We start from the raw sequence: 54,237 nt of genomic DNA, 5'->3' as shown, positions 1-54,237 counted from the left end.
GCGTTCGACCTGTATACCGCCGCGAATCATCAATTCGCCATGTATTGGAGGTTTTCCACAAATTAAAGCCCATGGGAATCCCTTCCTGTCCATATGGATAATGTTGCATCTTTCCTCATATAGAGCGGATGCTTGGGAGATCGATCCCGGTTCATCCCAAGCGCAAAAAGTTTAACGCCGTTGCGCTCGACCAGATCGAGGACTGCGGCAATTCTGGCAGAGGCGGCGGCGCGCTTTGCGGCAGGCGGATCGACGCGTCCCCAAGCTGCAATGATCTTGCCCCCTTCGTTTGACACTTCAACGACAGCATCTCGAATATAACTGTCATTTAGTGGGCCTACAGGGTCTTCCGCCAACCAAAGGTCACGCGGCCTCGTGGCAACCATTGCCCAAGGATTTATGAATATGAGCCGCCCAAAGCCAAAGGCCTTGGCATAACCAATCCCACGCCGCGAGGTTGGGTCCTCATTTTCCGTCCCAGCCGTGCTAGGGTTGTGCAATAGGAATGCGATGGGGGGGCCATCACCAATCATCCGGTCCAACCGATAGCGGTATTTGCCACATTCAGAAAAAGTTGCGTTCATGCGGGCATCCCATTGCTGCCTTTCAGGCTTTGAGATTGACTTGCCGGACTCCGATCACGGCCATGCACATCATGAAGAAGGCGCGGTGAAGCGAATGAGCTGCGAGAAGAACCAACCGTTTCGCACAGGCATTCCGGGTCCTCACCGCGGCGCCGGCTTGCCGAAAATCATCGGCAGGAACTCGCTGAGCCAGCGCTTGAGGTGCATGTCCCAGATCAGCCGGCCGCCGAGATGGTCGCGGCCGGGCTGCGCGCCGGGCAGTTCGAAGCGGTGCGCGCCGCGCACCACCCAGCGCTGCATCATTGCCCGGGTCAATTCGCCATGGAACTGGATGCCCCAGGCATTGTCGCCATAGCGGAAGGCCTGGTTGGGATAGGTTTCGGCCGTCGCCAAAAGCGTCGCGTCCTTCGGCAGCGAAAAGCCTTCGCGATGGAATTGATAGACCATCTCCGGCCAATGCATCAGCCTGCTGCCCGCTTCGGTCGCCTTAAGCGGATACCAGCCGATTTCGACGAGGCCCTCGCCGTGGCCCTCAACCCTGCCGCCAAGATGCTTGACCAGCATTTGCGCGCCGAGGCAGATGCCAAGCAGCGGCCGGTTCTCGTCGAGCGGAATTTTAAGCCAGTCGGTCTCGCGGCGGACGAACTCGTCGCCGTCATTGGCGCTCATCGGGCCGCCGAACACCACTGCGCCGGCATGTCCATCCAGCGTCTGCGGCAAGGCCTCGCCGAGCGGCGGACGGCGGATGTCGAGGTCGAAGCCTTCCTCGATAAGCATATGGCCGACCCGTCCGGGGCTCGAATGCTCCTGATGCAGCACAATCAGGATCTTTGGTCTCGGGCTTGGCTTGGGCGGCATTGGAAGGCTGGACCCTGTCTATTCGTCGCTTGACGTTCCGGCAGCACCAGGAGCCGCGGCGGCCGCCTTGAGGCGCGCCTCGACACGGTCGCGACGTTCGACGCCGATCAGCTCGGCGACCCGCCAGACGGTATTGTCCTCGAGTTCGTGCAACTCGCCATCGGCATAGACTATCTCCCACATCAGGCCGATGAAGGCTTTTCGCGCGTCGGCGTCGAGATGGCGCTTGAGCACGCTGGTGAAGGCGTAGAGGTCGATCGCCTCATTGTCGGCCCGCTCGCCGGCAGCCGCCAACGCGTCGAGTTCGTCGCCGCTGATCGAGTAGCTTTCCGCCAGCACCTTCTTGAACCGTTCCCATTCGGTATCCTGGCGCACCCCGTCGGCGTTCATCACGTGGAAAAGCAGGGCGGACGCGGCAACGCGCGGATCGTCGGCGCTGGCGCTGGCGCCACCACCGGACGGCAGATCCCTTAGAAACGACAGAACGCGTTCGAACATCAAATCATTCCCAATAAGGCCGGGTCCACTCGACCCTGATCAGAACAAACGAAACCGGCGCGTCGATTTGTCCGCCGCGTCGTCGGGATCGACGCCGGGGTCGTCGGGCAGCCGCGTCAGCTCCTGCGCCGGCTCGACGGCCTCGGCATCTTCCGGCACTTGGGCAAACGCCGCCGCGGTGATTGGTGTCACATGATCCTCGGCGGCACGGTTTTCGGTCCTCACTTCGGTCGCTGTGCCCGGTGTCTCGGCAGCAACGGCTGTGTGCTCGATCGCCTCGGCTGTTTCCTGTACCGGTTTGGCTGGAGCCGCGATGGCCGGCATCGGTCCCTCCGGAGTCTCTTCATGGCTGTCGATCAACTGGCCGAGCCGCTCCATCGGCGCCCGCCATTCGAATGCGTCGAGCCTGCCGGTGATCGGCGATACCGGAGCCCAGCGTTCGGAGACGACGCCGTCGGCGACCCAGGCAGGGTCGCGCGGCGCTCTCACCGCCTTCGACAGCAACTGCCGCACCTTGCCCTGGTCACCGCTCTCGGCCTCCTCGATGTCGGCCAGCAGCAGATAGGCGCCTTCGCGGCGATCCATGCGGATGGCGGCTTCCGCCTCGCGGCGGGCGGTTGCAAAATCCTGCGCATCGAGCGCGGCGCGCGCCACGGCCAGCGAGGACTCGGCATGATTCTTCTTCAGCTCCTGCAGCTTCTTTGCCCGGTTCAGCCGGTCGAGCACGGCATCGCCCGGCCTGGCATGGACATAGAGCTCCGCGATCTCCGGGTGCGGCTCGGCCTTCCACGCCGCCTCGAGGATTTTCGAGCCTTTGCGCACGTCGTTCTGCCGAAACAGCAATTTCGCCGCGACGACCGCCGCCGGTGCGAAATCCGGCCGCAGCCGGTTGGCTTCGAGCGCCGCCGCCCTTGCAGCATTGGCATCGCTGTCGATCAGCGCCTGCGCCTTGGCAGTCAGCAGCACGGCGCGACGCCGGTTGGCCGCATCGCGCTCGATCTGCCGGGTCGACTTCTGGGCATCGACCAGTTTCAGCGCGCCATCCCAGTCGCCACGCCCGGTCAGGTCTTCCAACGTCGATTCGGCCGCCCAGGCCAGTTGCGGCGCCACCGCCGCTGCCCGGCCGGCATAGTGGCGGGCCGCGTTGCGGTCGCCGAGCCGCTCGGCCTCGAGATAAAGCCCGCGCAGGCCGAGCAGCCGCATTTCGGGATCGTCGAGCATGGTCTCGAATTTTTCACGGGCGCCATCATGGTCGCCTTCAAGCAGCGAGGCCTGCGCGTCGAGCAGCTGGATCAGCGGCTCCTGGTCGGAGCGGATCAGCTTTGCCGCTTCCTTGGTCTTCTTGCGGGCGAGCGCGCCGTCACCGGCGCCGGCGGCGATCATCCCGGTCGACAGCGCCTGATAGCCGCGGTCGCGGCGACGCACGCGGAAATAGCGCGAGATCGTATAGGGACTGTTCCACAGCGCCTTGACCAGCCACCAGACGATCATCACCGCGGCAACCACGGCAACGACCGCCACCGCCGCGACCATGAGGCCGACCTGGTATTGATAGCCGTTGAAGGTAACGAGCATTTCACCCGGCCGGTCGGCCAGCCAGGCGAAGCCGAGCCCGAGCGCAAAGACGACGGCAAGGAAGGCGAGGATGCGGATCATTGGGTTCCTCACGCCTTCATCGCGCCGGCGATGAGCGAATCGATCTGTGTCTCGACCTCCATCCGCGCTTTCAGTTTCCCGGCAAAGTCGGCGCCGGCGGCCTTGGCCGCCTCGGGCAGGGCTTCGTATTCACTGAGCGCCTTGGCGTAGTCGCCCTGATTGACAGCGACCTCCATGCGGGCAACGGTTTCCGGGACGCCGGTGCCTTCGACGGCGCCGATCGGCCTGACCTTGACCAGCGATTCGGCGCTCGACAGCAGCTTTTGCAGGATGCCGGCATTCTGGTCGACAGGCGTCGCGGCAGCGACCATGGCGTTGGCGGCGGCGTCCGCTTCGGCGGCAATCTCGGCCCGCGTCGGCACCCCCTTTTCGGCATAGGCGCGCAGCGTCGCGATCTCGGGCGCATCCGGTGAGATCGCGGCAAAGGTTTCGAGTTCGGCTGCGAACGGTGCACCTCGGTCGAGCGCAGCCTTGAGCGCCGAGGCGGCAATGGCCAGCGCGATCTTCGGCTGCGAAGCCTGTGCATCGACCTTGCCCGAGAGCTGGGAAACCGACTGTTCCAGGGCCGCAAGCCGGCCTTCCTGCGCCTTTGCCGTTTCGCCGGCTGACTTCACCAGGGCGTCGATCGCGGCCAGCCTTTCGTTGAGCGGGCCGAGATCGACTGGCGCCGTGCCGCCGGCCTTGCCGAGGGCCGCGACCGCCTGCTCGATCTGCCGGACCTTGTCGCCAAGTGCCGCCAGCCCGGCATTGTCGCCGGCGCCGCCTTGTTCGACGGCCGACTTCAACGCCGCGACGTCCGCCCTGACCTGGTCCAACGCCGACGACAGCCCGTCCACCTTGGCCGAGGCGTCATTGTTGGCGTCGGCCTGTCGGAGGTCCGCGACCTCGCGTTTCAGCGAAACGATCTCGCCATTGACCGCGTCGAGCGACACGCCGCCCGACCCCGGCGCACCGAGCAGGCCGGCAAATTGCAGCCCGCCGGCTGCGGCGAGCGCGATGACGCCGCCGACAATGCCGGCGGCGATGCCGCTGATGCCGCTTCGCTTCGGCTGCGCTGCCATATGGTCGTCCCTCGTCTCAGCTGTCTTCTCGCCGGAGCCTGGGATCCCCGGTTCGTTGGCCCCGGTTGGGCTGGATGCATCTTCGAAACTGTAGTCGGAAGCCGTGGAGCGCCCGGCCGGCGCATCCGAACCGGCGGGATAAGAGGTTTCCGTTTCCCGGGTAGGATCGGCGCCGGCATCCGCCGGCTCTTGCGTGCCGGCCGGCGCGGCTGCGTCGGCATGTTCCCATGGCTCGAGATCGGTCTGGTCGGCATGCACCGGCTCTTCAGGCGGCTCGGGCTGCGAGGCGTTCGCCGCTTCCTCGGCTTTCGCCTCGTCGGTTTGCGCCCCCGCTGACTCTGCATTGTCTGGCTGCTGTTTGCCGGCTTCCTGTTCGGCGGCGACTCGCGAGACGGCGCCGGGCTCGAGCTCGATGGTCACCGGCTCACGGCGGCTCTTGGAATGCCGCATCTTCGGCGTCTTGACCATGCTCGGGCTCCGCAAAATTCGCTTCGGATGGTTTGAAGGGTCTAGCACATCACCAAGCGGTGAAAAGGGGCGGCGTGATGACGCCACGGCTTTGGAATTCAGTTTTGGCAAAACGCCGCAGCGATTTTGGGACACGGCATGCGGGACCAGAAATGAAAAACCCGCCTCGGCGGCGGGTCGTTGGCGCGAATCAGCACCTAAGTGATTTTCTAGCATAGCTGCCGGCACAAAGCAAGAACAAAATGTGGCTCGAGGGCGAATCGTCCATGTTGGCGCTGCCCGCCAAGCTGCCGATCTCCCCCCTTGCGGGGGAGATCGGCAGCTTCGCCGACAGCGCCTACTGCGGAATAAATTGAGGATGCCAGCAGGAGGTATGCCAACGTCCGAAACAGGCGGATGCCGGTCAGCGCGGCGCCTGCAAAAGTCCCAGCAGCGCATCCTCGCTGGGCTCAGGCGCAATCCGGATCTCGGCGACGTCGCCCAACGCCGCGGCGATGCGCCCCGATAATCCGAAAAAGCGCGTTTTTTCAAAAACACCACGCAGCGCCGGCCGGCTAGCCAGGGCCTGCATAGCGGTGGCCGCCTTGGCCGAATAGAGCAGCACCGCCTCGACCGGCTGGGCGGACAGGCGCGCAAGAACGGCCTCGTCGGAGTAATCCAGGACAACGGTGTCGTAGGTCTCGACGGCGCGGACCTGAACGCCCGACGCCAACAGCCCTTCCTCGAAGCCGGGAAATCGCACTCGCCCGCAGAGATAGACGATCGTCTGCCCCGCGTAACCGCCAGCAAGCGCATCGGCCAGCGCCTCGGCATTGCCCGGGCCTTCGCTGACCGACAGAAACCCGGCAGCGCGGGCGGCTTCCGCCGTCTTCCTGCCGACGGCGTGGCACGGCAAGCCGGCGAGCGCCGCGATGACCTCTTTCGGCGCATGGCGAACGGCATTGGCGCTGGTGGCCGCGACCGCCGCGGCGTCAGCGAGCGCGCCGGCATCGACCGGCAGCGCCACGGTTCCGGTCAATGGCAGCAGGATCGGCTGAAAGCCGGCATCCGCAAGCCGGCGCCCCGTGCGCGACGCGCCCGGTTCGGGCCTCGTCACAAGGACGCGGAGCATGTCAGGTCCAGCCATCGAAGAATGTTTCGCCGGCCCTGGCCCGAACGGTCGCCGCGGCTTCCGCGCCAATGCGCGCCGCCTCCTGCGCCGGCCCTTGCAGCCTGACTTCATGCGACTGCGTGCCATCGGGCGAGATGATCAGCCCGGCAAAGGAAACCGTTCCGCCCGATATCGTCGCATGTCCGGCGATCGGCGTGCGGCAGGACCCGTCGAGCGCCGCCAGGAAGGCGCGCTCGCAGGCCAGCGCCTCGCCGGTCGGCCCGTCGTGGATCGCTGCCAGCATCTGTTCCACGTCGCGGTCTCCGATGCGGCTTTCGATGCAGATCGCGCCTTGCCCCGGCGCCGGCGGAAAGACGTCGAGCGGCATCAGGTCGGTGACCACGTCTTCGAGCCCGAGCCGCTTCAGCCCGGCATAGGCGAGGATGGTGCCGTCGGCGATGCCGTCGTCGAGCTTGCGCAGCCGCGTCTGCACATTGCCGCGAAACATCACCACTTCGACGTCCGGCCGCATCCGCCGGATCAGCGCCTGGCGCCGCAGCGACGACGAACCGACCCTGGCGCCTTGCGGCAGGCCGGCAATCGTTCGCGCCGCCTTGCCGATGAAGGCATCGCGCGCGTCTTCGCGCGGTAGGAACGCGGACAGTTCCAGCCCCTCGGGCAACAGCGTCGGCATGTCCTTCGACGAATGCACGGCGATGTCGATGCGGCGCGCCAGCAGCGCCTCCTCGATCTCCTTGGTGAACAGGCCCTTGCCGCCGGCTTCCGACAGCGGCCGGTCCTGGATGCGGTCGCCGCTGGTCGAGATGACGACCACCTCGAAAGCTTCCGCCGGCATGCCATGCGCCGCCATCAGTCGCGCCTGCGTTTCATGCGCCTGCGCCAGCGCCAGCGGGCTGCCGCGTGTTCCGATTTTCAAGGTTGTTTGCATGACGCGCCGTCCGTGATAACCCCCGGCAGGTTTTCGGGTTTTCTCCTATCGGGGAAAGGCCGACAGTACAATCTGTACGATTTTTGGACAGCGACGAATTGATCCGCGTTCTGGGCATCGAGACGAGTTGCGACGAGACCGCCGCCAGCGTGGTGGCGCTGGACGGTCGCAGCACGCCGCAAATCCTGTCGAACATCGTGCTCAGCCAGATCGAGGAGCATGCCGCTTTCGGCGGCGTCGTGCCGGAGATCGCCGCGCGCGCCCATGTCGAGGCGCTCGACGGCATCATCGAAGCAGCGCTCGCCGATTCCGGCGTCGACCTCGCCGATATCGATGCGATTGCCGCCACCGCCGGTCCCGGTCTTGTCGGCGGGCTGATCGTCGGCCTGATGACGGCCAAAGCAATCGCCGCGGCAGCCAAAAAACCGCTGATCGCCATCAACCATCTCGAAGGTCACGCGCTGACGGCCAGATTGATCGACGGGCTCGACTTTCCCTACCTCTTGCTGCTGGTCTCCGGCGGTCATACCCAGATCGTCGCCGTACGCGGCGTCGGCGACTACCAGCGCTGGGCGACGACGATCGATGACGCGCTTGGCGAGGCCTTCGACAAGACGGCCAAGATGCTCGGCCTGCCCTATCCGGGCGGACCGAATGTCGAGAAGGCGGCGGCAACCGGTGACGCGACGCGTTTCGCCTTTCCGCGCCCGATGAAGGGCTCGGTGCAGCCCGATTTTTCCTTCTCCGGCCTCAAGACCGCGGTGCGCCAGGCGGCAACCGCGATCGCCCCGCTGAGCGATCAGGATGTTGCCGATATCTGCGCCTCGTTCCAGGCGGCGGTGGCGGATGCGCTGGGCGACCGTGTTGCGCGGGCGCTGACCCGGTTCCGTCAGCAATTCCCGGACAAGGCCGAGCCTGCATTGGTTGTCGCCGGCGGCGTGGCCGCCAATCGGACCATCAAGGCGACATTGCAGAGTCTTTGCGAGCAGGCCGGGTTCAGCTTCGTCGCGCCGCCGCTCAACCTCTGCACCGACAATGCGGCGATGATCGCCTGGGCCGGCATCGAGCGCCTGCGCGCCGGCATATCAGGTGAAAACGCCGCCGATCTCGTGCCGCGCTCGCGCTGGCCGCTGGACAGCATCTCGGCCCCGATGGTCGGCTCGGGCCGGCGTGGGGCCAAGGCATGACCGGCAGCGAGCACAAGGCGCCAAGCGGCTGGCGCGTCGCCGTGCTCGGCGGCGGCGCCTGGGGCACGGCGCTGGCGCTGGCCACGCTGCGCGCCGGTCATTTCGTCCGCCTCTATGCGCGCGACCCGGAGACCGTCGCGGCGGTCGACCGTGGCGAAAATCCGCGCTATCTGCCGGGCATCGCGCTCGATCCCGGCATCGTGGCGACGAGCGACATCGAGGCGGCGCTCGACGGTGCCGACTGCGTTCTGGCGGTGGCGCCGGCACAGTCGTTACGGGTTATGCTGACGGCCGCGTCCAGCCATATGCCGAAAGGCGTCCCGCTGGTCCTCTGCGCCAAGGGCATCGAGCGCGACACCGGCGCGCTGCTGTCGTCCATTGCCGAGCGTATCCTGCCGGCAAATCCGGTCGCCGCTTTGTCGGGCCCAAGCTTTGCCACCGACGTCGCCAGGGGCCTGCCGACGGCCGTCGTGGTCGCCGCCCGCGACGAGGCTCTGGCCACCGACCTCGCCGCCCGCTTTTCGGCGGAAAACCTGCGCTGTTATTCGAGCGACGACCTGATCGGCGTCGAGATCGGCGGCGCGCTGAAGAACGTCTTTGCCATTGCCGCGGGTGCCGTCACCGGCGCCGGGCTCGGTGCCAGCGCCCAGGCGGCGATGGTGACGCGCGGTTTCGTCGAATTGCGCCGCATCGGCGCCGCCTTTGGCGCCAAGCCGGAGACGCTGATGGGGCTTTCCGGCCTCGGCGACCTGTTGCTCACCTGCTCGTCCGCGCAGTCGCGCAATTTCGCTTATGGGCTGGCGCTGGGGCAAGGCAAGCCGCTTGCCGGCTTGCCTTTGGCGGAAGGCGTGCCGACGGCGGCAATCGCCGCCCGCATCGCCGGCGAGCGCCGGATCGACGCGCCGATCATTGCCGCCGTCGCCGCCATACTGGACGGCACCATAACCATAGACCAGGCTGTATCGGCATTGATGACACGGCCGCTCAAGACCGAAACCGACATGTAATTCCCAATGATTGCGGAGATGGAAAAGATGCTGTTTGCGCTGATTTGCAAGGACAAGCCAGGAAGCCTGCAGGTGCGGCTCGATACGCGGCCCAAGCACCTTGCCTTCCTGGAAGGGCTGAACGGCGACAAGAAATTGGCCTTCGCCGGCCCGTTCCTCGACGCCGACGGCAAGCCGAACGGCACTCTCGCCGTCGTCGAGGCGCCAGATCTGGCTGCGGCAAAAGCCCTGTCGGCGGCCGATCCCTATACCAAGGCAGGGCTGTTCGAAAGCGTCGAAATCCGGCAGTGGAACTGGAGCTTCAACAAGCCGGCGGACATCTGATCGCGGCGGCACCTGAGGAGGAGCAACACAATGAACTACTGGCTGTTCAAATCCGAACCTTCGGTCTTCTCCTTCGAGGACCTCAAGGGCAAGGCCGGCACGCAATGGGACGGCGTGCGCAATTATGCGGCGCGCAACAACATGAAGGCGATGCAGATCGGCGATCTCGGCTTCTTCTACCATTCCAATGACGGGCTCGACATCGTCGGCATCGCCGAAGTCTGCGCTCTGGCCCATCAGGACAGCACCACCGACGACCCCCGCTGGGAGTGCGTCGATATCCGCGCCTTCAAGGACATGCCGAAGCCGGTGACGCTGGAGCAGGCCAAGGCCAATCCACAGCTGGCCGACATGGCGCTGGTGCGGCTCGGGCGGCTGTCCGTGCAGCCGGTGACGCCGGCCGAATGGCAAGAGGTTTGCCGCATGGGCGGCCTGACGCCGGCGCCATGACGGCGCTGACGCCGGACAGCGCCAGGAAATTCATCCTCGACAACACGGCGCTGATGGCGCCGCCGCATGTGCCGGAGGTCCGCCTGCACCTGGCCGACGAGGCACATGGATTATGGCAGCGGACCGAGGACGAGCTGACCGAAATCGGCCTGCCGCCACCCTTCTGGGCTTTCGCTTGGGCCGGCGGCCAGGGCCTTGCCCGCTACATCCTCGACAATCCGGCGGCGGTGCGCGGCAGGCGCGTGCTCGACTTCGCCTCAGGCTCCGGCCTTGTCGCTATTGCAGCAGTGAAGGCCGGCGCTGCCGAGGTGATCGCCGCCGATATCGACCCGTTCTGCGCGACCGCGATCCGCCTCAATGCCGAGGCCAATGGGACCGAGATCGAATTCCTCGCCGGCGATCCCATCGGCAGCGATGCCGGGTGGGACGTCGTGCTGGCCGGCGATGTCTTCTACGACAAGTCCTTTGCCGACGGGCTGATGCCGTGGTTCGCCCGGCTGAGGGCGCGCGGCGCCGACATTCTCGTCGGCGATCCCGGCCGCTCCTATCTGCCGAAGACCGGGCTGGAGCCGCTTGCCGTCTACGAAGTGGCGGTGACCCGCGCGCTGGAAGACGCCGAGATCAAGCGCACCACCGTCTGGCGTCTTGCTTGACGGCATCGCCGAACAGGCGTTCCATCGCGCAATCGACCGGAGGGAACCATGGATTTTTCGGCAATCAATTGGCTGGCGGTAATCGTCGCCGCCGTCGTGGCGTGGTTGTTCGGCGCCGCCTGGTACATGGGTTTGAGCAAGCCGTGGCTGAAGGCCGCCAAGCTTGATCCGACGACGATGAGCAAATCGATGCTGCCCTTCGTCGTCTCCTTCGTCGCGGAGATCGTGATGGCGCTGGTCATGTCGCTGATCATCGGCGCGGTGACCGGCGGCGAACCGAGCCTGCTTGCCGGGGTGATCTTCGGCTTCGTTCTCTGGCTGGGGTTCGTCGCCACGACGCTTTCGGTCAACCATCGCTACGAAGGTTTCGGCTGGGATCTGACGCTCATCGATGTTGGTCACTGGCTTGGCGTGCTGCTTCTCATCGGCGCGGTGATCGGCTGGTTCGGCGCGGCGGCGACCGGCTGACCGTCAGGTCGGCGTCTTAGCGACTTCCTCGAGGAGCCAATCGCGAAAGGCGACGATGCGCGGATCATTCGCCGCCGTTTCGGGATAGACCAGGAAATAGGCGAATTCGGGCGCGACCTTGATGCCGAGTTCGAAGGGCCGGATCAGCCGGCCTTCCGAAAGGTCGTTTGCCACCATGGCGAAATCGGCGAGCGCAACCGCGTTGCCGTCGAGCGCGGCCTGGACGGCATCGGTCGAATTGCCGAACACGATGGTCCGGCTGTCGTCGAAATCGTCGACGCCCGCCGCCGCCATCCACATGCTCCAGTTCGGCCAGGTGACGCCCTGGCGCGACCACTCGATATGCGCCAGTGTATGATGAAACAGGTCGCGCGGCTCCTTGAGGGGCGGCCCGGCCCGCAACAGGGCCGGGCTGCAGACCGGAATGATGACGTTTTCGAACAGCCGGTGCGAGCGAAGCCCCGGATATTTTCCGGTGCCGAAACGGATGCCGAGATCGACGTCGTCGCGATCGAAGTCGCGCACCTCGTAGCTGATGTCGAAACGCAGCTCGATTGCCGGATGCTGCTTGCGAAAATCGTCGACGCGCCGCATCAGCCACTTCGTCGCGAATTGCGCATCGAGGGTGACCTTCAGCAGCGCCGAACCGCGCGCCGTCTTCTGCGCCCGTGAGACGGCCCGGCCAAGCAGGTCGAGCGCATCGGTCGAAGCTTCGAACAGCACCGCACCCGCCTCGGTCAGCCGGATCGTGCGGCTGGTGCGTGTGAACAGCACGATGCCGAGTTGATCCTCGATTTCCTTGATCTGATGGCTGACCGCTGCCGGCGTCAGGCCGAGCTCGTCGGCGGCGCGGGTGAAATTGAGATGCCGGGCCGCTGCCTCCAGCGTCCGCAGCGCACGGGTTCCAGGCAGCAGGCGCGCCATCAGTGCCAGACGAGGAGAGTTCGGTCGAGCATTCCAATTCTCAAACAAAACTTGAAGATGCAGAAAAAAACTACTCGTTTCCCGTTTTGATTTCAATCGGTCATGATCTGGTCATCGAAGAAACATCAAACCGGATTTGATGTCCGGAGAAGCGGATTGCACCATGTCTGACATCGCCTTGCGCTCTGTAATCCTCCGCGCGACCTGGCTGCGCGCCATGCTTGACTGGTTTCGCTACGCAAGAATCGCGGTCAATCTTCCCTACGAGAATGTCGAGGATCTCTCCGATCGCCAGCTGCGCGACATCGGCGGCGAACGCAAGGACATCGCACGCGCCATGGACCGCGAACTCGGCCGGCTCGGCCTTCTCGACACGGGTTGGCAGCTGCCGAGGAAGCGCTAGGACGGTGTAGTGAGTAGTGAAGCTAAGCGGCGGCTCCGCGAATATTCTTCCCGGCCAATTCCCTCACTATTCTCCCCTACCTTACCACCCTTATCACCGTCCGTTCCGACAGCAGCGGCAGCAGCCGCGCCATGGTGCGGGCCGTTACCGCGACGCAGCCTTGCGTCGGCGTGAAGCCGGGGCGCGCCAGGTGGAAGAAGATGGCGCTGCCGCGCCCGCGCCGGCGCGGCACAATGTTCCAGTCCAGCACCAGGCAGGCGTCATAGAGATCGTCGGTGCGCAGCATCCGTTCATGGCTAGCGCCATAGGGGATTTTGACCGGGCGGTTGTAGTTGCGGTCCCCAGGCACTTCGCACCAGCCGAGGTCGCGGCCGATCGGCGTCATCGCGAGCCGCGTCCGGCGGCCGCCGGCAAAACGGTCGCCGCGAAAATATCCCGACAATATCCGCATCGACGCAAGCGGCGTGGCGCCGTCGCCCTCGCGCTTGGCGGCCGAGATGCCGCCATGCCCCAGCGCACATGGAAACACCAGTTTGCCGGCCTGCAGAAAGCCCTGGCTGGCATGGCCCGGGCGCGCGCGCACGGTGAGCACGGCGAGCCCTTTCGGCAAAATTGCGCCGACTGCATTGCGATCGTGTTTTTTCTTGTATGATCGTCCCACGGAACAAATCACTGTGAACGGCTGTTGTGCCGGTCAGCTTCCGCATAAACAGGCTGCGGTCAACTGAAATCTCTTTTCAAAACAACGGATTGATCCATGACTTCACGCACCATTCTGATCGTCGACGACGATGACGACCTGCGCGGCACCCTTGTCGAGCAATTGTCGCTTTATGAGGAATTCGATGTCCTGCAGGAAGCGACCGCCGCCAAAGGCATCGCCACCACGCGCGGCGGGCTTATCGACCTGCTCATCATGGACGTCGGCCTGCCCGACATGGATGGCCGCGAGGCGGTAAAGATATTGCGCAAGGGCGGCTACAAGGCGCCGATCATCATGCTGACCGGCCACGACACCGATTCCGACACTATCCTTGGGCTCGAGGCCGGCGCCAACGACTATGTGACGAAGCCATTCCGCTTTGCCGTGCTGCTGGCCCGCATCCGCGCCCAGCTGCGCCAGCACGAGCAGAGCGAGGACGCCACTTTCTCGGTCGGCCCCTACACGTTCAAGCCCAGCCAGAAGCTTCTGATCGACCCGCGCGGCGCCAAGGTGCGGCTGACCGAAAAGGAAGCCTCGATCATCAAATATCTCTACCGCGCCGACCAGAAGGTGGTGACCCGCGACGTGCTGCTGGAGGAAGTCTGGGGCTACAATTCCGGCGTCACCACCCACACCCTGGAAACGCATGTCTACCGGCTGCGCCAGAAGATCGAGCGCGATCCTTCCAACGCGGAAATTCTCGTAACAGAAAGCGGCGGCTACAAGCTGGTTCCTTAAACATTTCATTATTCAAATAAGCGATCCGGGCGGGGCGCTTTTCGGGTACGGTCCTGAGGCTGGAGGTGGTTCTGGATCGGCCTCGTAGGGGAGGAGTCGGACTGACGGTTCGGGGACATAGCTAGATGGCGCTGGATGACGACATCCGCATCCTGTCCACCGTGAGGCTCTTCGAGGGCTTTACGCAGGAACAACTGCGTCTGCTCGCCTTCGGCGCCGAAACCACCAGGTTGCAAGCCGACCACAAGCTTTACCGCGAGGATGACGCGGCCGATTGCGCCTATATCGTGATCAGCGGCCGCATCGTCCTCTACCGCGAGCACGACGGCGAGCGCATCCCGATCGGCACCGCCGGCCCCGGCACCATGCTCAGCGAACTGGCGCTGATCGCCGATACCAACCGGCTGACCAGCGCCTCTGCCGAAATCGATTCGGAAGTGCTGCGGCTCAGCCGCAAGATGTTCCGCCGCATCCTTGAGGAATACCCGGAGCTGGCGGTTCACCTGCACCAGCGCATCTCGGAGGATTTCCTGGCGATGATCCGCCGCATCGAGGAACTTGGGCCGCGTTTTGCCGGCTAATACAGCGCCTCTGGTCTAACCAGATCGGTTTCGGAACTGCGAGTTCTCAAGGCCGGTGCGTTGCGGAAACAAGCTCGGCCTTGCGCCGCGCCGTCTCCAGTCCGAGCGCAATGAAGCGGCGCGCATGTTTGGCCAGCTCCATATTGTCGGTCCACAGATTGCGCCAGATGGCGGTTTTCCGCGACAGGTTCTCATCGACGATTTCCGACGAGAAGGATTCGAAGCTGAGGTCGTCGCTGTAGCCGATGGCGGTCAGCGCGTCGAATATCGCGGCAAAATCGATATTGCCGGTGCCGAGGAAGCCGCGATGGCTCTCACCGATATGGACATAGCCGATCTTGCTTGCGGCGTTGCGAATGGCCAAGCCGACATCGGCCTCCTCGATGTTCATATGGAAGCTGTCGAGATGCAGGAAGATGTTGTCGGAGCCGCTGTCCGCGATGAAGGCCATGCCTTGCGCGGCGGTGTTGAGCAGGTTGCTTTCGAAGCGGTTGACGATCTCGAGGTTGAGGCTGACGCCAGCTGATTTTGCTGTCTCGGCCACCTCGGCAAGCGTGCCGGCGCTGCGCTTCCACTGGTCGCGCGTCGGCGCCTCGCTCTGCAATCCATGGCTGGTGCTGAGGATGCCGGCAACCTTCTGTCCGCCAAGATCGCGGGTCAGCGCGATCGTACGTCTCAGGATTTCGACTCCGCGCGCCGCAATCGTTTTGTCGGCGCTCGAAATATCGCCGTCGGCCGGCAGTCCGATGCTGATCGCGACGCCGAGGCCGAGGTCGCCGATCCGCTTGGCCAAGCCGTCAATGTCGACATTGGCGGGGTCGAGATAAGAGAATTCGATCAGGTCGAAGCCGGCCTCCCTGGTGTTGGCCAGCGTCCGCTCGAGGTCGCTCTGCGCCGAGCTCGCCGACCAGACGAATGAGTGGATTCCGATGCGCGACATGATTGTCTCCGGTCATTCCAGGAGTAGCGGACCCAAGTCCAAATCGGCTTTTGGCAATCCATTGCTCCGATAAAAAGGTGCGGCCGGGCGTCCAGGCCGCACCAGGCATGGGAGGCTTAGCGAGCTGCGGTCCAGCCCTTGTAATCCTTCAAATTGTCGGCCGTGATCAGCTTCGGGTCGAGCAGTACCGTCGGCTCGGCCGGCTTCTTGCCGGCAAGCAGGTCAGCCGCCATCGTCAGCGACTGACCGGCCATCACATAGGGATCCTGCGAGGCCGAGGCTTTGATCATCGACGTGCCGGAAGCGAGTTCCTTCTCGATATCGGGCGCGCCGTCGACCGCGGTGAAGATGAACTCCGAGCGGTTGAGCTGCTTGGCCGCAAGCTGGGCGCCGATCGCCGTCGGATCGTTGATGGCGAAGACCGCGTCGATCTTGTCGAAACGGGTCAGCAGCGACTGGAACACTTTCAGGCCGCCGTCACGTGAGCCTTCGGCGTTCTGGTCGTCGGAAAGGATCTTGATGTCGGGGTGTTTTGCCAGCACGTCCTTGCAGCCCTTGACCCGCTCCAGGATCGATGACGAGGCCGGGCCGTTGAGGATGACGTAGTCGCCCTTGCCGCCGGTATGATCGACCAGATACTGGCACGCCTCTTCGCCGGCCTTGACGTTGTTGGTCATCACGGTGACGTCGGCGCCCGGCGCCGAAACGTCGAAGGCGGCAACGACGATGCCGGCCGCCTGTGCCTTCTTGACCGCCGGCGCGATCGCTTTGGCATCGACGGCGTTGAGCATGATGACGTCGACGCCGGCGGCGATGAAGGAATCGACCTGCGAAACCTGCTTGTTGAGGTCGTAGTCGGCCGATACCGAGGTCACCTGCACATTCGGATTGATCTTCTTGGCCGCGTCCTCGATGCCCTTGATGGTGGCGACGAAGAACGGATTGCCGAGCAGGCCGACCGAGATGCCGACCTTGTTCAGGTCCTTGGCCGATGCCGGCGCGATGACGGCGGCCGCAAAGGCTACGCCGCAGAGCAGTTTAGCGATGGTCTTCATTGTTTTATTTTCCTCCTGATGCCCCGCGCCTCTCACGGTGCGTTACACATGAAACCGGCTCGTTGGATGCCGGCGACTAAGGGCCATCACGTTCTTGCTCCTGCCTGGAGCCGGTAACGGTCGAGGGCGACCGCCACGATGATGACCAATCCCTTGATGATGTACTGCCAGATGTCCGAAACGCCGGCGAGGATGAGCCCGTTGGACAGCACGGCGATGATCAGGCCGCCGATCAGCGTGCCCCAGATCGAGCCGACGCCGCCGACGAAACTGGTGCCGCCGAGGATGACCGCGGCAATGGCGTCGAGTTCGTAGGACTGGCCGAGCTGCAGCCCGTTGGCGGCATAGAGCCGGGCCGCCGACATAGCGCCGCCAAGCCCGGCCAGAAGGCCGGAAACGCCATAGACGAAGAGCAGCACCAGCGGCACTTTGATGCCGGTCAGCCTGGCGGCCTCGGCGTTACCACCGACGGCGTAGATCCAGGTGCCGAGCACGGTGCGCTTGAGCACCAGCCAGGACAGCACCACCACCGCCAGCGCGATGATTACCAGCCACGGAATGCCGAACAGCGAACCGTTGCCGATGAAGTCGAACGGCAGGTCCGCGTTGAACACCGTAGTGTCCTGGCCAAGCAGGCGGGCGACGCCGCGCACGGCGGTCAGCGATCCCAGCGTGACGATGAAGGGCGGCAGCTTGATGTAGGCGATCAGCAGCCCGTTGATGACGCCGAAGCCGAGCCCGACGAGAATGGCCGCCGGCACGCCCAGCAGTCCCCAAACGGGCACCAGCGACACCATCACCGCCACCATCGCCGAGGCGGCAAGGATCGAGCCGACGGACAGGTCGATGCCGCCGGTCAGGATGACGAAGGTCATGCCGGCCGCCAGCACGATGTTGATCGACGATTGCTGCATGACGATCAGCAGATTGGTCTGGGTGAAAAAGCGCGGGTTGATGAACTGGAAGCCGACCGCCAGCAGGATCAGGATCGGCAGCATGCCGAGTGCGGCAATGGCGGTACGCCACCTCGTACTCCTGCCGACCGCCCGGTCGTCCGCTTTCATCGTGTCGGCCACCTTGTCGGTCATCGCTGAGCCGCTCCCGTTGCAAGTTCCATGATCGCTTCCTGCCGCAGCGGCTCGCCCTCCGACGCCGTCACCTCGCCGGCAATGGTGCCGTCGCGCATCACCAGCACGCGGTCGGCGATGCCGATCACCTCCGGCAGTTCGCTGGAGATCATCAGGATGGCGATGCCTTTCTTGGCCAGGTTGTCGATCAGCCGATAGATTTCCGACTTGGCCCCGACATCGACGCCGCGGGTCGGCTCATCGAGGATGACGACCTGCGGCTCGGTTTCCAGCAGGCGGGCGAGCAGCACCTTCTGCTGGTTGCCGCCCGACAGCGAGCCGGCATTGGCCTGCACCGAGCTGGTGCGGATGGAGAGGTCTGACACCGCCTTGGCGGCGCGCTTTTCGGCAGCCGTGAAGTCGCGCAAACCGCCGGCCTTCGCGTCCTTTGCCAGCACGCCCATGCTGATATTGTCGGAGATCGACATGTCGAGAAACAGGCCAAGTTGCTTGCGGTCCTCGGTCAGGTAGGCAATGCCGGCATCGAGCGCCTCGCTCGGCGAACCGATGGATATCGGTTTGCCGCCGAGCTCCAGCGTGCCTGATGTGTGCCTGTCGGCGCCGAAGATCAGCCGTGCCAGTTCGGTGCGGCCCGAGCCGACCAGGCCGGCCAGTGCCAGCACCTCGCCCTTGTGGAGGTCGAAGGAACAATTGTTTATGAGATTGCCGCCCGACATGCCGCGCACCGACAGCGCGATGGCGCGCTTGCTGTCCGGCGGACGGTGATCCTTCTTGTAGAACGTCGACAGATCGCGCCCGACCATCATCGATACCAGGCGCGAGGCGTTCAGGTCGGCGCGGTCGAGCGTGCCGACATAGCCGCTGTCGCGTAGCACGCTGACGCGGTCGGCGAGCTGGTAAACCTCTTCCATACGGTGGCTGATATAGATGATGGCGATGCCTTGCGACTTCAGCGTCGCGATCACCTCGAACAGCCGGTCGGTCTCACGCGAGGTCAGCGACGTGGTCGGCTCGTCCATGACGATGATGCGCGCATTGGTCGACAGCGCCCGGGCGATTTCCACCAGCTGGCGCTCGCCGAGCGACAGGCTGGTGACCGGGGTGCGCGCCGAAAAGGCCACGCCGAGCCGCGCGATGATCTCGCTGGCGCGCCGGTTGCACTGCTCGCGGTCGACGATGCCGAACCGTCTTGGCTCGTTGCCGAGGAAGATGTTCTGCGCCACCGACAGATTGGGCGCCAGCGACAGCTCCTGATAGATGACCGCAATGCCGGCGGCGCGCGCCTTGATCGGGTCGCCGGTGGCGGCCGGTACGCCGTCGATCAGGATTTCGCCGCCGGGGTCCGGGCGGTAGGCACCGGACAGCACCTTCATCAGCGTCGACTTGCCGGCACCGTTCTCGCCCATCAACGCGTGCAGCTCGCCGGCGTGAACGGTCAGCGACACATCATACAAGGCGCGGATCGCCCCGAACGTCTTCGAGATGTGGCGCATCTCCAGCACCGGCTGGCGCACCGTCTCGATCCGGGCGGCGGCGCTCATCGTGTACCTCCCGAGGCTGCCATGGCCACGCCCCGGTCGGCGGCAAGGCCGCGCCAGTCGTTGCGGTAGCCGGCAAGGCCGCTGAAGCTTGCCGCGTGCACCGCCTCCGGCGCCTCGGTGGCAAACTCGCGTCCGACGCTTTCAAAGGCAAGTGCGGCGGCACCGGTGGCGCTGCCCTCCAGCGTTGCGCCCTGCAGGAAGGTCTGCCCGGGCCGCAATTGCGCCAGCAGCGCGGCAAGCAGCCCGCCATTGTTCAGGCCGCCGTCGACGATCACCGTATTGTCCGAATGGATCAGCTCGAGGCACAGATCGAGCATCAGCGCGACGTAGAGCAGCGCCACGGCCGCGCGTTCCTCGGCATTAGGCGTACGCCCGACCAGTTCGCCGCGGCGGTGCGGCATCGGGCCGCCGGGCGCGAAGCTCGGCAGCGCCATGATGCCGGCGTCGATCACCCGTTGTACCGTTGACGGAGCAATTGCGCCCTGCCAGCCGGCGCTGATCGTGGCGAATTCGCGGCCGCCCATGAAGCGGATGGTCGGCACCGGGCCGCCGTCGACATCGACATTGACCAGCATGTCGCGCTCGCCATCGAGTGCGTCGAGCGGGCAGTCGGGATTGAGCACGACCACCCAGGTGCCGGTCGAGACCACGGTCACCGGCCCGAGCTGCTGCCGGCGGTAGGCATGGAGCGCGGCATTGCTGTCGTGGACGCCATTATGGATGGCGACAGGCTTCGCGGCCTGGCCGAAGCGCTGCTCGCCGATCACCGCGCCGGCACGCTCGAAGGCGGGCATCTGGCCGCGCCAGCCCTCGGCATCGACCAGCGAGCTGAAATCGCGTTTGCGCGGCGCCCATAAATGCGAGTGGCAGCCAAGATACGACACTTCCGATACCGGCCGGCCGCCAAACCGCCAGCTCCAATATTGGGGGTAGCCGAGGATCGATTTCGCTGTGGCGAAGGCACCGGGCTCCACCTCCTTCAGCCACAACATGTGGCGGCCGTAGTTGAAGCCAAGCGGCAGGCGCGGCGAAAAGGTCTCGGCAAAATCCGGAATGCGGCGGTCGATCTGCGCGGCGATTTCAGCTGGCGGTTCCTGCTCGTAATCGAGGATCGGATGCGTCAGCGCGGCTTCGTCGACCAACGCGAAGGTGCAGCCATGGCCGGATACCATCAGTCCTTCCACGCCATGCGTGTCGACTGCATCATCGATGGCGCGGGCCGCCCAGTCGTGCAGCGCTGGCTCGTCAAGCACGCTGAAGCCGCCTTTGCGGATCCAGCTCGGCTGGCTGCGGCGCTCGTCGAGGATCTGTCCGTCCTGGCCGAAGACGAACAGCTTCGAATTGGTCTTGCCGAAATCGAGGACGGCGATGTTCACTGGGCGCCTCCCGAGGAAGCCGCGATCCGCACCATGACGCCGGCATCTTCGAGCATGCGGGCATCTGTCTCGGACAGGCCGTCATCGGTGACCAGCGTGCCGATCCGCGACAGCGGCAGTGCCACATTGCGCGCGTGGATCGACAGTTTTCGGCTGTCGGCCAGCACGACGATCTGGTCGGCGCAGAGGCTGAGCTCGACGATCGAGCGGACCAGCAGCGGGTGCGATTCCAGAAGGCCTTCCTGGCCGATGCCTTGCGCGCCGAGAAAGAACTTCGAGGCGTAGAACGGCACCGTCTGCGTCAGCGAATGGATGATGCCCGGCTCGCGGTGCAGTTCGCCGCCGGCGACGGTGAGGCTGCAATGGCCGTGGTCGCTGAGATAGGCCGCGAGCGGCATCGAGTTGGTGTAGAGCCGGATATTGCGGTCGGCGAGCTTGACGCCGAGATGGAAGCAGGTCGAGCCGCCATGCACGATGACCGCGTCGCCGTCGCGCACCATGGTGGCGGCGAGAGCGGCGATCTGCCGCTTGGCCTCGACGGCGAGGTCGCGGTTCTCGTCATAGGGCCTGGCATAGGCGACGCCGGCTTGCGAAGCGCCATCGAGCGCCGAGATGCCGCCATAGACCTTGCGCGCTTCGCCGGCCTCGTCGATCTTGTCGATGTCGCGCCGCACCGTCGCCGCCGATACGCCAAGCCGCTCCTGCAGCTCGCGCACCGATGCGAAAGGCCGGTCCCGCAAAAGCTCGACAATCTGACGCTGGCGGCCGGAGTCGCTCAACCCTTACCTCCCAATGCGCTTGCCTCCCAAGCATTTTGCACTGCATTGCCGTTTTGCATGGCAATTGGTGCAACTTACTCAACAGCCCTCGGATTGCAAGCCTGATTTGACGCGATAACATCACTGTTGACGTAACTTACTCGCATCTGCGATACCAGCATGGGTCTTCGTCCCGGCACCGGGACGTCCAAAGCCGTGGCCACGCGGCCGGTTTGTGGAGGAATTTCGATGACGATCAGTGCGGATGCGCAGGAACTGGCAGCGCTGCGGTCGCTTTCGGCCGCCATCGGCAGCGACCCGCATCTGACCCAGGCCGCCGGCGGCAACACCTCGCTGAAAGCCGGCGACACGCTCTGGATCAAGGCCTCCGGCACCTGGCTGAAGGACGCGCTCATCGCCGACATCATGGTGCCGGTCGGCATCCCGCCATTGCTCGACGCCATCGAACGGCGCGACCCGGCCGCCGAACAGCCGCAGGCCTTCACTGTCGACGCCCTCAACGCGCGCGGCTTGCGCCCGTCGATCGAGACCACCGTGCATGCGCTGATGCCGCAGCGCATCGTTCTGCATGTTCACTGCGTCGAGACCATTTCGCTGGCCGTGCAGGCCGACTGCGAGGCCGAGGCCGCCAGGCGGCTCAATGGCCATCAATGGGCGTATATTCCCTATCGCCGGCCGGGACTGCCGCTCGCGCAGGGTATCGCCGAGCGCCTTCGGCCAGGCGTGGATATCCTGATCCTCGGCAATCACGGCCTGGTCGTTGCGGCCGAGACCGTCGCCGCGGCCGACATGCTGTTGCGGCGCGTGACACGACTGTTGGCGCGGCCGCCGCGCCAGGTGGGGGAACCGGATATCGCGGCATTGACGGCGCGCGCCGGCGACAGCGACTACAGATTGCCGGCGGACGTTGAGGCGCATGCGGTGGCGATCGACCCCGAAAGCTGCCGCATGGCTTCGGGTGGCAGCCTCTACCCCGACCACGTCATCTTTCTCGGCGAAGGCTCGGTCGTGGCGAGACCGGACGAGGGTGTGAAGCGCGTCATCGAGCGCTGCGGCGCCGCACCCGTGGCGATCCTGTTTCCTGGACTCGGCGTGTTGATGCGCGGCGACGCCGGCGCCGGTGCCGACGCCATGCAGCGCTGCCTTTCCGACGTGACGGCGCGGATCGATGTCTCGGCGAAGCTGAATTATCTGACAGCGGCGGAGAATGACGAACTGATCAACTGGGACGCCGAAAAATATCGCCAGAAACTCAATGCCGGAGGCAGCTGACATGCCGCGTTCGTCTGGTCCGCTTGCCATCGGCATCGACATCGGCACATCCGGCGCGCGCGCCGTCGCCATGCGTCCGGACTTTTCCATTGCCGCGCATTCCGCTATTGCCCTCGAGCGATTTGGGCCGAACGGCCGCGACCCCGCAATATGGTGGGAGGCGGTCGGCGCGACTTTGGCGGAACTGCTCAAATGTATCGATCGCGCGGCAGTGCGCTCGATCGCCGTCGACGGTACGTCGGGCACGCTGCTGCCGGTCGACGGCGCCGGGCGGCCGCTGGCCGAACCGCTGATGTACAACGACAAGGTCGCTGACGACACTATTCTGACAGCAATAGCCGGCGCGGCACCGGCAACGAGCGCTGCACTCGGGGCGACCTCCGGTCTCGCCAAGGCGCTGTCCTTCCAGCACCTGCCCGGCGTCGCCACTGTGCTGCACCAGGCAGACTGGATCGCCGGACAGTTTTCCGGCCGCTTCGATGTCAGCGACGAGAACAACGCCCTGAAGACCGGCTACGACGTCGGGGCCCGGCGCTGGCCGGACTGGATCGCGGCGACCGGCATGCGCATGGAATTCCTGCCCCGCGTCGTGCGGCCGGGCGATGTCACGGACACGCTCACCGCCAGCGCTGCGAAAATGTTCGGCCTGCCGCGTGACGTGGTTATCGTTGCCGGCACGACGGATGGCTGCGCCTCATTCCTGGCGACCGGTGCGAGTGCCGCGGGCGACGGCGTTACCGCGCTCGGCTCGTCGCTGACCATCAAGATCCTCTCCGACCGGCCGATCTCGGCCCCGCAATTCGGCATCTACAGCCATCGGCTGGGTGACACTTACCTGGCGGGCGGCGCCTCGAACTCCGGCGGCAAGGTGCTGGCCCAGCATTTCCCCGTCGCCCGCATTGTCGAACTCAGCAAAAAAATCGACCCGGCGACGAAGACCGGCCTCGATTATTACCCGCTGCCGGCGCTGGGCGAACGCTTCCCCATAGCCGATCCGGCGCTGCCGCCGCGCCTCGAGCCGCGGCCCGCCGACGACGCCGACTATCTGAAAGCGATGTTCGAGGGTATTGCGGCGATCGAAGCGCTCGGCTATCGCCGGCTTGCCGAACTCGGCGCCCCCCGGCTGACATCGGTCAGGAGCGTCGGCGGCGGTGCGGCCAATCCGGCCTGGACAGCGATCCGGCAGCGCAAGCTTGGCGTCGCTCTCGTGCCGGCTCTTTCGGAGGAGGCCGCTGCCGGCACGGCGCGGCTGGCGCTGATGGGCGCAAGCGCAGCGGGGCTTTTATGACGGCCAAGGCAATTCAACACCTCGACGGCATCGCCGCGCTGACCGACCGCTATCAGGTGTTCCTGCTCGACCAATTTGGTGTGCTGCACGACGGCACCAGCGCCTATCCAGGTGCTGTCGAAGCGTTGTCGGCACTCAAGCGCGCCGGCAAGACCATCGTACTGATCTCGAATTCCGGCAAGCGGGCGCAACCCAATGAGCACCGCCTGCTGAAGCTCGGCTTCGAACCGGGAAGCTGGGATCACTTTGTCTCCTCCGGCGAGGTGGCGTGGCGCTCCTTCCACCAAATGGCAGCCTCCGGAGCCCTGCGCCCGCAGACAAAATGCCTGCTGATCCGCCGCGACAATGACCGTTCGGCTGTCGACGGCCTGCCCTTCGTCCTGGCCAAGGACGGCTACGATGCCGAACTGGTGCTGATTTCCGCCAGCGAGGGCGATCGCTACGACCTCGACCATTATCGCCGGCTTCTTGGTCCGGCGGCGGCGCGGCGGGTGCCATGCTTCTGCACCAATCCCGACAAGATCATGCTGACTGCCGTCGGCCCTCGCTTCGGCGCCGGCCGGCTCGCCGATCTCTATGAGAGCCTCGGCGGCAGCGTGGTGCGCATTGGCAAGCCCAATCCGCAGATATTCGAGGCAGCGCTGGCACTGGCGGGCCACCCGGAGCGCGACAGCGTGGTCTGCGTCGGCGACAGCGTCGAGCACGACATCGCCGGCGGCAACGGCGTCGGTGTCGCGACGACGCTGGTCCTGTCGGGCATATTGGCGGGGGCGCCTGACCTGGAGGACGTTTTCGCCACGCTGAACGCCCGTCCCGACTACATCGCGGATAGCTTCAGGTTTCGCTGAGGCGAGACAAAGCTAATCCAGGTTGAAACGCCCGATCACCGGCACATGGTCCGAGGGCCGTTCCCAGCCGCGCGCCGGCCGCAGGATTTCATAGCCGGCAAAATGCGGCACCAGGTTTGGCGACGACCAGACATGGTCGAGGCGGCGGCCGCGATTTGAGGCCTGCCAATCCTGGGCCCGATAGCTCCACCAGGTGTAGAGTTTCTCCTCGTAAGGCACATTGAGCCGCATCAGGTCGATCCAGTCGCCGGCGAGCCGCATTGCCTCGAAGTTTTCCGTCTCGACCGGCGTATGGCTGACGACATTGAGGAGCTGCTTGTGCGACCAGACATCGTGCTCGAGCGGCGCGATGTTGAGGTCGCCGACCAGGATCGAGCCGGAGTGCTCGTCATGCTCGGCCCGCACGGCGTTCATCTCGGCAACGAAATCGAGCTTGTGCTTGAACTTGCGGTTGACGGCCGGGTCGGGCTCGTCGCCGCCGGCCGGAACGTAGAAATTGTGCAGCAGGATCGTTTTGCCGCCGGCGTTGACGGTGACCGACAGATGCCGGCTGTCGTCGATCTCGCAGAAGCGGCGCTTTTCGACCACCTCGATCGGCCGCCGCGCTATGGTGGCAACGCCGTGATAGCCCTTCTGGCCATGGAAGGCGATGTGCTCGTAGCCGAGCTTGCGGAACGCCTTCTCCGGAAACAATTCGTCCGGAACCTTGGTTTCCTGCAGGCAGAGCACGTCCGGCGCCTGCTCGACCAGCCGGCGCTCGACGATCGGCATGCGCAGCCGGACGGAGTTGATGTTCCAGGTAGCGACGGAAAACGGCATGTGGGGTTCCGGACAACGCAAGATCCGCCGGATGGCTCCGACGGAAGTCAATCGCGGAAACTACTGCCAGCCGCGCACCGCAAAAACAAGCCGCCCGCACCAACGCGGAAAAACCATCCCGCAGCAGTAGGAAGTTACCGCGTCTTGGTGTTCAGCTCGCGGTTCGCCGTATAGTCGATGGCGAAGGTGTCGGGGGCGAAGCTGACGCCCTCCTTGGTGTTGAAGATCATCACCGTCGTGTCCTTGCCTTGCGCATCGGTGATGGTCCACTGCCGCAATTCATAAGATTTCGGATCGAACATCATGGTGATCTTCGAATTGCCGAACACCGATTTGTCGGCAAGCTGGATGGTGGTGAGATCGTCCTCTTCCTTGACGCTTCTGACGCGCCCGCCCGACAGATCGATCTTGTCGTCGAGCAGCAGCTTCAGCGGCGTCTTCGACAGCGGATAGAGGTCGGAGGTCCGCAGCTTCTTGTTGAGGATGACCACCGACTTGCCGTCGGAAATCACCCTGAAATTCGAGGCGCCGTCGTAATTGAAGCGGATCTTGCCCGGCCGTTCCAGAAAGAACTTGCCGCCGGTCTGCTCGCCCTTGGGTCCGAACTGCACGAACTCGCCGCTCATCGATTTGACCGAGGAGAAATGATCGGCGATCTTCTGCGCCGTCGCCGGAACCGCTGCTTGCGCCGACGCCAGCAACTGGAAGCCGGGCACGAGGTTGGCGGCCGCCGCACCGGCCAGGACCAGGCCGAGGCCGAGCACCTGCCGGCGGGTTGGGGCGAAATCCCTGCTTGGGGCGAGAGTTGCGTTTTTCATGCCGGTCACCATCATCTGATTGCTTGCTCGTTATATTGGTCTGGCCCCCCAGTTGGGCTTAAGTTTGGCGGGCCGCACGGCGCTCATCGTTGCAACGCGCCAAAAGGTTCAAAGTTGCCGGCGCGGATGTGCTCTAGAACTTGTCGTCCTCCGTCGGCACCAGGATTTCGCGTTTTCCGGCATGGTTGGCCGGGCCGACAATGCCTTCCTTCTCCATCTTCTCGATGATCGAGGCGGCGCGGTTGTAGCCAATGCCGAGCCGGCGCTGGATGTAGCTGGTCGAGGCCTTGCCGTCGCGCAGCACCACCGCAACCGCCTGGTCGTAGGGATCGTCGGAATCCTCGAAATTACCGCCGTCGCCGCCGCCACTGCCTTTGCCCGTCGGCTCGTCGTCATCCTTGTCGTCGTCCTCCGTGATGGCGTCGAGATATTCCGGCACGCCCTGCAGCTTCAGATGCGCGACGATCTTCTCCACCTCGTCGTCGGAGACGAAGGGACCGTGCACGCGCTGGATGCGGCCGCCGCCGGCCATGTAGAGCATATCGCCCATGCCGAGCAGCTGTTCGGCGCCCTGCTCGCCCAGGATGGTGCGGCTGTCGATCTTCGATGTCACCTGGAACGAGATACGGGTCGGGAAATTCGCCTTGATGGTGCCGGTGATGACGTCGACCGACGGCCGCTGCGTTGCCATAATGACATGGATGCCGGCGGCGCGCGCCATCTGCGCCAGGCGCTGCACCGCGCCTTCGATGTCCTTGCCGGCGACCATCATCAAATCGGCCATCTCGTCGATGATGACGACGATGTAGGGCATCGGCTCCAGGTCGAGGTTCTCCGTCTCGTAGATCGCTTCGCCGGTCTGGCGGTCGAAGCCGGTCTGCACGGTGCGGGAGATCCTTTCGCCCTTTTTCTCGGCCTGCTGCACGCGGGCGTTGAAACCGTCGATGTTGCGAACGCCGACCTTCGACATCTTGCGGTAGCGGTCCTCCATCTCGCGCACGGTCCATTTCAGCGCCACCACCGCCTTCTTCGGATCGGTGACCACCGGCGTCAGAAGATGCGGGATGCCGTCATAGACCGAGAGTTCCAGCATCTTTGGATCGATCATGATCAGCCGGCAGTCCTGCGGCGTCAGCCGATAGAGCAGCGACAGGATCATGGTGTTGATGGCGACGGACTTGCCCGAGCCGGTGGTGCCGGCGACCAGCACGTGCGGCATTTTGGCGATGTCGACGATCACCGCCTCGCCATTGATGGTCTTGCCCAGCGCCAGCGCCAGCTTGGCCTTGGTGGTCTCGAAATCGCGGCTGGCCATGATCTCGCGCAAATAGACGGTCTCGCGCCTGGCGTTCGGCAATTCGATGCCGATGGCATTGCGGCCCGGCACCACGGCGACACGGCAGGCGATGGCGCTCATCGAGCGGGCGATGTCGTCGGACAGGCCGATGACCCGCGACGATTTGATGCCGGGCGCCGGTTCCAACTCGTAGAGCGTGACGACCGGACCCGGACGCACATGGATGATTTCGCCTTTGACGCCGAAATCCTCCAGCACGCCCTCGAGCAGGCGAGCGTTCTGCTCCAGCGCGTCCTTGGACAGGCTTGCGTCGCGCACCACGTTCTTCGGTTCCGACAGGAAATGCAGCGACGGCATCTCGAATTTCTCCGAGCCGATCAGCGACGTCTGCGCCTCGCGCTGGACGCGGGCGCCTGGTGCCGGCCGCGGCGCCGGCGCCTCGACGCGCGTCGCCGCGTCGGAGCGGAAGTTCTGCACCTTGGCCGTCGGCGCGGCGCGGCGCTGGCCGGCCGGCTCGGGCGCGAAATCCATGTCGTCGTTGTCGAAGATGTCGGCATCGTCGGGGTCGATCGAGGCACTGCGGTCGTTGACCATGGCGGCGAAGAATTCCGGCTCGACGCGGGCGCGCCCGCCCGGGCTCATCCGCGCCTCGGCGAACTCGGCCGATTCGACTCGTTCGGCCGCCCGCCGCCAGGCGCTGGGGCGCGGTTCCATCTCCGGTTCGAAATCGTCGCGCTCGCGCCGACGCGCGGCGCGGCGGCGCAGATAGGCCCGCAGCGACAGCCACCAGTGGGTGATGGCGCCAAGCGCCAATATGCCTTCGTCGCCCTCGTCCTCGTCATTGTCGAAAAGCAGGTCGTCCTGCGGATCGGGCACGGCAGGCTGTTCGAGGACGGCAAAGCCGTTCTTGCGCGAAATCAGCGCCGAGCCATACAAGAATACCCACAGCGCCGGCGCTGCCAGGAGCAAGGCGAGCACGCTGGCGACGAGGCCGGTCGGATAGCCGCCGATGATGAGGCCCGGGATATTGAGCACCATATCGCCGAATACGCCGCCGAGGCCGGTCGGCAGCGGCCAGGTCTTGGGCGGCACCACGCAGCCGGCGATTGCCGCGCCAAGCAGCGAAAACCCGAACCAGGCGAGCGCCCGTTTCGGCAGCCTGTCGACGCCGCGCGCGGTAAACAGCAGAAATCCCCAGATCACCGCCGGCACCAACGCCGCAACGGCGGCAAGCCCGAAGAACTGCATGGCGATGTCGGAAAAGACGGCGCCCGCATAACCCATTGCATTGGTGACGATATTATCGGTGGCGTGCGAAAAGCTCGGATCGGCGACGTTCCAGGTGGCAAGGGCGGCGACGCCGAAGCCAACCAGAGCAAACAGCCCGGCACCGACCAGCCGCCCGACCTGGCGCCTTGCGAACGCCCGGATGCCGTGCCCCGTATCGGCCAGCGCAAGCGGTGCTGAAGCCCCTGAACGCATGCTCTTCCTCGTCTGTCGTTGCCCGGCCGGGCGCGGACGCGCAACACGGCAGATTCGGCTGTCAGACTAGCGGCGGGAAGGTTAAGGGCGCATTAACCATGGGCAATCTGCGTCTCAGGGACGGGCGCAAGATGTCATGCCTGACGTCCCATTCGAACATGACGACCGCCACCACAGTTCGGAGCCGCCGCGGCCGATGTTTCACGCCGCCGGCGGATCGAGCACCCTTGATCAAGCGACCGCGATCGAGCCATCACGGCCATCCGCGCGCAAAAAAGAGGCCCGGAAGGTTTCCGGGCCTCAAGGCGTGAGTCCTTTCGGGAGCGTCACGACGGGATCTTCCCGGCACCGGCAAAACGCCGATGCCGGCCAATGCCTTTACGCCACCACTTCGCCGTGCTGGCTGATGTCGAGGCCTTCGACCTCTTCCTGGGTGGAAGGACGCAGGCCGACCAGCGCCTTGACGATGTAGAGGATCACGAAACTCGCGATCGCCGTCCACAGGATGGTGAAGACGATACCGTAGAGCTGCTTGCCGACGGAGGCGCCCGAGCCGAGGCTGTTGATCGCCGGATCGGCGAGCACGCCGGTCAGCAATGCGCCGATGATGCCGCCGATGCCGTGCACGCCGAATGCATCGAGCGAGTCGTCATAGCCGAACGCGTGCTTGAGCTTGACGGCTGAGACGTAGCACAGCACGCCGGCGACGATGCCGACGATGAAGGCGCCGGTCGGATTGACGAAGCCGGAAGCCGGCGTCACCGCGACCAGGCCAGCAACGGCGCCCGAGATGATGCCGAGAACGCTCGGCTTCTTGGCGACGATCCATTCGGCGAACATCCAGGCGAGCGCCGCGGCGGCAGCGGCAACCTGGGTGTTCAGCATCGCGGCACCGGCAAGGCCGTCGGCGGCCAGTTCCGAACCGGCGTTGAAGCCGAACCAGCCGACCCACAGCAGCGAAGCACCGATTACGGAGTAGACGAGGTTGTGCGGCGCCATGTTGGCGGTGCCGTAGCCTTCACGCTTGCCGAGAACCAGCGCGCAGACCAGGCCGGCAACACCGGCATTGATGTGAACGACCGTGCCGCCGGCGAAATCGAGAACGCCGGCTGTGCCGAGGAAGCCGCCGCCCCACACCCAGTGCGCGATCGGGGCATAGACCACCAGCAGCCACGCCCCCATGAAGATGAGCAGCGCCGAGAACTTCATGCGTTCGGCGAAGGCGCCGGCAATCAGCGCCGGCGTGATGATGGCGAAGGTCATCTGGAACATCGAGAAGACGAACTCAGGGATGTTCGCCACGCCCGGCAGCCACAGCGACGAGGTGGTGATGCCGTTGTGGAAGAACTTCGAGAAGCCGCCGAGATAGGCATTCATGCCGCCGCCATCCGAGAAGGCCAGCGAGTAGCCGAACATGAACCACAGCACCGTCACCAGGCAGGTAATGGCAAAGCTCTGCATGATCGTGGCGAGCACGTTCTTCTTGCGCACCATGCCGCCATAAAACAGCGCCAGGCCCGGTATGGTCATCATCAGCACCAGCGCCGTCGAGGTCAGCATCCAGGCGGTGTTGCCGGTGTCGAGCGCGGGCGCTGGGGCAGCCGGTGCTGCCGGTGCCGCTTCCTGCGCGAACGCAGCAACCGTGCCCAGTGCAGCGAGAGCGAGCGAGCCCAAAACGGCCGCGCGTCCCGTTATCTTCAAGGTGGAAGGAATATTCATTGAACTCTCCATTGGAATACGTATCCGCGGCTCAAAGCGCATCGGTGTCTGTTTCGCCGGTGCGAATGCGCACCGCCTGGTCGATGCCAAAAACGAAGATCTTGCCGTCGCCGATCTGGCCGGTCTTGGCCGCCGCGGTGATGGCTTCGACCGCCCTGTCGACCATGTCGACAGCAACCGCGACTTCGATCTTGATCTTCGGCAGGAAGCTGACCGCGTATTCCGCCCCGCGATAGATTTCCGTGTGCCCCTTCTGGCGTCCGTAGCCTTTTACTTCGGTGACGGTCAGGCCCTGGATGCCGACCGCGGTGAGCGCCTCGCGCACCTCGTCGAGCTTGAACGGCTTTATGATTGCCATCACGATCTTCATAAGGTTTCACCCTTTGCTGTTGCGGGTCCCCGCGTTTTGCACGACTTCGCCGATCCCCATGAGAGCCGGAGAGTGCCCGCTAGGATTCAAGCTCCGTGCCAATTGCCGAAGCATGGTGTTAAGCTGTTGTTAAACAACGAAATCGGGAAGGTTTGCCGACTGCCTGTTCACAGTCGCGGCAGTGCATATGATTAAAAAATAGGCAAATTTCCAAAAATGCCTACTCCGCAGGCGGTCGCTTCAGCCGGATGAGTCCTTCTTGGGCAACCGAGGCGATCAACGTGCCGTCGCGGGCAAACAGCGAGCCGCGGGTAAAACCGCGCGATCCTTGCGTCGACGGGCTGTCTTGCGTGTACAGCATCCAGTCGTCGAGCGGGTGGCTGCGGTGGAACCACATGGCATGGTCGAGGCTGGCTGCCTGGATATCGCGATCGAAAATGGCGCGGCCATGGGCAAAGGTTGAGGTGTCAAGCAGCGTCATGTCGGAGAGGTAAGCGAGCACAGCCGCCTGCGTGGCGCGATCGGCCGGCACCGGACCGGTGGTGCGGATCCAGATGTTCTGCTTCGGCTCGAGCTTTTCCCGGCTGGTATAATGCTTCAGCATCACCGGCTTCATCTCGATCGGCCGGTCGCGCTCCCAATAGCGCTTGATGCCCTCGGGCACCGCTTCGCCGAACTTGCCCAGCAATTCGCGTTGCGACAGCAACGTGTCGGGCGCCGGCACGTCCTGCGGCATCGGCACCTGATGTTCCAGGCCGACCTCATCCTGTTGGAACGAGGCTTCCAGCGAAAAGATCGCCTGGCCGTGCTGGATTGCGACGACGCGGCGCGTGGTGAAGGAGCCGCCGTCACGGATGCGGTCGACCTCGTAGATGATCGGCACCTTGGTGTCGCCCGGCCGCATGAAATAGCCATGCAGCGAATGCACATGGCGCTCGGGCTCGACCGTTCGCTGCGCGGCGACCAGCGCCTGGGCGATGGTCTGGCCGCCGAAGATGCGCTGCCAGTCGAGCTTGGGGCTGCGACCACGATACAGGTTGTGTTCCAGCTGCTCGAGGTCGAGAATGCCGAGAAGCTCGTCCATGGCTGCCGTCATCTTGACCTCGCCGCAAAATTACCATGGCGGTTTCCGACAGGAACAGCGGGCAGTCAAGGGCGGAAAGCCCGGCAACGTCAGGCTGCGAAAGGAATTGCGATGGTGGACAGCAAGAATTCGCTCGACGTTCTTGTCGCCGGCGCCGGGTATGTCGGGCTGGCCGCCGCCGTATCGCTGAAGCAGGCGCGGCCGAGCCTTGCCGTTGCCGTCGTCGATGCAGCACCCGCCGGGGTCTGGCGGAAGGACGGCCGCGCCTCGGCGATTGCCGCCGCCGCGTGCCGCATGCTCGACCAGCTCGGCGTCTGGAACGAGATCGCGCCGGAGGCGCAGGCGATCACCGAAATGATCGTCACTGATTCGCGCACATCCGATCCGGTCCGCCCGGTGTTCCTCACTTTCGATGGCGAGGTCGCGCCCGGCGAACCCTTTGCGCATATGGTCGCCAACAAGGATTTGAACGGCGCCTTGCGCCGGCGCGCCGAACAACTCGGCATCGGCATCATCGAAGGCGTCGCCGTCAGCGCCTTCGACATCAACGGCGCCGGCATAACCGTGCATCTTGCCGACGGCGCGACGCTGAAGGCGCGGCTGCTGGTTGCCGCCGACGGCCTCAATTCGAAGCTGCGCGACATGGCCGGCATCAAGACGGTGAAATGGGAGTATGGCCAGTCCGGCATCGTCTGCACGGTGGCGCATGAGCGGCCGCACAACGGCCGCGCCGAAGAGCATTTCCTTCCCGCAGGCCCGTTTGCCACGCTGCCGCTCAAGCCGGGCAAGGACGGCACCAACCGCTCGTCGATCGTCTGGGTCGAACGGTCGCAGGATGCCGACAAGCTGGTCAGTGGCGACACCCTGGTCCTGGAATATGAGCTCGAGCAGCGCTTTGGCCTGAAACTCGGCGAAATCCATATCGCCGACAAGCCGCGTGCCTGGCCGCTTGGGCTGATCATTGCGCGCGCCTTCGTCGCGCCGCGCATCGCCTTGGCCGGCGACGCCGCCCACGGCATCCACCCGATCGCCGGCCAGGGGCTCAATCTCGGCTTCAAGGACGTGGCGGCGCTGGCCGAAGTGGTGGTCGAGGCCGACCGGCTCGGCCAGGACATCGGCGCGCTGGACGTGCTCGAGCGCTACCAGCAATGGCGGCGTTTCGACACGGTGCAGATGGGCATCACCACCGATGTGCTGAACCGGTTGTTTTCCAACGATTTCGGCCCGCTGCGCACTTTGCGCGACATCGGCCTCGGCCTTGTCCAGCGCATGCCGCGGCTGAAGGGATTCTTCATCCGCCAGGCGTCGGGTCTGTCCGGCGACACGCCAAAACTGTTGAAGGGCGAGGCGATCTAGGCCCGGCAAGCGCGCGTGTTTTACTAGCGTTCGGTCAGTTGACCTCAAAGCCTAGCTTCTGGCGCAGCCGGAGCATGCGCTGGTCGGGAATCGGCAGGTTTTGTCCACCAGCTTCCGCCGCACGACTGACCATTCGCAGCAGATCGTTCCTTTCAGCTGCGTCGAGCCGTTCGCGCAGGAACGGTGCCAGCTTGTCGATGACGACCGTGGCGTCGTCGATTTGCGATGCCGCCCATTTGGCGTAGATCACGGCTTCATCGGTCTGCTTTTTGTCGGCGATCTCCGAGATCACCGATCGAATGGCGGCTTCGCGTTGCGGCAGCACAGGACCATGCTCGGAAACAATCGCGGTGATCAGCGTCGCGGCGGCGACGACCGGATCGTCGATCGCCGTCAGCGGCGAGAGCGCCGCCTGCTTGCGCAGCTTCTTGCGGCGGATATTGCCTTGGACGCGGCCAACGACGTCGGCAACCTCACGCGCCGCGTCGTTCATGATCTTCAGCCGGTACCACCAGAACGCCGCTGCCCCCAGCAGGCCGATTGCAGCAATCAATATATGCATACCTCAAGATCCCCAATCTCGGGCGACGATAGGAGAAGTATTGCTTCGCTTCAACACGCAAAAGTTGCATCGATCGAAGAAAACGAAAGCCTGCGCCAGTCATCGGCCGCCATCACTTTGCCAAGGATCTTATCGGGACATCCCTACGACCCCGGCAAGTTGTAGATCGCCCGCACCTCGATCGTGCCGATTTCGGCTAGCGGAATGCCGCCGGCGATCTCCAGCGCCTCGTCGAGATCCCCGGCCTCGATCATGACGAAACCGAGCAGCTGCTCCTTGGTCTCGGCGAAGGGGCCGTCAGTGACCAGCCGCTTGCCCTGGCGCCGGCGCACGGTCTTCGATGTCTTCACCGATTGCAGCGCCTGCGCGATGATCAGGCGGCCGCTTTGCGCCACCGACCTGTCATAGGCCAGCGAATCGGCGTCGAGCTTGGCCAGCCTCGCAGGCGTCATTGCGTAGAGATCTTTTTCTTCACCGTAGACCAGGCAAACGTATCTCATCTTTACCTCCATTCCTGGGTTGGACCGTAGGGCGAGGCGACGGACACGTCAGCTGGGCCTTTGGCCGCTGCATAGTCGAGAAAGGACACCGCAATGCCGATGATGGCAATCGCCGCAAGCAGTCGGCCGAAGCCGGAAGGCTGCAGGCGCGACCAGTCGGCTTGTTGTTCACCGGCCCCGTGGCCGGTGCTTGTCCAGTGAGCAGAAAACAGATTGTTCATGTGGTCCTCCATCCGGCCACCAAGTCCATGGCCGCCCGCAGGACGGCCGGGACAGATGGAAGTCGACATTTTTCCACGCGTATTTTTTCGAATTTTTTTCGCTCGACATGATGTGTCACGCTGCCGCCGATACGAAAGCGTGGATGGCCTTCGCTCCGGAGCGCGCTATAGTCGACCGGACGCCGACTACGGGTTCAATCACGACAATCAAGGAGGAATTGATGGACCGCACCGCCAACGCCGTTTGGAAAGGCAGTTTCAAGGAAGGCAAAGGCACGCTCGATACCCAGAGCGGGACGCTGAAAGGCACGCCCTATTCTGCCAAGATGCGTTTCGAGGACGAGAGCGGCAAATCCGGCACCAACCCGGAAGAGCTGATCGCCGCCGCCCATGCCGGCTGCTTTGCCATGCAACTTTCGCATCTTCTTGCCGAGAACGGCACTCCGGCTACCGAGCTCGACGCCAAGGCCGTGGTGACACTGGTCCCCGGCACCGGCATCACCGGCAGCGCGATCACGCTGGTTGGCAAGGTACCGGGCATCGATGCCGCCAAATTCCAGGAACTAGCCGAAAAAGCCAAGGGCGGATGCCCGGTCTCGAAGGCGCTCGGCGCCATCAAGGTGTCGCTCGACGCCAGACTCGGCTGACGGGCGAGGTTCGGGGCAATCGTTCAGACAGATGGACCCAATTGTCTTGGACGCCAATTGTTGAGGCCGGCGCTGCCCCTCACCCACCTGCCGGGCATTTCTCCCCGTATAGTGACGGGGAGAAAGAAGCTGGCCGCAGCCGCGGCACCCTTCTTGCAACGCTAACTATTGGGCGAAACCGTCGATGAGAGCGTCCCTCTCCCCGTCACTATACGGGGAGAGGTCGCCGGTAGGCGGTGAGGGGCAGCGCTAGCCGATCGAAAGCGGCAACGAACATGTCACGTTGAGGGCGCTGTCAGCCAACGTCTCGAAAATCCTTATCGCCCATCGCCGGTCAGCGCATCGAGGCGGGCGCGCAGTGTCGCGACCTCCTCCTCGAGAACCTGCACGCGCGTCTCCAGATCCGAGGCCGGCGAGGACGATTGCAGAGGCACTGCTGCAGTCGACAGCTGCGGCGGCCCGCTGAGCAGATGGACATAGCGATCCTCGCGCTGGCCGGGGCCGCGATCGATCTGCTGCACCAGCGGCGGCCTTCGGCCGATCAGCAGGTCGAGATTGCCGCGAAGCTCCTCGATCGACGGCAACCGCGCCAGGCGCTCGCTTCGCGCCAGCAATTCATAGGCCGTCTGCGGGCCGCGCAGCAACAACAGGCCGAGCAGCGCGATCTGCGCCGAGGTCAGGGAAAAGCGCTGTGCCACGACATGCTCATAGCGCTCGACGCGCGACGCGAAGACCTGCCTGACGAGGCCCTTCTGCTCCAGCTGGCCAAGCGCCCGCCTGACCTCGGCAAGCTCGACCGACATCACCGGCTCGCGCGCCGTCTTCTGGTTGGCGGCGGCAAGTGCCGCATTGAGCGTCAGCGGATAGACGTCCGGCGTCAGCTCCTTCTTCTCGATCAGGCAACCGAGCACGCGGGCTTCGATGGGAGAGAGGATGGGAAGGTCGGAGTCGGTCATTGGATCGGCTATCCTTCTGAGGCCGGAGGGACAGCACCCCCCTCCGTCCTGCCGGACATCTCCCCCGCAAGGGGGGAGATCGGCAGCTTCAACGCTGTGCGTCCATTCTTGCAATGGTGGAGATTAGCGAAAGCCAAGATGACGGCCAATCTCCCCCCTTGCGGGGGAGATGTCCGGCAGGACGGAGGGGGGCGCGAAGGATCGCTACGGACGAGACGATCTCGGCTGCAACCCGCCCGCCCCCTATACCCGTCGCTCCACCATCATCTTCTTGATCTCGGCGATCGCCTTGGCCGGGTTGAGCCCCTTGGGGCAGGTCTGGGCGCAGTTCATGATGGTGTGGCAGCGATAGAGCCGGAACGGGTCTTCGAGATTGTCGAGCCGCTCGCCCGTCGCCTCGTCCCTGGAATCGATCAGCCAGCGATAGGCCTGCAGAAGCGTCGCCGGGCCGAGATAGCGATCGCCGTTCCACCAGTAGCTCGGGCAGGAGGTCGAGCAGCAGGCGCACAATATGCACTCGTAGAGCCCGTCGAGCTTTTCGCGGTCCTCATGGCTCTGCAGCCATTCCTTGGCCGGCTCGGGCGACACCGTCTTCAACCACGGCTCGATCGAGGCATGCTGGGCGTAGAAATTGGTGAGGTCGGGCACCAGGTCCTTGACCACTTGCATGTGCGGCAGCGGATAGACCTTGATCGCGCCGGCAATGTCGTCGCAGCCCTTGGTGCAGGCCAGCGTGTTCGACCCATCGATGTTCATGGCGCAGGAGCCGCAAATGCCTTCGCGGCAGGAGCGGCGCAAGGTCAGCGTCGGGTCGATCTTGTTCTTGATCCAGAGCAGCGCGTCGAGCACCATCGGCCCGCAATCGTCCATGTCGACGAAATACGTATCCATGCGCGGGTTCTCGTCATCGTCCGGCGACCAGCGGTAGATGCGGTATTCGCGCAGATTGGTGGCACCCTCCGGCTTCGGCCAGGTTTTTCCGGCCATGATCTTCGAGTTTTTCGGAAGCGTCAGTTCGACCATTACCTCAGGTCCTTTCGGATGACGAGCTTCAGCCCGGACCAGATCTCGTTCACGGCGGCGACCTTGACGTCGACGAGGTCGAGCTTCAGCGCCTCTGTGCGGATAACGTCCTCGGTGACGTCGGTCGGCACTTTCGATGCCTTTTTTGGCCAAGAGACCCAGACCATGCCGTCCCGCTTGATCGCTGCTTCGATGTCGCCAAGACGGTCCTCGATCTCGACACGCTGCCGGGTGAAAGCGTGTACGGCATCATATTTCTCATGAACGCCCGAAATCGCCGACCAGTCAGCCAGCCGGTCGAGCTCGGCAAAGTCCACGGCTTCGGCAAGGTCGTCCAGCTCGGCCGGCAAGGCGACGAAGGCGGCAATCATCCCGTCCTTCAGGCCGAGCTTGGCTGGAAGGGGCATGCCGGAATATCCCGCAACCGCCAGCGCCATCGTCAATACACTCTCGCCTTCGGCGCAATCTTGGCCGGATTGATGCCGCCGTCTGCCTCCTTGAGCAGCGTCTCGGTGTGCACCGGCCGGTAGCTGAGCGCCACCTCGCCGGCCTCGTTGAGCCGGGCCAGCGTGTGCTTGCGCCAGTTGGCGTCGTCGCGGGCCGAAAAGTCCTCCCGCGCGTGCGCGCCGCGGCTTTCCTTGCGCGCCTCGGCGCCGTAGACGGTGGTGATGGCGTTGGCCATCAGATTTTCCAGCTCCAGCGTCTCGACCAGGTCGGAGTTCCAGATCATCGAGCGGTCAAACACCTTGACTTCCTTGAGCTCGCCCCAAAGCTGCGAAATGCGCCTGCAGCCGCTTTCCAGCGATTCCTGGGTGCGGAACACCGCCGCGTCCTCCTGCATCGCCTTCTGCATCTTTTCGCGCAAAACCGCTGTCGGCGTCGAGCCGTTGGCGTGACGCAGCCGGTCGAAGCGGTCCATGATCTTTTCGACGGCGGCCTCGTTGGGCGGAGGGATCGCCGATGTCCGGTCGATCACCTGGCCGGCCCGGATCGCCGCCGCACGGCCGAACACCACCAGATCGATCAGCGAGTTCGAGCCCAGCCGGTTGGCGCCGTGCACCGAGGCGCAGCCGGCTTCGCCGACCGCCATCAGCCCGGGCGACACCTGGTCCGGATTCGACGCCGTCGGGTTCAGCACCTCACCCCAGTAATTGGTCGGCACGCCACCCATATTGTAATGGACCGTCGGCAGCACCGGGATCGGCTCCTTGGTCAGGTCGACGCCGGCAAAGATCTTTGCCGATTCCGAAATACCCGGGAGCCTCTCGTGCAGAACGGCCGGGTCGAGATGGTCGAGATGCAGGAAGATATGATCCTTCTTCGGGCCGACGCCGCGGCCCTCCCTGATCTCCAGCGTCATACAGCGCGAGACCACGTCGCGCGAAGCCAGATCCTTGGCTGACGGCGCGTAGCGTTCCATGAAGCGCTCGCCCTCGGAATTGACGAGATAGCCGCCCTCGCCGCGCGCGCCCTCGGTGATCAGGCAGCCGGCGCCGTAGATGCCGGTCGGGTGGAACTGCACGAACTCCATGTCCTGCAGCGGCAGCCCTGCGCGTGCGGCCATGCCGCCGCCATCGCCGGTGCAGGTATGCGCGGAGGTGGCCGAGAAATAGGCGCGACCATAGCCGCCGGTCGCCAGCACCACCATTTTCGCCGAAAAGCGGTGGATGGTGCCGTCGTCGAGGTTCCAGGCGACGACGCCGGTGCAGGTGCCGTCCGGCTCCATGATCAGGTCGAGCGCGAAATACTCGATGAAGAACTGCGCATTGTGCTTCAGCGACTGGCCGTAGAGCGTGTGCAGCATGGCGTGGCCGGTGCGGTCGGCGGCCGCGCAGGTGCGCTGCACCGGCGGCCCCTCGCCGAAATTCATCATCATGCCGCCGAACGGCCGCTGGTAGATTTTCCCGTCCTCGGTGCGGCTGAAGGGGACGCCGTAATGCTCGAGCTCGTAGACCGCAGCCGGCGCTTCGCGCACCATGTATTCCTGCGCGTCGGTGTCGCCCAGCCAATCCGAGCCTTTGACGGTGTCGAAGAGATGCCACTGCCAGTTGTCGGGACCCATATTGGCGAGCGAGGCGGCAATGCCGCCCTGCGCCGCAACCGTATGCGAGCGCGTCGGGAACACCTTGGTGATGCAGGCGGTGCGCAGGCCCTGCTCGGCCATGCCGAGCGTGGCCCGCAGGCCGGCGCCGCCGGCGCCGACGACCACGACGTCGAATTTGTGGTCGACATAGCTATAGGCGGAAGCCGTGTTGGCGTTCTTCGCGTCCTTGGCCAAAACTCAGCCTCCAAATGCCAGTTTAAGCAGGGCGAAGACCGAAGCGACGCCGACGACTACGGGAAAGAATGTGTTGAGGGCGAGCAGCGCCAGCCTGGCGCCTTCGCCATGCACATAGTCTTCGATGATTGCCTGCATGCCGAGCCGCATGTGGTAGAGCACCGACAGCAGGACCAGCGCCAGCACCAGTGCCACGAATGGATTGGCAAGTGCGGCGCGCACCTCGATATAGCTGGCACCGTTGAGTGCGATCAGGAAACCCACGAAGAACAGGACCAGCGGGATGTTGGAGATCGCCGTCAGCCGCTGGCGCCAGAAATGGCCGGTGCCCTCGCGGGCGGAACCGAGGCCGCGGACCTTGGCCAGCGGCGTACGCATGTCGGTGTTTTTGCCGCTCATGTCAGGCTCCCCCGCGCCATGTAGCCGGCGATCCAGATCAGCAGCGTCAGCGTGACCGAGCCGGCCAGCGTCGCCCAGGCGATCCTCGACGCCGTATGCTTTTCCAGCCCTGCCCCAGTGTCCCAGATCAGATGGCGCACACCGCCCAGCATGTGGTGCATCAGCGCCCAGCTGTAGCCGAACAGCACCAGCCGTCCCAGCCACGAGCCGAAGGCCCAGTTGACGGCATTGAAGGTCGCCTCCGAACTCGCCGCCGCCATCAGCCACAGCGCGACCAGCAGCGTGCCGAAATAGAGCGCCCCGCCGGTGATGCGGTGGACGATCGACATCGTCATGGTGATCGGCGGCCGATAGACGGTCAGGTGCGGCGAAAGCGGCCGTTCACGTCTGGCAAATTCGCGGGTGGCTGGTGATTTGCTCATGGCTCCCCCAGTTCGGCGTCTCTGGAGCCTCAGGTGGGAATGCGGCATTGCCGCTTCCGGTTGCGACTTCGGACAGCCGGTTTCTAATGCTCTTTTTGCACCGCGTCAAAGCCGGAAAACCGTTTCGAAAACGTAATTTAGTCTGATGAAAGCGGCGTTTTCAGCTTCAATCGATTAGGACTGTCGCCTTAAGCCGGCACAATGTCGCTGCACTGCAAAATATGGCTGCCACAAAGGGGCGGATCAGCGCTTGCAGGCCAGCGGTGAGGCACCGCCCTTCATCACCAGCGCGTCACGCCCGTCGATCACGATTGCGTCATGCGCCTCGCCGTAACGGCTGGTCTGATTTGGCCGGTGAAGCCGGCAGCTCGGCACTGGTGCCGTCCTGGCCGAGCACGCGCACCGACGTGCCCAGGTTCTCGATGGTCATCACGCTACCGTCGGCGCAGTTGTAAGTAGCAATGCGCGGCTGCGGTGCCGTCGGTTCGCTGGCGGCGGGAGCAAGCGACACGGAAGCGGCGGCCGTATTGCCAAGCTTGGGCGCGCTGGTCTGCGGCGCGCAGGCGGCGGCCGCCAGTAGCGGCGGAATGGCCAGCGCCACCCGAAACCTGCGGTGTAATCTCATGCTGCTTTCCCCCGCGTATCGAGCCCCCCGGATTTTCATGCTTTTTGAGTCGCGCCCGATGCCGGCGATCGTGGGAACAAGGCATGGCCGAATGATGGCCGGTGGGCGATCGGGTATTAACCATATTTTCCAGGACCTCGCCCCGACTGCGGTTGCCCTCTTAACAAAGGTTAATAAAAGGTTAATTTCTGATTCGAGGAGGCTTGCCTCTCAGCAATGGAGCAGCACGCCATGCATTCGAATTCAGCAGGATCGCGCCTTCCCTGGTTCCTATTGGCGGCGCTCGCCGTCGGCGTCGTCGCACCGGCATTCGCCGGGACGCGCCATCATGACCGCGTCTATGCCGATTCCTTCGGCAATCTGGTCATCGAAAGCGCCGCCGGCTACAAGCGTATCCTCGTCGGCGAGGGCAAGCTGGCCAAGGAATTGTCCGACTACACTAGTGCTGGCCAGCCCGACGTGATCTATGAAAATGAATCGGACGATTTCCGCGGCGGCGACTGCTACAGGCCGCCGGTTTTCGTCAAGGGCCGCAGCTATATGTACGGCCTCTCCGACGGCGAAATGCCGGAGCTCAGCCCCTGCCGCTGACGGCCACGCCGCCCTTGGTTGACGGCGCCGGCAGGGCAACAGCCGGCCCCACCGAGACACGCACGCAATCGCGGCCGCTGCCCTTCGCCTGATAGAGCGCTTTGTCGGCGCGCCGCAGCAGGTCGGAAAAGCTTTCGCCCGGACCAAGCTCTGCAACGCCGAAGCTGGCGCTGCAGCGGTGATTCGCGGGCAGGCAGTCGATCGGCGTGGCACCGAAGGCGCTGCGCGTGCCCTCGGCAAAGAGCCGGGCGGCGGCTAGATTGGTCCCCGGCAGGAAAATAGCAAATTCCTCGCCGCCGATGCGTCCGGCGACATGATGGTCGGCCGCGGCATCGCGGAGGAAACCGGCAAAGGCCTCGATGACCCGATCGCCCGACGCATGACCGTAAGTATCGTTGACGTGCTTGAAATGGTCGAGATCGGCAATGACCAGTGCCGCTGGAACGGCGCGCCGCATGGCGTCGCGCAGTGCGATCTCGGCATGGCGCTCGAAGCCGCCACGGTTGAGCAGCCGCGAAAGCGTGTCGGTTTCCGATTTCGACGTCGCCTCGGCGAGCACGTCGCGGACCAGGATAGCCAATGTCACCAGCGCCAGCGCCAGGCCGAACACGGTGCCGACAGACTGCGACACCAACGCATAGCTGGTCTGCGCATAAGATTGCGGGTTGGCACCCCAGCCCCCAAGCGCATGGGCGATGAAGGGTTTGCTGGCGAATTGCAAGGTGCTGGCCGCCAGGACAGCCATCAGCATATAGTCGAGCCGCTCGCGTCTTTGCCTGGACGACAAGACGATCGCCAGCCCGGTGAATTGCATGGCCGCATAGGGAAGCTGGTAGGCCGCCATTCGCACAAAGGATTGGCGTGGCAGGTCCTGGACGAAGTAGACCGCGAGGGTGGCGAAGATCAGGAAGAACAGCATCGGCGCCCAAGGCGGCGAAACGCGGTATTTATGGGCAAGCCCGCCATTGAAGGCGATGGTAGCAGCAAGGAAAGCGGCAAAGGCGGCGACAACTACGGGGCGCGCATTGTCGAAGGCAGGAATGCTGAACTCGATCGCGAAATAAGCCATGCCGAGCACATAGCCGAACGCCAGCCAGCGCGCCGACACCCGGCCGGCGTCATAGACCGCGATCGTCATGAAGGCCGCCGCCAGCAGCCCGGCAACGAACAGGTTGATCAGCAGGATGAAATTAGCGCTGCCCATGGCGTTTTGGCACTCCCCCCGAACAGCAGATCACCAACGGGCGAAAAAGACGTTAATTCGAAGCCGCCGCTGACGCTCAGCCAGCACTGGTCCGATTGGGAAGGACGACCGTTTCAGGCCGCTGATGGGACAGGCACACGCTGTCGCGGCCATTCCTTTTGGCTTTGTAGAGCGCTTCGTCGGCGCGGCGCATCAGCGGGTCCAGCCCTTCGTGGCTGGTGCGGGCGGCCACGCCGAAGCTCGCGGTCACTCTTGTCTCGGGCGGAAGCCCGTCGATTCGGCCCGCCGAATAGAGCGTGCGAATGGTTTCGGCATACAGTCTTGCCGCGCCAAGGTCGCTGAGCGGCAACAGCACGGCGAACTCTTCGCCGCCGACGCGGCCGGCAACGCCGCGCGCACCTGCAGCCGACAGAAGCTTGGCGGCGAAATCGACGATGACGCGATCGCCGGCCGCGTGGCCATGCTGATCGTTGAGTGCCTTGAAATGATCGAGATCGGCCAGCACCAGCGTAACCGGCAATCGCGCCGTGGCACAGTGCTGCAGCACCAGCGTGGCGCGCTCCTCGAAGCCGCGGCGGTTGAGCAGGCCCGACAGCGGGTCTGTCAGGGTTTCGGTCTTCAGGGCCTTCGTCACATCGAGCGCGGCGGCGCCAAACAGGCAAAGTGCAATAAGCAGCGACAGCAATGCATGCGACAGCAGCGCCGTCGTCCAATAGGAGGAGGTGTAAAGCCCTTCATAGCTGGTGAACGGCCCATGCGCGATGACGACGGCAAGGGTCCGCGCCAGGAAGTTCATGCCGGAAAGCAGCGACAGTACGAACAGGACCATTTCTGTCGGGCCGTTGTTGCGCACTGCGCGCAACTCGGCGGCAACAACCAGGCTGATGCCGCCGAAGCTGAAATTGATGGCAAGGATGCGCCAGGTGAGATCCGGCCGGGCAAAAAGAAACCACGAGAACGCGGCCAGTCCGCCGCAGGCCAGAATGCCGACCGCCGTGTAAGGCACGCGCCGCCCATAGCGCGCAATGACCGCGCCGGCGAGACAGCAAGTGGCAAAGGTGAAGCACAGGATCGAGATGAGCTTGGTGGGCGCCATACCGACAGGCAGCGTGAAATACTGGAGCAGGAAGCCTGCGGCCGAGGCCGAGTAGCCCGCCGCCAGCACGGCCAGATAGGGACGGTGACGCTGATAGAACCACAGCACGAGAAATGCAGTGCCGAGTGTGAGGGCGATGCCTGGATTGAGCAGCGCTATGAGCAGGCCGGTGTCCAAGCGCTGTAATTTCCCCTCGCTTCCCTCAGGAGACGTTAGAGCGGAAGCCCAAACAAGCGGTTAAGCGAAAGCGAATATACGACAGGTGCGTCGACGCAGCCGCTGGGCGGAACCGCGAACGGCGAGCGGCGTTTCACGACGGCAACCAGGAGACGCTCCGATGGCCGACACGATCATGCTGACCGATCACGATGCAATTCGCTCTTGGGCGGCGGCGCGCGCCGGCTTTCCGGCGATCGTCGACGTGTCGCCCGAAGCCGGAACGCAGCCCATGCTGAGGCTGGTCTTCGGCCAGCATGCCTATCAGGACCAGGATGAGCCCGAACGTCCGGTCAATGCCGGCGGCTATGAACTGGTCGAATGGGATGAATGGTTCAAACTCTTCGACGAGCGCCAACTGGCGCTGGTCGTTGCAAAGGACCAACCCGGCCGACGTGAGGGATTTCACGAATTCGTCAGGCGGCCCGGCTGAAGAATGCCCGAACCGCATTGCGGCTCGGGCACTCTCATATCCGACTGGGCGCGCCCTGCGCTATTTCCACTCGCGGATGTCGACGAAATGGCCGGCAATTGCCGCCGCCGCCGCCATTGCCGGCGACACCAGATGGGTGCGGCCCTTGAAGCCCTGGCGCCCTTCGAAATTGCGGTTCGAGGTCGAGGCGCAGCGCTCATGCGGCTTCAGCCGGTCGTCGTTCATGGCAAGGCACATCGAGCAGCCCGGCTCGCGCCAGTCGAAGCCGGCCGCGACAAAGATCTTGTCGAGGCCTTCGGCCTCGGCCTGTTCCTTGACCAGGCCGGAGCCCGGCACGATCATCGCGCTGACCCGCGGATTGACCTTCTTGCCTTCGATCACCTTGGCGGCGGCGCGCAGATCCTCGATGCGGCCATTGGTGCAGGAGCCGATGAAGACGCGGTCAAGTTCGATATCGGTGATCTTGGTGCCCGGTATCAGGCCCATATAGTCGAGTGCACGCTGCTTGGACGTGCGCTTGTTCTCATCAGTGATGTCGTCTGGGTTCGGCACGATGCCTTGAACCGAGACAACGTCTTCGGGCGAGGAGCCCCAGGAGACGATCGGCGGCAGCTTTGCCGCGTCGAGCACGACGACCTTGTCGAAATGCGCGCCTTCGTCGGACTGCAGCGTCTTCCAATAGGCGAGCGCGGCATCCCAGGCTTCGCCCTTGGGGGCGCGCGGCTTGTCCTTGACATAGGCGAAGGTGGTCTCGTCCGGCGCGATCAGGCCGGCGCGCGCGCCGGCTTCGATCGACATGTTGCAGATCGTCATCCGACCTTCCATCGACAGCGCACGGATTGCCTCGCCGGCATATTCGATGACATAGCCGGTGCCCCCGGCTGTGCCGATCTCGCCGATGATGGCGAGGATGATGTCCTTGGCGGTGACGCCTTCCGGCAGTGCGCCGTCGACGCGCACCAGCATGTTCTTGGCCTTGCGCTGGATCAGCGTCTGCGTCGCCAGCACATGCTCGACTTCCGAGGTGCCGATGCCGTGCGCCAGCGCCCCGAACGCGCCATGCGTCGAGGTGTGGCTGTCGCCGCAGACGATGGTCATGCCGGGCAGCGTGAAGCCCTGCTCGGGACCGATGATGTGGACGATGCCCTGGCGGATATCCTTCTCGGAATAATATTCGATACCGAAATCCTTGGCGTTTTTGGCCAGCGCCTCGACCTGGATGCGGCTTTCCTCGTTCTTGATGCCGAACTTTCGCTCGGGCGAAGTCGACACGTTGTGGTCGACGACAGCCAGCGTCTTTTCCGGATGCCGAACTTTGCGGCCGGTAATGCGCAGGCCTTCGAAAGCCTGCGGGCTGGTGACTTCGTGGACGAGGTGGCGGTCGATATAGAGCAGGCAGGTGCCGTCGTCCTGGCGGTCGACGACATGGTCGTCGAAAATCTTGTCGTAGAGGGTGCGCGGTGCGCTCATGTGCGTAAATCCGTCGATTTAAAAAGGGAAAGGGACGCCGGTCGGCCGGCGAAACAGCCTGGCGAGTCCGCCCTAGCGAAGTCGGCTGGTCAGCGCCCCGCAGACGCGCGCGGAAAATCGCGACGGCAGGCGTTTCCTGTCCTGCAGCACGAAACCTTTATAGGCCGGATCGCCAAAAAGCTCTTCCATGGCGCTGCTCATATCAATGTTTTGGCTTTTCAGCAATCGCGTCTGCCTTCGCAGGCGCTTCACAGCACCTCGAACACGAAGGTTTTCACCAGCGCGTCGGGCTCGGCGATCGCGTAGCAGCGGAACCATGGGCTCTCCTCGACCGGCCGCCATTTTTTCGCCTGCTCCAGTTCGCCAAACACGGCCTTGAACCCGCTGCTTTCAAACACCTGGTCACGGACCGTAAAGATGGCGTGGCCGCCCTTCCGGGTGATGCGCACCAGCTCATGCAGGCCCGACGCCGGCGCGTGGCTGATGGTGAACACGCCGGTCGAGAAAAAGGCCCGGAAATAGCCGTCCGGCCAGGGCAATGGCCCGCCGAGTATCGCCTGTTTCAGCTCGCTGTAGGCCTGCCGGCCGCCGGCGATTTTCAGCATGTCCTGCGACAGGTCGAGGCCGGCAACGTCGTGGTAGCCTAGCGCCTTGAGCGACGGCCCCGACAGGCCGGTGCCGCAGCCGGCGTCGAGCAGCGGTCCTTCGCCCGGCGGCACGTAGCGCGCCACCCAGGCGGTGATCAGGAACGGCAGGAGATAGCCGAGCGCCGCGGTTTCGCCGTCATAGGTCGCGGCCCATTGCGCATAGGCCTTGGCGAGCGCCTCAGGCGTGTCGGCCGTGTAGACCGCTTCAAGCGCCGCATTGGCCTTGTCGATGATCATGGGTCCTCCCCGGTCGCGTCCGCTCGATGGTAGCGCCGTTTTCGCCTGCCTTCTATTCCCCATGCTGGTGGCGCAGCCGCTTCTCCAGCGCCCGCATGGCCAGCGACAGGCCGACGGTCAGGATGAGATAGATATAGGCGACGATCGAATAGGTTTCGAAGAAGCGGAACGAGCCGGCGGCGTAGATCTTGCCCATCTGGGTGATGTCGGCGACGCCGAGCACCGAGACCAGCGAGGAATCCTTGACCATGGCGACGAAATCATTGCCGAGCGGCGGCAGGATGGTGCGGATCGCCTGCGGAAAGACGACCAGCCGGAAGCGCTGCGTGCGCGTCAGCCCGAGCGCCTTCGCCGCCTCGATCTGGCCCTTCTCGACCGCCTGGATGCCGGCGCGGAACACCTCCGAGATGAAGGCGGAATAGCCGATGGTCAGCGCCATGACGGCGCGCCATAAAAGCGAGACGTCGCGTACCAGCAGCTCACCGAAGAGGCCGGCGCTTTGCAGCGGCGCCGTCAGCGCGTTCCACGCTGCGACGAAGGCCGGCGCGCCGGCAAAGGCGATCCAGAACAACAGCACCAGCATCGGTACGCCGCGGATGATCTCGACGTAGAAGCGGGCGATCTGGCTGAGCCAGCGTGAGCCCGACAGGCCCATCAGAGCGACGCCGAGCCCGATCGCGCAAGCCAGCGCGAAGGCGACCACTGTGACGAAGATGGTGACGCCGATGCCCTTGGCGACGGTTGCGAAGACCTGGGCATAGAGGTCGCTGGCAACGATGAAGACGGCGGCGGCCAAGGCGATCGCCACGGCCACGGCAAGCCACCACGGGAAGTCGGATTTGGCCGAGGCGAGAGGCGGCGACGGCATCAAGCGGTACCGGTGACAGAGTCACGAAGGCAGCGTTCTGTCACACCCCCCTCTGGCCTGCCGGCCATCTCCCTCTCAAGGGGGGAGATCGGCAGCTTTGACCTCGCCGTCCGTTCTGCAACACTGAAAATTAGCGAAAACCGATGCGAAATCCGATCTCCCCCCTTGCGGGGGAGATGGCCGGTAGGCCAGAGGGGGGTGTACGAGCGCAGAGTCAGCGCGAGTTCCCGCGCACAATCGTCATGAAATGCGCGCAACAAGCGGGCCTACTGCCCCATCTTGTAGTCGAGGAACCACTTCTTGTTGAGCGCGTCGAGCGTGCCGTCGGCCTTGAGCGCGGCGATCGCCGCGTTGACCGGCTTCACCAGGCCGGAGCCCTTGGGGAAGATGAAGCCGAAATCCTCGGTGCCGAGCGGCCCGCCGATCAGCTTCAGCCCGCCATTGGACGCATCGACATAGCCCTTGCCGGCAGTGCCGTCGGTGAGCACGACATCGACGTCGCCGGCCTTCAGCGCCTGCACCGTCGCGCCGAATGTCTCGAACAGCTTTATGCGCGGGTTCTGCTCATTGCCGTCGAGCACGCTGTAGACGGCGGTGTAGAACGGCGTGGTGCCGGCCTGCGCACCGATCAGCCCGTCCTTGAAGGCAGCGAACGTCTTGGCATCGGTGAAGCGTTTCTCGTCGCCGCGCACCAGCATGAACTGTTCCGAGCGCATATAGGGATCGGAGAAATCGACCTTCTGCTTGCGGTCGTCCTTGATGGTGATGCCGGTCATGCCGATGTTGTATTGGTTGTCGGAAACCGCCTGGATCATCGCGTCCCACGAGGTGTTCTGGTACTCGACCTTGAAGTTCAGCCGTTTGGCGATCTCGTTCATCGCGTCATATTCCCAACCGATCTGCTTACCGGTCTTGGCATCGATAAACTGCAGCGGCGGATAGGCGTTTTCGGTCACCACCACCACTTTCCTGCCGCCAAGATCGGGCAGCGCCTGCGCCAGGGCCGCGATGGGCAAGAGAAGGCAAGCCAGCAGGCCGGCCAGCAGCAGTTTCGATTTGGTCATGACACGCTCCCCAAGAACTGAACCGCCTCGATCGACCGAGGCATGCAGGAAATCCGGCGCCGACTTTAGCTTTCCGCAGGCGCCTTGCAAGCCGCTCCGATGCGCCGCTCGGCACGAAAATGAGTTTCCGATGCTTTCAATGGCGGCATTACGGAACGATCCGTATCGATTGCGGACCGGCAAAATCGAATCCACCTCGCACAACAAAAAGGCGGCCGAAGCCGCCTTTCCGAAACCATGGGTTTTGACGACGTCTTATTCGGCGGCAGCTGCTTCCGCGGCCTTGGCGGCCTCGTCGGCGGCCTTCTTCTCGGCGGCGTCCTGCGCGGCCTTCTCGGCGGCCAGCGCCTGCGCGGCGGCCACCTTCTCGGCCTCGATGCGCGCCTTCTCGGCGTTCAGCGCATCGCGCTCTTCATCGTTGAGCTTGCGGGCGCGCACGCCGGTGTTTTCCGAAATACGCGCCGACTTGCCGCGACGGTCACGCAGATAGTACAGCTTGGCGCGACGCACCTTGCCGCGGCGCACGATCTCGACGCCCTCGACCATCGGCGAATAGACCGGGAACACCCGCTCCACGCCTTCGCCGTAGGAGATCTTGCGGACGGTGAAATTTTCCTGGAAGCCGGCGCCGGCGCGGGCGATGACGACGCCCTCATAGGCCTGGACGCGGGTGCGGGTGCCTTCGGTCACGCGGACCTGAACGCGCACGGTATCGCCGGGCTGGAATTCGGGAAGCTTGCGCTTGGCTTCGATCTTGGCGGCCTGCTCGGCCTCAAGCTGACGGAGGATGTCCATCTCAATAATCCACTTCTTGTTCTTCCGACAGTCAGAGCGTCCGACACTCGCCTTGCAGTCGCATCGACCGCTCGGCTATGCCCTTCGTTCGAGAACTTCTGTTCGAGAACATCGGGCAGGGGCGACTACACCGTCACTGTTGACGGGTCCGGGAGAATTTTCTTCCGGTTCGGCGCGCACATACAGCTATTTCGGCGCTTTGTCACGCCTTCGCTGGCTCTTTTTTGGCGCTGCTTCTTTTTGGCTGGCGCCGCTGTGGCAATCCCGTGATCGCTTGTGGTCCAGGGGGTTGCGCCCGCGCGTCAAGCTTTCTAAGCCGGAAGATAAGCATTTTTCCTCCAGCGACGACACCCCTCATGCCAATCTTGGACGCGGTCCTGCTCTTTCTCGCCGGCTTTCTATCAGGCGCGGTCAACGCCGTTGCCGGCGGCGGCACGTTCATAACCTTTGGCGCCATGACCCTGGCCGGCCTGCCGCCGATCGTCGCCAACGCGACATCGTCGGTGACGCAATTTCCTGGCTATATCACCTCGACGCTGGCCTATTGGCACGACATCAAGCATTTCTGGCGCGGCGCACTGCTGCTCAGCCTCATTTCGGCTCTCGGTGCGCTGTCTGGCGCGCTCATCCTTCTAGGCCTCGACAACCCGTCGTTCCGCGCCTTGGTGCCGTGGCTGCTGCTGGCGGCAACAGCGTTGTTCGCTGCCGGGCCTTGGCTGAAGCCGGCGCCCAAGCCGGAGCATGAAGCCGCCGTGGGTTCGCTGGTCGGGTCGCTGGCGCAGTTCGCCACCGCCGTCTATGGCGGCTTCTTCGGCGCCGGCATGGGCGTCATGATGCTGGCGACGCTCGGTCTCACCCAGTCCGGCGATTATCATCGGCTGAACGCATTGAAGAACATGCTGGCCGTGGTCATCGCTGCGGTTGCCATCCTGGTCTTCGTCTCTGGCGGCGTCATCGCCTGGCTGCAGGCGATCATCATGATCCCGGGTGGCGCGCTCGGCGGCTATGCCGGCGTCTGGATCGCCAGGCGCGTGCCGCAGAACGCGGTGCGCGGCTTCGTCATTGCCGTCGGCCTGTTCCTGGCCTTCTACTATTTCGATAAGGGCTGAGCGGCTAAAAGATCCGGCCGTCGCTCCTTCGTCAGCCTCTCCGCTTCGGCCCGCCGCCACGCCGCGATCTTGCTGTGATTGCCCGAAATCAACACTTCCGGAATCGGCCGGCCCTCGAATTCCTGCGGCCGCGTATAATGCGGATGTTCGAGCAGGCCGTTTTCAAAGCTCTCTTCCTCGCCCGATACCGCATTGCCCATCACGCCGGGCAGCAGGCGCACCACGGCGTCGAGCAGCACGAGTGCCGCCGGCTCGCCGCCGGACAGGATGAAATCGCCGATCGAGACTTCCTCGAGGCCTCGCGATTCGATAACCCGCTGGTCGACGCCTTCGAAGCGGCCGCAGACGATCACCGCACCCGGCCCGGCGGCGAGCTCACGCACACGCCGCTGTGTCAGCGGCTTGCCGCGAGGGCTCATCAGCAGGCGCGGACGTGGATCGCCTGCCGGCGAGGCATGGTCGATAGCGCTGGCCAGCACGTCTGCCCGCATCACCATGCCGGCGCCGCCGCCGGCCGGCGTGTCGTCCACGGTCCGGTGACGATCGCGGGCAAAGTCGCGGATCTGGATCGTTTCGAGCGACCAAATGCCGGTCTCGAGCGCGCGGCCGGCCAGCGACAGGCCAAGCGCGCCGGGAAACATCTCGGGATAGAGCGTCAGCACCGAAGCCGAAAAACTCATCGATTGCCTCCGGCGTCCCTCGGCCCGCGCGGCCGGCCCTTGGGGTCGAAGCTGTCGCGCTCGGCAGATTCTCCGTCCTCGTCCTCGACCAACCCTGCCGCAGCCGGATCGATGCGGACAAAGCCGCCGGCGATCGACACTTCCGGAACAGCGGCCTGCGTGAACGGGATAAGCACGCCTTTGCGCCCCGCCAGCGTCACGTCGAGAATGTCGCCGCCGCCAAAATTATGCACGGCGACGACCTTGCCGATAATGGCACCGGTGTCGTCCTTGACCTCCAGCCCGACGAGATCGGCGTGGTAGAATTCGTCCTCTTCGCCCTCATCAGGCAACACCGAACGGTCGACGAACAATTCGGTGCCGGCAAGCGCCTCGGCGGCATGGCGATCGTTGACGCCTTTGAAGCGCACCACCACGACGGTGTTGGCAGGCCTGATGTCGACGATCTGGAAGGCGCGGCCATCCCTGGCGTAGAGCGGACCGTAATCGGCCAGCGCCAGCGGGTCGCCGGTAAAGCTCTTGACCCGCAATTCGCCCTTGATGCCGTGCGCGGCACCGATCACGGCCATCTGGACGGGGTTTTGCGGTTTGCTCATCTGCGGAAAATCCTTTGCCTTGCTCTAACCCCAGCCCATCGTCATTTCAATGATGCCGCTCTTCACCGCTTCCTAACCCGCATGCCGGAAGATGGCCGGGAACTGGAAGAGCGCAATGCAGGAATTCCTCATACCGGCAAAGCCCGATCTTCAGGCGGCGCGCGAGGCCTGGCTGAAGATGCTGGCGCGCGAACGCCGGCTGTCGCCCGAAACCGTCGAGGCCTATGAGCGCGACACGCGCCAGTTCCTGCATTTCCTGACCAGCCATTGCGGCGGCTCGCCCGGTATTTCCGACATCGCCGATCTGCGCCCGGCCGATCTGCGCGGCTTTCTCGCTGCCCGCCGTGCCGAGGGCGCCGGCGCCCGCACGCTCGGGCGCGGGCTGGCCGGCATCCGCTCGCTGCTGCGTTTCCTGGAACGGCGCGGCCTCGCCAATGCGGCAGGTGCGGCAGCCTTGCGCGCGCCGCGGCAGCCGAAATCGCTGCCCAAGCCGCTGACCGCAAGCGATGCAAAACACGTCGTCTCGGTGGAAGGCCAACTGGCGGAGGAGCCGTGGATTGCCGCGCGCAACGCCGCCGTGCTGACTCTGCTTTATGGGTCCGGCTTGCGGATCTCCGAGGCGCTCGGCCTGTCGGGCGCCGATCTGTCCTCACCTGGTGATACTGTGCTGCGCGTCACCGGCAAGGGCGGCAAGACGCGGCTGGTGCCGGTGCTGCCGGTAGCGCTGCGGGCGATTGCCGAATACCGCCGCCTCTGCCCCTGGCATCTCGATCCCAAGGGCTTGCTGTTTCGCGGTGCCCGCGGCGGCCCGCTCAACCCGGCGATCGTTCAGCGCGACATGGCCAAGCTGCGCTCGGCGCTCAACCTGCCCGACACCGCGACGCCGCATGCGCTGCGCCATTCTTTCGCCACGCATCTGCTTGGGCGCGGCGGCGACCTGCGCACCATCCAGGAGTTGCTCGGCCACGCCAGCCTGTCGACAACCCAGATATACACCGGCGTCGACACCGCGAGGCTGCTCGAGATTTACGAAGCAGCTCATCCTCGTGCGTGATGGACGCTTGAATAGGTGACGATCTCGCAACAATTTTGATGCGCTGATTAACCGTTTTGCCGCTTTTTGCGCCTACAAGCGCAGCATGAAACGCCTCATCGCCATCGCCGACCGCGCGACCCAAGTGTCGCTGAAGCTGCTCGTCGCGCTCAACGCCCTGTTTTTCCTCTCCTTCCTCATCATCGCGCTGCTCGCCGCGGGCAAGGCACGCGCCGAGGCCCCGGCCTGCACCGGTACCGATATGCTGAGCGCGCTGCAAAAGAACGACCCGGCTGGCTACCGCAAGATCGAGGCGGACGCGGCAGCAACACCGAACGGCAAAGGCTTGCTGTGGAAGCTGGAAAAATCGGGCGAAAAACCGTCCTTCCTGTTCGGCACCATGCACCTTACCGACCCGCGCGTCACCACGCTGCCACCCGCCGCGCAGAAGGCATTCGATGCAGCTGGCACCGTCGTCATTGAGACCACCGAAGTGCTCGACAAGCAGAAGATGATGGCAGCATTGCTGAAAGAGCCGGATCTGATGATGTTCACCGACAAGACGACGCTTTCGTCGCTGCTGTCGCCGGAGGACGCGGCGGTGGTCGACAAGGCGCTCGACGCGCGTGGCATCCCGCCAGCGACCGTCGCCAAGATGAAACCTTGGTTGCTGTCGGCGATGGTGGCGCTACCAGCATGCGAAGTCGCCCGCCAGGCTGGCGGCGCGCCGGTGCTCGACGTCAAGCTTGCCAAGGACGCCGAGGCTGCGGGCAAATCAGTCGAGGGGCTGGAGACAATCGCCGACCAGCTGCGCGCCATGGCTTCGCTACC

The 54,237-nt window shown here is 64.5% G+C and carries 61 protein-coding genes (2 of these 61 cut by a window edge); 19 read left to right on the top strand and 42 right to left on the bottom strand.

The window, feature by feature from the left end; all coding sequences use genetic code 11:
• The 8 genes from NKH50_RS05910 to hemC form a co-directional block, all read right to left on the bottom strand.
• Positions 1–33, bottom strand: the 5' end (the start) of a protein-coding gene (locus tag NKH50_RS05910; protein ID WP_352877291.1) for a hypothetical protein. It extends 534 nt beyond the left edge of the window; only the first 33 of its 567 coding nucleotides appear in the window; it begins with the start codon at positions 31–33; its stop codon lies off the left edge, out of view.
• Between the two features lie 29 nt (positions 34–62).
• Positions 63–584, bottom strand: a complete 522-nt coding sequence (locus NKH50_RS05905; RefSeq protein WP_352877289.1) for a DUF1643 domain-containing protein — start codon at positions 582–584, stop codon at positions 63–65.
• Positions 585–725: 141 nt separating this feature from the next.
• Positions 726–1,442 (bottom strand): glutamine amidotransferase, encoded by a 717-nt coding sequence (locus NKH50_RS05900; protein WP_352877287.1) that lies wholly within the window; start codon positions 1,440–1,442, stop codon positions 726–728.
• An 18-nt stretch (positions 1,443–1,460) separates the two neighbouring features.
• Positions 1,461–1,940, bottom strand: a complete 480-nt coding sequence (locus tag NKH50_RS05895) for a tellurite resistance TerB family protein (protein ID WP_352877284.1) — start codon at positions 1,938–1,940, stop codon at positions 1,461–1,463.
• Between the two features lie 39 nt (positions 1,941–1,979).
• Positions 1,980–3,596 (bottom strand): heme biosynthesis protein HemY, encoded by a 1,617-nt coding sequence (locus tag NKH50_RS05890; RefSeq protein WP_352877282.1) that lies wholly within the window; start codon positions 3,594–3,596, stop codon positions 1,980–1,982.
• 8 nt (positions 3,597–3,604) lie between these two features.
• On the bottom strand, positions 3,605–5,125 hold the full coding sequence (locus NKH50_RS05885; RefSeq protein ID WP_352877280.1) for a COG4223 family protein: 1,521 nt from the start codon (positions 5,123–5,125) through the stop codon (positions 3,605–3,607).
• Positions 5,126–5,528: 403 nt separating this feature from the next.
• A complete protein-coding gene (locus tag NKH50_RS05880; RefSeq protein ID WP_352877278.1) occupies positions 5,529–6,236 on the bottom strand; it encodes a uroporphyrinogen-III synthase in 708 nt (235 codons plus the stop codon).
• 1 nt (position 6,237) lies between these two features.
• Positions 6,238–7,164 carry a hydroxymethylbilane synthase gene (hemC, locus tag NKH50_RS05875; protein WP_352877276.1) on the bottom strand — a complete coding sequence of 309 codons (927 nt, stop codon included), beginning with the start codon at positions 7,162–7,164 and terminating at the stop codon, positions 6,238–6,240.
• Between the two features lie 101 nt (positions 7,165–7,265).
• On the opposite strand from hemC, the gene tsaD reads away from it, so the two are divergent.
• Genes tsaD through NKH50_RS05845 form a run of 6 tightly spaced genes read left to right on the top strand, consistent with a single transcriptional unit; the run spans position 7,266 to position 11,253 of the window.
• Positions 7,266–8,351 carry a tRNA (adenosine(37)-N6)-threonylcarbamoyltransferase complex transferase subunit TsaD gene (gene tsaD, locus NKH50_RS05870; protein ID WP_352509123.1) on the top strand — a complete coding sequence of 362 codons (1,086 nt, stop codon included), beginning with the start codon at positions 7,266–7,268 and terminating at the stop codon, positions 8,349–8,351.
• Positions 8,348–9,358: an NAD(P)H-dependent glycerol-3-phosphate dehydrogenase gene (locus NKH50_RS05865; protein ID WP_352877274.1), complete on the top strand. Its 1,011-nt coding sequence runs from the start codon at positions 8,348–8,350 to the stop codon at positions 9,356–9,358. The genes tsaD and NKH50_RS05865 overlap by 4 nt, the downstream gene beginning before the upstream one ends.
• Positions 9,359–9,385: 27 nt before the next feature.
• Positions 9,386–9,682, top strand: a complete 297-nt coding sequence (locus tag NKH50_RS05860; RefSeq protein WP_292663798.1) for a YciI-like protein — start codon at positions 9,386–9,388, stop codon at positions 9,680–9,682.
• A gap of 30 nt (positions 9,683–9,712) precedes the next feature.
• Positions 9,713–10,132 (top strand): EVE domain-containing protein, encoded by a 420-nt coding sequence (locus NKH50_RS05855; protein WP_352877271.1) that lies wholly within the window; start codon positions 9,713–9,715, stop codon positions 10,130–10,132.
• Positions 10,129–10,785, top strand: coding sequence for a class I SAM-dependent methyltransferase (locus tag NKH50_RS05850; RefSeq protein WP_352807399.1), 657 nt, complete (start codon positions 10,129–10,131; stop codon positions 10,783–10,785). The genes NKH50_RS05855 and NKH50_RS05850 overlap by 4 nt, the downstream gene beginning before the upstream one ends.
• A 48-nt stretch (positions 10,786–10,833) precedes the next feature.
• Positions 10,834–11,253 carry a DUF1761 domain-containing protein gene (locus NKH50_RS05845; RefSeq protein WP_352479990.1) on the top strand — a complete coding sequence of 140 codons (420 nt, stop codon included), beginning with the start codon at positions 10,834–10,836 and terminating at the stop codon, positions 11,251–11,253.
• 3 nt (positions 11,254–11,256) lie between these two features.
• On the opposite strand, the gene gcvA is transcribed toward NKH50_RS05845, so the two are convergent.
• A complete protein-coding gene (gene gcvA, locus NKH50_RS05840; protein WP_352479989.1) occupies positions 11,257–12,177 on the bottom strand; it encodes a transcriptional regulator GcvA in 921 nt (306 codons plus the stop codon).
• A 163-nt stretch (positions 12,178–12,340) separates the two neighbouring features.
• Between gcvA and NKH50_RS05835 the strand changes: the two genes are divergently transcribed.
• Positions 12,341–12,580, top strand: coding sequence for a hypothetical protein (locus NKH50_RS05835; RefSeq protein WP_352877268.1), 240 nt, complete (start codon positions 12,341–12,343; stop codon positions 12,578–12,580).
• Positions 12,581–12,656: 76 nt separating this feature from the next.
• On the opposite strand, the gene NKH50_RS05830 is transcribed toward NKH50_RS05835, so the two are convergent.
• Positions 12,657–13,193 carry a L,D-transpeptidase family protein gene (locus tag NKH50_RS05830; RefSeq protein ID WP_352801958.1) on the bottom strand — a complete coding sequence of 179 codons (537 nt, stop codon included), beginning with the start codon at positions 13,191–13,193 and terminating at the stop codon, positions 12,657–12,659.
• 144 nt (positions 13,194–13,337) lie between these two features.
• Here NKH50_RS05830 and NKH50_RS05825 point away from each other — a divergent pair, with 144 nt between their 5' ends.
• Both NKH50_RS05825 and NKH50_RS05820 read left to right on the top strand, forming a co-directional pair.
• Positions 13,338–14,021: a response regulator transcription factor gene (locus NKH50_RS05825; RefSeq protein ID WP_352877266.1), complete on the top strand. Its 684-nt coding sequence runs from the start codon at positions 13,338–13,340 to the stop codon at positions 14,019–14,021.
• Positions 14,022–14,146: 125 nt separating this feature from the next.
• Positions 14,147–14,602, top strand: a complete 456-nt coding sequence (locus NKH50_RS05820; protein ID WP_352479987.1) for a cyclic nucleotide-binding domain-containing protein — start codon at positions 14,147–14,149, stop codon at positions 14,600–14,602.
• 46 nt (positions 14,603–14,648) lie between these two features.
• On the opposite strand, the gene NKH50_RS05815 is transcribed toward NKH50_RS05820, so the two are convergent.
• From NKH50_RS05815 to NKH50_RS05790, 6 genes are all read right to left on the bottom strand, one after another.
• Complete coding sequence (locus NKH50_RS05815; protein ID WP_352877264.1) at positions 14,649–15,542, bottom strand: sugar phosphate isomerase/epimerase family protein; 894 nt, start codon at positions 15,540–15,542, stop codon at positions 14,649–14,651.
• 116 nt (positions 15,543–15,658) lie between these two features.
• On the bottom strand, positions 15,659–16,597 hold the full coding sequence (locus tag NKH50_RS05810) for an ABC transporter substrate-binding protein (RefSeq protein ID WP_254817805.1): 939 nt from the start codon (positions 16,595–16,597) through the stop codon (positions 15,659–15,661).
• Positions 16,598–16,683: 86 nt separating this feature from the next.
• On the bottom strand, positions 16,684–17,661 hold the full coding sequence (locus tag NKH50_RS05805) for an ABC transporter permease subunit (RefSeq protein ID WP_502906840.1): 978 nt from the start codon (positions 17,659–17,661) through the stop codon (positions 16,684–16,686).
• A 20-nt stretch (positions 17,662–17,681) separates the two neighbouring features.
• Entirely contained in the window at positions 17,682–19,226 is a 1,545-nt protein-coding gene (locus tag NKH50_RS05800; protein ID WP_352877259.1) for a sugar ABC transporter ATP-binding protein, read from the bottom strand.
• Positions 19,223–20,602 (bottom strand): FGGY-family carbohydrate kinase, encoded by a 1,380-nt coding sequence (locus NKH50_RS05795; RefSeq protein ID WP_352877257.1) that lies wholly within the window; start codon positions 20,600–20,602, stop codon positions 19,223–19,225. Before NKH50_RS05795 ends, NKH50_RS05800 begins: the two co-directional genes overlap by 4 nt.
• Complete coding sequence (locus NKH50_RS05790; RefSeq protein ID WP_023680486.1) at positions 20,599–21,381, bottom strand: DeoR/GlpR family DNA-binding transcription regulator; 783 nt, start codon at positions 21,379–21,381, stop codon at positions 20,599–20,601. The genes NKH50_RS05795 and NKH50_RS05790 overlap by 4 nt, the downstream gene beginning before the upstream one ends.
• Before the next feature lie 228 nt (positions 21,382–21,609).
• Here NKH50_RS05790 and NKH50_RS05785 point away from each other — a divergent pair, with 228 nt between their 5' ends.
• Genes NKH50_RS05785 through NKH50_RS05775 form a run of 3 tightly spaced genes read left to right on the top strand, consistent with a single transcriptional unit; the run spans position 21,610 to position 24,789 of the window.
• On the top strand, positions 21,610–22,653 hold the full coding sequence (locus tag NKH50_RS05785) for a class II aldolase/adducin family protein (RefSeq protein ID WP_352877255.1): 1,044 nt from the start codon (positions 21,610–21,612) through the stop codon (positions 22,651–22,653).
• A gap of 1 nt (position 22,654) precedes the next feature.
• Positions 22,655–23,941, top strand: coding sequence for an FGGY-family carbohydrate kinase (locus tag NKH50_RS05780; protein ID WP_352877252.1), 1,287 nt, complete (start codon positions 22,655–22,657; stop codon positions 23,939–23,941).
• Positions 23,938–24,789 carry a TIGR01459 family HAD-type hydrolase gene (locus tag NKH50_RS05775; protein WP_352877250.1) on the top strand — a complete coding sequence of 284 codons (852 nt, stop codon included), beginning with the start codon at positions 23,938–23,940 and terminating at the stop codon, positions 24,787–24,789. Before NKH50_RS05780 ends, NKH50_RS05775 begins: the two co-directional genes overlap by 4 nt.
• A gap of 12 nt (positions 24,790–24,801) precedes the next feature.
• On the opposite strand, the gene NKH50_RS05770 is transcribed toward NKH50_RS05775, so the two are convergent.
• The 6 genes from NKH50_RS05770 to tesB all read right to left on the bottom strand — a co-directional run bounded on the left by NKH50_RS05770 (position 24,802) and on the right by tesB (position 32,390).
• Positions 24,802–25,608 carry an exodeoxyribonuclease III gene (locus tag NKH50_RS05770; protein WP_352877247.1) on the bottom strand — a complete coding sequence of 269 codons (807 nt, stop codon included), beginning with the start codon at positions 25,606–25,608 and terminating at the stop codon, positions 24,802–24,804.
• Between the two features lie 134 nt (positions 25,609–25,742).
• Positions 25,743–26,426: an outer membrane lipoprotein carrier protein LolA gene (locus NKH50_RS05765; RefSeq protein WP_031213172.1), complete on the bottom strand. Its 684-nt coding sequence runs from the start codon at positions 26,424–26,426 to the stop codon at positions 25,743–25,745.
• A 133-nt stretch (positions 26,427–26,559) separates the two neighbouring features.
• A complete protein-coding gene (locus tag NKH50_RS05760; RefSeq protein ID WP_352877245.1) occupies positions 26,560–29,205 on the bottom strand; it encodes an FtsK/SpoIIIE family DNA translocase in 2,646 nt (881 codons plus the stop codon).
• 378 nt (positions 29,206–29,583) lie between these two features.
• The gene (locus NKH50_RS05755) at positions 29,584–30,906 is read right to left on the bottom strand and encodes an ammonium transporter (protein WP_352508970.1); all 1,323 of its coding nucleotides are present in this window, start codon (positions 30,904–30,906) and stop codon (positions 29,584–29,586) included.
• A gap of 49 nt (positions 30,907–30,955) precedes the next feature.
• Positions 30,956–31,294, bottom strand: a complete 339-nt coding sequence (locus NKH50_RS05750; protein WP_254817816.1) for a P-II family nitrogen regulator — start codon at positions 31,292–31,294, stop codon at positions 30,956–30,958.
• 220 nt (positions 31,295–31,514) lie between these two features.
• Positions 31,515–32,390 carry an acyl-CoA thioesterase II gene (gene tesB / locus NKH50_RS05745; protein ID WP_352691683.1) on the bottom strand — a complete coding sequence of 292 codons (876 nt, stop codon included), beginning with the start codon at positions 32,388–32,390 and terminating at the stop codon, positions 31,515–31,517.
• A 99-nt stretch (positions 32,391–32,489) separates the two neighbouring features.
• On the opposite strand from tesB, the gene NKH50_RS05740 reads away from it, so the two are divergent.
• On the top strand, positions 32,490–33,734 hold the full coding sequence (locus NKH50_RS05740) for a ubiquinone biosynthesis hydroxylase (RefSeq protein ID WP_352877242.1): 1,245 nt from the start codon (positions 32,490–32,492) through the stop codon (positions 33,732–33,734).
• Between the two features lie 34 nt (positions 33,735–33,768).
• Here the strand turns inward: NKH50_RS05740 and NKH50_RS05735 are convergent, their stop codons facing one another.
• The 3 genes from NKH50_RS05735 to NKH50_RS05725 form a co-directional block, all read right to left on the bottom strand.
• Complete coding sequence (locus NKH50_RS05735) at positions 33,769–34,296, bottom strand: hypothetical protein (RefSeq protein WP_352479975.1); 528 nt, start codon at positions 34,294–34,296, stop codon at positions 33,769–33,771.
• A 143-nt stretch (positions 34,297–34,439) separates the two neighbouring features.
• Entirely contained in the window at positions 34,440–34,796 is a 357-nt protein-coding gene (locus NKH50_RS05730; RefSeq protein WP_352877240.1) for a YciI family protein, read from the bottom strand.
• Positions 34,797–34,798: 2 nt separating this feature from the next.
• Positions 34,799–35,017: a hypothetical protein gene (locus NKH50_RS05725; protein ID WP_352508947.1), complete on the bottom strand. Its 219-nt coding sequence runs from the start codon at positions 35,015–35,017 to the stop codon at positions 34,799–34,801.
• 221 nt (positions 35,018–35,238) lie between these two features.
• Here NKH50_RS05725 and NKH50_RS05720 point away from each other — a divergent pair, with 221 nt between their 5' ends.
• The gene (locus NKH50_RS05720) at positions 35,239–35,664 is read left to right on the top strand and encodes an OsmC family protein (RefSeq protein WP_352508948.1); all 426 of its coding nucleotides are present in this window, start codon (positions 35,239–35,241) and stop codon (positions 35,662–35,664) included.
• 317 nt (positions 35,665–35,981) lie between these two features.
• Here the strand turns inward: NKH50_RS05720 and NKH50_RS05715 are convergent, their stop codons facing one another.
• The 7 genes from NKH50_RS05715 to NKH50_RS05685 all read right to left on the bottom strand — a co-directional run bounded on the left by NKH50_RS05715 (position 35,982) and on the right by NKH50_RS05685 (position 41,367).
• Entirely contained in the window at positions 35,982–36,620 is a 639-nt protein-coding gene (locus NKH50_RS05715; protein ID WP_352751447.1) for a YceH family protein, read from the bottom strand.
• Between the two features lie 243 nt (positions 36,621–36,863).
• A complete protein-coding gene (locus NKH50_RS05710; protein ID WP_352701261.1) occupies positions 36,864–37,643 on the bottom strand; it encodes a succinate dehydrogenase iron-sulfur subunit in 780 nt (259 codons plus the stop codon).
• Entirely contained in the window at positions 37,643–38,080 is a 438-nt protein-coding gene (locus NKH50_RS05705) for a DUF3052 family protein (protein WP_352701418.1), read from the bottom strand. Before NKH50_RS05705 ends, NKH50_RS05710 begins: the two co-directional genes overlap by 1 nt.
• 2 nt (positions 38,081–38,082) lie before the next feature.
• The gene (gene sdhA, locus NKH50_RS05700) at positions 38,083–39,921 is read right to left on the bottom strand and encodes a succinate dehydrogenase flavoprotein subunit (RefSeq protein WP_352701260.1); all 1,839 of its coding nucleotides are present in this window, start codon (positions 39,919–39,921) and stop codon (positions 38,083–38,085) included.
• A gap of 3 nt (positions 39,922–39,924) precedes the next feature.
• Positions 39,925–40,320, bottom strand: a complete 396-nt coding sequence (sdhD, locus tag NKH50_RS05695; protein ID WP_352508952.1) for a succinate dehydrogenase, hydrophobic membrane anchor protein — start codon at positions 40,318–40,320, stop codon at positions 39,925–39,927.
• Complete coding sequence (gene sdhC, locus NKH50_RS05690) at positions 40,317–40,742, bottom strand: succinate dehydrogenase, cytochrome b556 subunit (protein WP_352479640.1); 426 nt, start codon at positions 40,740–40,742, stop codon at positions 40,317–40,319. The genes sdhD and sdhC overlap by 4 nt, the downstream gene beginning before the upstream one ends.
• A 316-nt stretch (positions 40,743–41,058) precedes the next feature.
• Positions 41,059–41,367, bottom strand: a complete 309-nt coding sequence (locus NKH50_RS05685) for a hypothetical protein (protein WP_352877236.1) — start codon at positions 41,365–41,367, stop codon at positions 41,059–41,061.
• Between the two features lie 231 nt (positions 41,368–41,598).
• On the opposite strand from NKH50_RS05685, the gene NKH50_RS05680 reads away from it, so the two are divergent.
• Positions 41,599–41,958 carry a hypothetical protein gene (locus NKH50_RS05680; RefSeq protein ID WP_352877234.1) on the top strand — a complete coding sequence of 120 codons (360 nt, stop codon included), beginning with the start codon at positions 41,599–41,601 and terminating at the stop codon, positions 41,956–41,958.
• Here NKH50_RS05680 and NKH50_RS05675 read toward each other — a convergent pair.
• Both NKH50_RS05675 and NKH50_RS05670 read right to left on the bottom strand, forming a co-directional pair.
• Positions 41,942–43,162, bottom strand: coding sequence for a GGDEF domain-containing protein (locus NKH50_RS05675; protein ID WP_352877232.1), 1,221 nt, complete (start codon positions 43,160–43,162; stop codon positions 41,942–41,944). The genes NKH50_RS05680 and NKH50_RS05675 overlap by 17 nt on opposite strands.
• 76 nt (positions 43,163–43,238) lie before the next feature.
• Positions 43,239–44,435 (bottom strand): GGDEF domain-containing protein, encoded by a 1,197-nt coding sequence (locus NKH50_RS05670; RefSeq protein ID WP_352508956.1) that lies wholly within the window; start codon positions 44,433–44,435, stop codon positions 43,239–43,241.
• Between the two features lie 160 nt (positions 44,436–44,595).
• On the opposite strand from NKH50_RS05670, the gene NKH50_RS05665 reads away from it, so the two are divergent.
• Complete coding sequence (locus NKH50_RS05665) at positions 44,596–44,907, top strand: hypothetical protein (RefSeq protein WP_352508957.1); 312 nt, start codon at positions 44,596–44,598, stop codon at positions 44,905–44,907.
• Between the two features lie 60 nt (positions 44,908–44,967).
• Here NKH50_RS05665 and leuC read toward each other — a convergent pair whose 3' ends face one another.
• The 6 genes from leuC to rplS form a co-directional block, all read right to left on the bottom strand.
• Complete coding sequence (gene leuC / locus NKH50_RS05660) at positions 44,968–46,377, bottom strand: 3-isopropylmalate dehydratase large subunit (protein WP_352508958.1); 1,410 nt, start codon at positions 46,375–46,377, stop codon at positions 44,968–44,970.
• A gap of 72 nt (positions 46,378–46,449) precedes the next feature.
• Positions 46,450–46,578: a hypothetical protein gene (locus NKH50_RS05655; RefSeq protein ID WP_352877590.1), complete on the bottom strand. Its 129-nt coding sequence runs from the start codon at positions 46,576–46,578 to the stop codon at positions 46,450–46,452.
• Positions 46,579–46,625: 47 nt separating this feature from the next.
• Entirely contained in the window at positions 46,626–47,261 is a 636-nt protein-coding gene (locus NKH50_RS05650; protein WP_352508959.1) for a class I SAM-dependent DNA methyltransferase, read from the bottom strand.
• A 52-nt stretch (positions 47,262–47,313) separates the two neighbouring features.
• Positions 47,314–48,129, bottom strand: coding sequence for an amino acid ABC transporter permease (locus tag NKH50_RS05645; RefSeq protein WP_254817833.1), 816 nt, complete (start codon positions 48,127–48,129; stop codon positions 47,314–47,316).
• 266 nt (positions 48,130–48,395) lie between these two features.
• A complete protein-coding gene (locus tag NKH50_RS05640; protein ID WP_352877228.1) occupies positions 48,396–49,193 on the bottom strand; it encodes a transporter substrate-binding domain-containing protein in 798 nt (265 codons plus the stop codon).
• Between the two features lie 255 nt (positions 49,194–49,448).
• Positions 49,449–49,988, bottom strand: a complete 540-nt coding sequence (rplS, locus tag NKH50_RS05635; protein WP_254817835.1) for a 50S ribosomal protein L19 — start codon at positions 49,986–49,988, stop codon at positions 49,449–49,451.
• Between the two features lie 356 nt (positions 49,989–50,344).
• Between rplS and NKH50_RS05630 the strand changes: the two genes are divergently transcribed.
• The gene (locus NKH50_RS05630; RefSeq protein ID WP_023679781.1) at positions 50,345–51,097 is read left to right on the top strand and encodes a sulfite exporter TauE/SafE family protein; all 753 of its coding nucleotides are present in this window, start codon (positions 50,345–50,347) and stop codon (positions 51,095–51,097) included.
• On the opposite strand, the gene trmD is transcribed toward NKH50_RS05630, so the two are convergent.
• Positions 51,079–51,777 (bottom strand): tRNA (guanosine(37)-N1)-methyltransferase TrmD, encoded by a 699-nt coding sequence (gene trmD, locus NKH50_RS05625; RefSeq protein WP_352701251.1) that lies wholly within the window; start codon positions 51,775–51,777, stop codon positions 51,079–51,081. The genes NKH50_RS05630 and trmD overlap by 19 nt on opposite strands.
• A complete protein-coding gene (rimM, locus tag NKH50_RS05620; RefSeq protein WP_352701250.1) occupies positions 51,774–52,373 on the bottom strand; it encodes a ribosome maturation factor RimM in 600 nt (199 codons plus the stop codon). The genes trmD and rimM overlap by 4 nt, the downstream gene beginning before the upstream one ends.
• A gap of 115 nt (positions 52,374–52,488) precedes the next feature.
• Here rimM and NKH50_RS05615 point away from each other — a divergent pair, with 115 nt between their 5' ends.
• Complete coding sequence (locus NKH50_RS05615) at positions 52,489–53,427, top strand: tyrosine recombinase XerC (protein WP_352508964.1); 939 nt, start codon at positions 52,489–52,491, stop codon at positions 53,425–53,427.
• 85 nt (positions 53,428–53,512) lie between these two features.
• Positions 53,513–54,237: the 5' portion of a TraB/GumN family protein gene (locus NKH50_RS05610; RefSeq protein WP_352877224.1), read on the top strand. Its footprint extends 343 nt past the window's final position; 725 of the gene's 1,068 nt are visible here — the first part of the coding sequence; it begins with the start codon at positions 53,513–53,515; the stop codon falls past the right edge of the window.

Origin of the sequence: Mesorhizobium sp. M1027 (genome assembly GCF_040318745.1) — a bacterium.
Lineage (GTDB): Bacteria > Pseudomonadota > Alphaproteobacteria > Rhizobiales > Rhizobiaceae > Mesorhizobium.
Note: the sequence above shows the minus strand (reverse complement) of the source record. Positions and strands in the feature narration are given on the sequence as shown.

Excerpts from the sequence above, each read along its gene's own strand:
- NKH50_RS05615 (WP_352508964.1), top strand. The coding sequence starts at position 52,489 with ATGCAGGAATTCCTCATACCGGCAAAGCCCGATCTTCAGGCGGCGCGC.
- sdhD (WP_352508952.1), bottom strand. The coding sequence starts at position 40,320 with ATGAGCGGCAAAAACACCGACATGCGTACGCCGCTGGCCAAGGTCCGC.
- NKH50_RS05710 (WP_352701261.1), bottom strand. The coding sequence starts at position 37,643 with ATGGTCGAACTGACGCTTCCGAAAAACTCGAAGATCATGGCCGGAAAA.
- NKH50_RS05905 (WP_352877289.1), bottom strand. The coding sequence starts at position 584 with ATGAACGCAACTTTTTCTGAATGTGGCAAATACCGCTATCGGTTGGAC.
- NKH50_RS05645 (WP_254817833.1), bottom strand. The coding sequence starts at position 48,129 with ATGCCGTCGCCGCCTCTCGCCTCGGCCAAATCCGACTTCCCGTGGTGG.
- NKH50_RS05860 (WP_292663798.1), top strand. The coding sequence starts at position 9,386 with ATGCTGTTTGCGCTGATTTGCAAGGACAAGCCAGGAAGCCTGCAGGTG.
- NKH50_RS05800 (WP_352877259.1), bottom strand. The coding sequence starts at position 19,226 with ATGAGCGCCGCCGCCCGGATCGAGACGGTGCGCCAGCCGGTGCTGGAG.
- trmD (WP_352701251.1), bottom strand. The coding sequence starts at position 51,777 with ATGAGTTTTTCGGCTTCGGTGCTGACGCTCTATCCCGAGATGTTTCCC.
- NKH50_RS05655 (WP_352877590.1), bottom strand. The coding sequence starts at position 46,578 with ATGAGCAGCGCCATGGAAGAGCTTTTTGGCGATCCGGCCTATAAAGGT.
- NKH50_RS05650 (WP_352508959.1), bottom strand. The coding sequence starts at position 47,261 with ATGATCATCGACAAGGCCAATGCGGCGCTTGAAGCGGTCTACACGGCC.
- hemC (WP_352877276.1), bottom strand. The coding sequence starts at position 7,164 with ATGCAAACAACCTTGAAAATCGGAACACGCGGCAGCCCGCTGGCGCTG.
- NKH50_RS05685 (WP_352877236.1), bottom strand. The coding sequence starts at position 41,367 with ATGAGATTACACCGCAGGTTTCGGGTGGCGCTGGCCATTCCGCCGCTA.
- NKH50_RS05890 (WP_352877282.1), bottom strand. The coding sequence starts at position 3,596 with ATGATCCGCATCCTCGCCTTCCTTGCCGTCGTCTTTGCGCTCGGGCTC.
- NKH50_RS05775 (WP_352877250.1), top strand. The coding sequence starts at position 23,938 with ATGACGGCCAAGGCAATTCAACACCTCGACGGCATCGCCGCGCTGACC.
- NKH50_RS05750 (WP_254817816.1), bottom strand. The coding sequence starts at position 31,294 with ATGAAGATCGTGATGGCAATCATAAAGCCGTTCAAGCTCGACGAGGTG.
- NKH50_RS05835 (WP_352877268.1), top strand. The coding sequence starts at position 12,341 with ATGTCTGACATCGCCTTGCGCTCTGTAATCCTCCGCGCGACCTGGCTG.
- NKH50_RS05810 (WP_254817805.1), bottom strand. The coding sequence starts at position 16,597 with ATGAAGACCATCGCTAAACTGCTCTGCGGCGTAGCCTTTGCGGCCGCC.
- NKH50_RS05815 (WP_352877264.1), bottom strand. The coding sequence starts at position 15,542 with ATGTCGCGCATCGGAATCCACTCATTCGTCTGGTCGGCGAGCTCGGCG.
- tesB (WP_352691683.1), bottom strand. The coding sequence starts at position 32,390 with ATGACGGCAGCCATGGACGAGCTTCTCGGCATTCTCGACCTCGAGCAG.
- NKH50_RS05895 (WP_352877284.1), bottom strand. The coding sequence starts at position 1,940 with ATGTTCGAACGCGTTCTGTCGTTTCTAAGGGATCTGCCGTCCGGTGGT.
- NKH50_RS05770 (WP_352877247.1), bottom strand. The coding sequence starts at position 25,608 with ATGCCGTTTTCCGTCGCTACCTGGAACATCAACTCCGTCCGGCTGCGC.
- NKH50_RS05705 (WP_352701418.1), bottom strand. The coding sequence starts at position 38,080 with ATGGCGCTGGCGGTTGCGGGATATTCCGGCATGCCCCTTCCAGCCAAG.
- rimM (WP_352701250.1), bottom strand. The coding sequence starts at position 52,373 with ATGAGCAAACCGCAAAACCCCGTCCAGATGGCCGTGATCGGTGCCGCG.
- NKH50_RS05640 (WP_352877228.1), bottom strand. The coding sequence starts at position 49,193 with ATGACCAAATCGAAACTGCTGCTGGCCGGCCTGCTGGCTTGCCTTCTC.
- sdhC (WP_352479640.1), bottom strand. The coding sequence starts at position 40,742 with ATGAGCAAATCACCAGCCACCCGCGAATTTGCCAGACGTGAACGGCCG.
- NKH50_RS05715 (WP_352751447.1), bottom strand. The coding sequence starts at position 36,620 with ATGACCGACTCCGACCTTCCCATCCTCTCTCCCATCGAAGCCCGCGTG.
- NKH50_RS05900 (WP_352877287.1), bottom strand. The coding sequence starts at position 1,442 with ATGCCGCCCAAGCCAAGCCCGAGACCAAAGATCCTGATTGTGCTGCAT.
- NKH50_RS05735 (WP_352479975.1), bottom strand. The coding sequence starts at position 34,296 with ATGCATATATTGATTGCTGCAATCGGCCTGCTGGGGGCAGCGGCGTTC.
- NKH50_RS05885 (WP_352877280.1), bottom strand. The coding sequence starts at position 5,125 with ATGGTCAAGACGCCGAAGATGCGGCATTCCAAGAGCCGCCGTGAGCCG.
- NKH50_RS05820 (WP_352479987.1), top strand. The coding sequence starts at position 14,147 with ATGGCGCTGGATGACGACATCCGCATCCTGTCCACCGTGAGGCTCTTC.
- NKH50_RS05825 (WP_352877266.1), top strand. The coding sequence starts at position 13,338 with ATGACTTCACGCACCATTCTGATCGTCGACGACGATGACGACCTGCGC.
- rplS (WP_254817835.1), bottom strand. The coding sequence starts at position 49,988 with ATGGACATCCTCCGTCAGCTTGAGGCCGAGCAGGCCGCCAAGATCGAA.
- NKH50_RS05855 (WP_352877271.1), top strand. The coding sequence starts at position 9,713 with ATGAACTACTGGCTGTTCAAATCCGAACCTTCGGTCTTCTCCTTCGAG.
- NKH50_RS05730 (WP_352877240.1), bottom strand. The coding sequence starts at position 34,796 with ATGAGATACGTTTGCCTGGTCTACGGTGAAGAAAAAGATCTCTACGCA.
- NKH50_RS05630 (WP_023679781.1), top strand. The coding sequence starts at position 50,345 with ATGCCAATCTTGGACGCGGTCCTGCTCTTTCTCGCCGGCTTTCTATCA.
- gcvA (WP_352479989.1), bottom strand. The coding sequence starts at position 12,177 with ATGGCGCGCCTGCTGCCTGGAACCCGTGCGCTGCGGACGCTGGAGGCA.
- NKH50_RS05665 (WP_352508957.1), top strand. The coding sequence starts at position 44,596 with ATGGCCGACACGATCATGCTGACCGATCACGATGCAATTCGCTCTTGG.
- NKH50_RS05765 (WP_031213172.1), bottom strand. The coding sequence starts at position 26,426 with ATGAAAAACGCAACTCTCGCCCCAAGCAGGGATTTCGCCCCAACCCGC.
- NKH50_RS05720 (WP_352508948.1), top strand. The coding sequence starts at position 35,239 with ATGGACCGCACCGCCAACGCCGTTTGGAAAGGCAGTTTCAAGGAAGGC.
- NKH50_RS05845 (WP_352479990.1), top strand. The coding sequence starts at position 10,834 with ATGGATTTTTCGGCAATCAATTGGCTGGCGGTAATCGTCGCCGCCGTC.
- NKH50_RS05880 (WP_352877278.1), bottom strand. The coding sequence starts at position 6,236 with ATGCTCCGCGTCCTTGTGACGAGGCCCGAACCGGGCGCGTCGCGCACG.
- NKH50_RS05675 (WP_352877232.1), bottom strand. The coding sequence starts at position 43,162 with ATGGGCAGCGCTAATTTCATCCTGCTGATCAACCTGTTCGTTGCCGGG.
- NKH50_RS05680 (WP_352877234.1), top strand. The coding sequence starts at position 41,599 with ATGCATTCGAATTCAGCAGGATCGCGCCTTCCCTGGTTCCTATTGGCG.
- NKH50_RS05760 (WP_352877245.1), bottom strand. The coding sequence starts at position 29,205 with ATGCGTTCAGGGGCTTCAGCACCGCTTGCGCTGGCCGATACGGGGCAC.
- NKH50_RS05785 (WP_352877255.1), top strand. The coding sequence starts at position 21,610 with ATGACGATCAGTGCGGATGCGCAGGAACTGGCAGCGCTGCGGTCGCTT.
- NKH50_RS05725 (WP_352508947.1), bottom strand. The coding sequence starts at position 35,017 with ATGAACAATCTGTTTTCTGCTCACTGGACAAGCACCGGCCACGGGGCC.
- NKH50_RS05865 (WP_352877274.1), top strand. The coding sequence starts at position 8,348 with ATGACCGGCAGCGAGCACAAGGCGCCAAGCGGCTGGCGCGTCGCCGTG.
- NKH50_RS05850 (WP_352807399.1), top strand. The coding sequence starts at position 10,129 with ATGACGGCGCTGACGCCGGACAGCGCCAGGAAATTCATCCTCGACAAC.
- NKH50_RS05805 (WP_502906840.1), bottom strand. The coding sequence starts at position 17,661 with ATGAAAGCGGACGACCGGGCGGTCGGCAGGAGTACGAGGTGGCGTACC.
- NKH50_RS05740 (WP_352877242.1), top strand. The coding sequence starts at position 32,490 with ATGGTGGACAGCAAGAATTCGCTCGACGTTCTTGTCGCCGGCGCCGGG.
- leuC (WP_352508958.1), bottom strand. The coding sequence starts at position 46,377 with ATGAGCGCACCGCGCACCCTCTACGACAAGATTTTCGACGACCATGTC.
- NKH50_RS05780 (WP_352877252.1), top strand. The coding sequence starts at position 22,655 with ATGCCGCGTTCGTCTGGTCCGCTTGCCATCGGCATCGACATCGGCACA.